The following is a 55,055-nucleotide window of genomic DNA, read 5'->3' on the forward strand; positions in this document are numbered from 1 at the left end:
GAGCTACGCCTGCCCACCCACCAAGCCCATCGGTGCGGTCACAACGGACCAAGCCGAACCGTCAAATCCCCATAGCCGCAAAACCGAAATCTCCACCCCGCGGTTCCTTCCCTGGAGGCTTCCGGACGCCGGCCTCGAGCCACGCCATCTCAGTAGACGGCCGGCATCCGAAACCCATCACAACAGCGGACGTTGTTGGATTGCGATCCGCAGCACCAAGGTGACGAAGGCCGTCAATATTCTTCGCGTTGACAGCGGTTCTGTGGGAAGCGAAAGCTGCGTCCAATAGGAAGCTCGCGCTACCTCTTCTCCAGGCCTTTGAGATGTTCGATGAAGGCCCGCAGTTTGGGGTGAACTTGAGACCGCTGCGGGTAGTAGAGGTACACACCCGAGCTTGTCCCGGTGAAGTGGTCCAGAACGACTTCGAGCTTGCCGCTCGTCAACTTGTCGCTGATCGCTTCTTCAGGGCTGTAAACGACCCCCAAGCCGTCGACGGCCGCATCGATCGCCAGCAGAACATCATTGAGGATCAGCGGCCCCTTTACCTGAACCTCAAATTCCTTGCCGTCGGTCTCGAACTCCCATCGATCGTACACACGATTGCCAGCTCCCGCGCAGATGCAAGGATGGGCCAACAGGTCTTTTGGATGTTCAGGGTGCCCATGCTTGTCAAGGTAGGCCGGTGCAGCAGCCACAACCCATCGGATGGGACCGAAGAGTTTGAGCGCCACGACATCTTTGGCAAGGATGTCTGACACCCGTATTCCTGCATCAAACCCGCGCTCGAATATGTTGGTGGCCGCGTTCTCGAAGAAGATCTCAACCGTCACATCCGGGTACTTTTCGATAAAGGTCGCGATCAGCGGCCTAAGGAAGTTCGGATAGACGGTCTGCGGGACATTCAAGCGCAGACGACCGGCAGGCTTGTCCGCTGCGCTTCCCGCGTCCTTCATAGCGGAAAGGATCGCATCCAGCGCCGGTCCCGCCTGTTGCAGGAATTTCTCCCCGGCTTCGGTCAAGCTCGTAGCTCGTGTCGTTCTTGTAAGCAGGGTGACGCCCAGGCGAGTTTCGAGGTGTCTGATCATCTTGCTTATCGCAGGCGGCGAAACCCTGAGTGCTTCTGCCGCCGCCGTGAAGTTCCGCTTCTCGGCGACAAGCGCAAACGCCACAAGCCCATCAAGCTGATCCTTGTCCATTATGAACCTCTGGTTAATGTCGCATCAACCCGAATGCCATTTTTTGAAAGGAACGGCCATCGTATTCTGCGCTCACTTACGAAGACACAGCCGCAAACGCTGATGTGTTTCGGAGGTTGATCAAACCCAGTGGAGGTGCAGCACCATGAAGAACTATGCAGACGATTTCGAAACAGGCGCTCCCGAGATGCCAAGCCGCCGTAAATTGTTCGCCGCTGGGCTAGGCATCGCCGCAGCGTCGCTGCTGCCTCTTTCCGAGTCGAGAGCTCAAACGGCAACATCGGGTGCCGCAGCCACAGGTGCAAGGTCATCGAACCTTCAGCGTCGCATGCTCGGCTCGCTGGAAGTCTCTGCCATGGGGATGGGCTGCCAAAACTTTGCCGGGATGTACAGCCCGCCCACGAACAGGCAGGAGGCCGTGCGGATCATCCGGGCGGCGCATGACCGGGGCGTGACCTTTTTCGACGTCGCTGAAGTCTATGGACCCTTCCTGGGCGAGGATATTGTTGGCGAGGCGCTTTCGCCGATCCGCGACCAGGTGATCATCGCGACCAAGTTCGGCTTCGACATCACGCCCGAAGGCCAGGTCACAGGCGTCAACAGCCGCCCTGACAATATCAAGCGGGTGACCGAGCAACAGCTCCGCCGCTTGAAGACGGACTACATTGATCTTCAATACCAACACCGTGTCGATCCGACCGTGCCCGTCGAAGACGTGGCCGGAGCGGTGCAGGAATTGGTCCGTGAAGGCAAGGTCCGCCACTTCGGCCTGTCCGCTGCAGGCGAAGCGACCATCCGCCGCGCCCACAAAGTGCAGCCAGTCACGGCGGTGCAGAATGAATACTCTGTCTGGACCCGCGATCCGGAGGTGGAGGTTCTGGCGACCTGCGAGGAGCTTGGCATCGGGTTCGTGCCATGGAGCCCGCTCGGCATGGGATACCTGACCGGTACAGTCACCCCCATGTTCGTGCATGGCCCTGCCGACCTACGGGCCAACCTGCCGCGCTTCACGCCTGAAGCCCGCCGCGCCAACTGGCCGGTGGTCGAACTGCTACAGCGCGTAGGCGCACGTCATCAGGCTGCGCCCGGCCAGGTCGCCCTTGCCTGGTTGCTCGCCCGTAAGCCGTGGATCGTGCCCATTCCCGGCCCGATAACGGAGGATCAGATGGACCAGAACATGGACGCGCTGCAGGTCCAGTTGAGTGCGGCCGATGTCAAGGAGATCGATGACGGCTTTGCCCGGATCACGGTCCAGGGCGCGCGTCTCAGCCCACCACTGCTCGCGATGATCGATACCGGCGCAAAACTTGGAACGAGTTCCAAGGGCGGAACCGGCATGTCACCGGTCAGGTGACCAACCCACAAGAACCGACGGGCTGAAGTCTAGCCGGGTACCTGCGGCGCTTCTTGTCCGAGGCGCTGCCACCTCTGTGGTCCTCGCTCCGGTCTTTCCGGATCGGTAGGGCCAGCCAGAGAGCACAACGAAGGAGACTGCCATGAATAACAACAATCGGGTCGCTGTAATCACTGGTGCATCCTCCGGAATCGGTGAGGCGCTGGCACGTGAGCTTCTTTCAGAAGGATATCGCGTAGCCCTTCTAGGGCGGCGCCTCGAGCGTGTCGCGGCACTCGCAGACGAACTCGGCGAAGGCGCTATCGCGATCCAGGCTGACGTGACCGACCGGGACTCCATCGCTGGAGCCGCCGCGCGCGTCCAGGAGTTCGGCGGCGCCGATGTTCTAGTCAACAACGCAGGCGTGATGCTCACAGCGCCGTTTGGATCGGACAAGCGATCCGAGCATCGGCAGATGGTCGAAACCAATCTCCTGGGTGCCATGACTGTGACTGAGGTTTTCCTTGACCAACTCCGCGCCAAGAAGGGAGATCTGGTGAACATCTCTTCTGTGGCAGGTCGCGTAGCTCCAGCCGGGTTCGCTGCCTATTCGGCAACCAAATGGGGGATCAACGGCTGGTCCGAGGCGCTTCGCGTCGAACTCCAGCCAGACATCCGCGTGATAGTCATCGAGCCTGGTGCGGTGGCGACAGAATTATCCGACCACATCACACACGAGGAAAGCAAAAAGTCTGCTCAGGACTACCGCGACAACGTTGCAATTCCGGCTCAAGACATCGCCGAAATCATAGCCTTTGCTCTCAGCCGGCCGAAGCGGACGTCCCTCAACGGGATCCTGGTCCGCCCGACCGTGCAGGCGATGTGAACAACTGTCTTGCAGCCCCATGCGCCGCAAGATCGGTGAAGGGCTGACAACATGAAAGGACACATGAGATGAGTAACAAAGTGTGGTTCATCACCGGGGCAGGACGTGGCCTCGGCCTGGACATTGCCAAGGCGGCCCTGGCAGCCGGCCACAAGGTGGTCGCGACTGGCCGTAATCCAGACAAGGTGGCGAACGCTCTAGGTGCTTCCGACGACCTTCTTGTCGTGAAACTCGATGTCACCAAGGCCGCTGACGCCGACGCCGCCGCGCAGGCGACCCTTGAGCGGTTCGGACGGATCGACGTGCTGGTCAACAACGCGGCCAGCTTCTACGCCGGGTATTTCGAGGAACTGTCTCCCAAGCAGATGCAGTTGCAGCTAAGCACGAGCCTTGACGGTCCGATGATAGTGACGCGGGCGTTCCTTCCGGTCATGCGCAAGCAGCGCTCCGGCCAGATCGTCTCGATCTCCTCGACGGCAGGTCTGATGGGCTTTGAATTCTGCACAGCCTACTCTGCTTCGAAGTTTGGCCTCGATGGCTGGATGGAAGCGCTGCAGACTGAAGTCGGTCCGTTCGGCGTCGAGACGATGATCGTCAACCCAGGCTTTTTCCGCACGGAGCTTCTGACCGAGGAGTCCACTAGTTACGCGGAAATCGCGATCGAAGATTATCACGAGCGACGCACGGCACAGATTGCCTTCTGGACGTCCCAGCACGGCAAGCAGGGCGGTGACCCCGCTAAGCTGGCACGCGCTCTAATCACGCTCGCTGAGCAGGACGAACTGCCACGGCGCTTCCTCGCTGGCTCTGACGCTATCCAGGTGGCGGAGCAGAAGATTGCTCTCTTGCAGCAGCAGATCGAAGCGTACCGAGAACTGTCGAGTTCTCTCGCCATAGACTGAGGACGCTGGAACGCCCTGAGTCCACACCCTGCGTGCGGGCTTTGGGGCATTCGCCGATCCTCTATCTGCGTACCTTCCGAAGTCCGCTTTGGGCCGACTGTAGTCTTCGGGGCCACATTACTTCCCCTTGTAAGCCCAAGGCAGCAGCTCATCGATCCGGCTCTGCTTGTGACCGTTGACGATGGCGGTGAGCGTATTGGTCAGGTAGGCCTGCGAATCGACGGCGTTGAGTTTGCAGGTCTCGATGAGCGATGCGATGGTGGCCCAGTTCTCGGCTCCAGCGTCGTGCCCCGCAAAGAGTGCATTCTTGCGATTGAGGGCATCGGCCGGATGGTTCGCTCGACGCTGTTGTTGTCGATCTCGATGCGGCCGTCGGTCAGGAAGAGCTTCAAACCATCCCAATATTTGGCGATGTACGCCAAGGCCTCGCCGAGTGGAGACTTGGTCGCGACACGGGCGCGGTGATGGACGAGCCAGGTCTGCATGTCGGTGACCAGTGGCGTTGATCGTTCCTGTCGTCCGGCGAGGCGAGCCTCCGGATCAAGGCCACGCAGTTCGGCCTCGATCCGATCCAGTTCGCTGATCCGCTTGACGCCCTCTTCGGCGATAGGTGCTGCTCCGTTGCGGGTTATCTCCACCAGCTTGCGGCGAGCGTGTGCCCAACAATAGGCAAGCCGGATGTCCGAGCCGACACGGTCAGGTGCGATCAGTCTGTTGTATCCGGCATAGCCATCGACCTGCAGGATGCCGGAGAAGCCCTGCAATATCCGTTCGGCATGAATGCCCCGAGCGTAGGTGAAGGCCACACCAGGCGGAGCACCGCCGCAACTGGATGTTCTCAACCGAACAGGCGCGCCTCAAATTGGCCAAGGCCTATCCAAAGCCAACCGCCAAAGAGTCATAATCCATGTGCAGAGATACTAGTTGCCGGCGGGCATGGTCAGTGCAGCAGGTTTGCTCCGCGTGCCTTGACGATGTTTCGCATGATGCCGTTAAGCCAGTCCTCAGTGGAGGAACCGGATCGTCTCCTGTCGATCTCGCCGATCGCCTGCTCGAGCGTCCGCTCGACCAGCCGGTCGGAAGCGTCAACGTCTCCCAGCAGCAGACGCGCTGCGAGCCTGAGCTTAGGCAGCAGGGAAAATACGTCGTCTGACGGCTCGGTCGCCAGATTTCCGCTTGATGCTTTGGGCTCGGAGGGGAAGAGAGCATCGAAAACAGCCTGGCCGTCCGAGGATTTTCTGAGGCTGCTGGCATACCGAAGGCGCTCAGGAATAACGATGTCTTCGTCGCCGCTGAAAAACACGAACGGCACGCCGCGGCGCATCAGTTCGTCCGCGATCGGGAATACCCGTCTTCCGTTGAGATTGACGTCCAGGATTGCGGCTTCCGCCTCATCGGTATGCTTCGACGCCTGTTCGACTGTCGCCACGGGGCCAAGCACGACGGCGCCCATCTTGCTGAAATAACGTGCAAGATCGCCCGCCAGCATCCATTCGTCCTCGACGATCAGGATATGCAAGCCTTGCAGGTCGCGCACCTCATTGTTCCTTCTTTCTGCGGGAGTCACGGCTGTCGGCGCGGACATTTTGCTGGCTTTATCTCAGGTGGTCGTTTTGCCATTGGAACCGCCTCGAAAACCGGATGTTAATGCCCACCGGCGGTGCTTTGTTCCGTTCGAGGACTATTTACTGGCATGAGGCTCGGTCCGGTCCCTAAAGCACGTCGCGTTTTGCCGGCCTCATGCGACGCGCTTTAGGCTGTTGTTTTTATTCATCTCGTTATCGCAAAACCGCTGCACACTTTTGCGCGACATGCATTAGTCTGAGGTCCGATTTGGCGGTTTCGCAGCCGCGGCTGTTACCGAGGCGTGGCATGGTGTTCCAGAACGGAAGATTTCCCATTGTCGGCGTCGGCGCATCGGCCGGCGGCATTCCCGCGATGGAGGGCCTGTTCAAAGGGCTGACCGGCGGCACCGGCATGGCGTTCGTCGTCGTCACTAATCTGAGCCCAGAGCGCGAAAGCCTGCTGCATGACGTTATCGCACGTTACACCGGCATGCCGGTCATCGTCGCCGAGGAGGGCATGGCGGTCCAACCCGACCAAGTCTATGTGATGCCGCAAAACGTCGTCCTCACCATCCGTAAGGGCGCGCTTTCGCTGCGCCGGCCGAACACGCTTAACCGCGAGCGCAAACCGATCGACATCTTCTTCCGTGCACTGGCCGAGGACCAAGGGGAGTACGCCATAGGCATCATCCTGTCGGGGGGCGATTCGGACGGCACGCTGGGCGCCCGGGCGATCAAGGAACATGGCGGACTGACGATTGCCCAAGCCTCCGACGGTTCCGGCGCGCGCAACCCGGACATGCCGCAAAGCGCGATTTCGAGCGGCCTGATCGATATCGCAGCGCCCGCCGAGGAGATCGGCGCAAAGCTTCAGGCGTTTGGCCGCGGCTTCAATGTGCTGAACGGGCTGGCCGAGGGGGGTGGCGAGCACAAGGCTGACATGGATCGGGCCGCCGATGAAATCGACCCCACTCTGCGCGGCCATTCCGGTCACGACTTTTCCAGCTTAAAGACGAAGACGTTCTCCGTCAATGAAGAGGCACAGTCGACCAATGAGCTTGAGGCCTCGAAGGAGGAAATGCAGTCGCTCAACGAAGAGCTAAACACCATCAACGCGGAGCTGACCGGCAAGATAGAGGAACTCGATCGCGCCAACAGCGATCTCAGAAACTTGTTCGAAAGCACGGAAATCGCCACCATCTTCCTCGACCGCAACCTTGTGGTGCGGACCTTTACTCCCGCCGCGTCATCGTTCTTCAACTTGCGTCCGTCCGATGTCGGCCGACCGCTGACCGATCTTTCGAGCCAGCTCGACTACCCCGAGTTGAAGCGGCACATCCAGGCGGTGTTCGAGACGGGAGAGACCCTGAACCATCACCTTGCGCGCGACGACAAGGGCCGGTTCTATCTGGTTCGCATCAACCCTTACCGGGACAAAGGCGGCAGCATCCAAGGCGTGGTCGTGACCATGATCGACGTGACGACGCTGGCGCAGGCGGAAGAGCGTCAGCAGGTGCTCATCTCGGAGCTGAACCATCGCGTCAAGAACATGCTGGCGGTCGTCGCCAGCATCACCAACCGGACGCGCGAATACTCGGCGTCGAAAGAGGAGTTCGCCGAAGCCTTGATCGGGCGCCTGCATGCAATGTCACGAGCCTATAGTCTGCTCTCGCGCGAGAGCTGGACGGAAGCCTCCGTCGAGGAACTGCTGCACCAGGAACTCGAAGCCTTCGGGGCCGAACGGTTCGAGCTCGATGGCAAGCGGGTAAGCCTCAAGCCTGTACAGGGGCTTTCGTTCGGCATGGCAATCCATGAACTGGCGACCAATGCCGCCAAATATGGCGCACTGTCGAAGCCTGCCGGGCGGATAATTGTGAAATGGTCGGTGGTGGATGGAACCTTCAAGCTCGTCTGGCGCGAGAAGGGCGGCCCCCGCATCAAGGAGCCAACCGACAGCGGCTTCGGCCTTACCCTTCTGCGCGGAGAAATCGGCTATAGGCTGGGCGGAAAAGTTGAAACAAGTTTCCGCTCAAATGGTTTGGAGGCGGAAATCGCATTCCCTCTGACCCGCGAGGAATCGTCGTGAGCGGAAAGGTGCGTGTGCTGATCGTCGAGGATGAATGGCTGATCGCCGACGATGCGGCGGCTTACCTGCGCAAAGCCGGCCATCAGGTGGCTGGACCTGTTTCGTCGGTGACGGCGGCACTCCGGCTCATTGGCGAAGGCGGCGTCGACGCGGCGTTACTGGATATCCAGTTGAACGACGAAACCAGCTATCCCATTGCGGAAGCGTTGCGGACGCGTGGTGTTCCGTTCGCCTTCCTCTCCGGCTTTGGCGAACGCGAAATTCCGGCCGGGTTCCGCGCTTGCAGGATCGTGCAGAAGCCGGCGAGCCAGAGTGCGATCCTGAATGCCGTGGATGAACTCGCACGAGCCGGCTGAGGTCGCGATTTGAAAGTCGCGCCAGGTCACATCGGCGTGGTGCGTGCCTGCCGCGAACGACAAACGCCTATGGCAATATCCGCACCGGTACCGATTTGACCGCCGGAACATGAGCCTTTTCGGCTCTGTGCCACAAAGGAACCAGCGGGTTGAGCTCGGGATAAATAACCGGCACAATTTCCCTCCGGCACCGAGTAAGGCGTGATGCGCAGTCCGTGCACGCGGCGCTCCACACCGTCCTGCGCGTTGGCTTCGAGATCGACCTCCTGTCCCACGCTCAAACCGAGGCGCTGGATATCTTTCTCGCTCATCAACAGCACCATGCGTGTGCCGCTGATGCCGCGCAGCCGGTCGTTGTAGCCGTAGACGGTCGTGTTGAACTGATCGTTGGAGCGGACCGTGATCAGTGTCAGCACATCATCGCCGGCGACATCGATGTCGGGATCGGTTTCAAGGCCACTTGGCAGCTTGAAGTTGGCCTTCTTGTTCGGCGTCTCCCACACCCGCTTGCTCGCCTTGATGTCGCGATGGAAGCCGCCGGGCGTCAGGAAACGCTCGTTGAAGTCGCGGAAGTGTTGGGGGTAGCAGCGCTCGATTTCGTCGCGGATGCGGGAATAATCCCCAACCCACTCGTCCCATGGGATCGAACTCCTGCCCGGCACTGTCGCCTTGGCAAGCTCGGCAACGATCCTGGGTTCGGAAAGCAGATTCGGCGAAGCCGGAGGTCGCGATCCGAACGAGCCGTGGATACAGGCGGTGGAATCCTCGATCGACACTCTTTGGTCGCCGCTTGCCTGATGATCTCTTTCCAGCCGTGACAGGCAAGGCAGCAAATAGGTTGTCCGCCCGGCGATCAGGTGACTCCGGTTGAGCTTGGTCGCGATCTCGACATGCAGGTCGAGCCCACGCCAGGCTTTCTCGACCAGGCCGGTTTCCGGCACGGCCCGCACGAAATTGCCGCCGAGCCCGACGAAGCCCTTGACCGATCCGTCGATGACGCCTTCGCACGTCTCGACCGTATCGAGACCTTTCTCGCGCGGCGGTTCAAAGGCGTAGAATTCGGCGAACTTGTCGAGCGGGACGAGCTCGGGCTTTTCCGATATGCCGACGGTGCGCTGCCCCTGGACATTGGAATGGCCGCGCAGCGGCGAAATGCCGGCGCCGGGTTTTCCGATATTGCCGCGCAGCATGAAAAGGTTGCACAGCATCTGGACGTTCTCGGTGCCGTGCCGATGCTGGGTCAAGCCCATGCCGTAATTGCCGATCACCGCGTTGGCATGGCTGTAGACCTCGGCGACATGCTCCAGGTCGGTCTGCGCAATGCCGGATCGCGCGACGATATCGCTCCACTGGGTTTTGCGCAGGAAGGCTTCGAATTCGGCGAAGCCATGCGTGTGCTCGGCGATGAAAGCCGGGTCGAGGACACGCGTCCTGCCGCTTTCGCGGGCGGCATCGTCGAGCGCCAGCAAGGCCTTGGCGATACCCGTCATCGCGGCGATATCGCCGCCCGAACGAACCTGGAAGAAGTCGCTGGACATTTTGGTGCCAGGCCCGGGCGACAGCATGTCGACAGGGTTTTGCGGGTTCTTGAAGCGTTTCAGTCCCCGCTCTGGCAAGGGATTGAAGGTAAAGACGGGCACGTTGCGTTGACGTGCCTCTTGCAGCGGATGCAGCAGGCGCGGCGCCGTCACCCCGGTGTTGTGCCCGAAGAAGAACATCATGTCGCATTTCGCAAAGTCTTCGAGCTGCACGGTCCCGACCGGGGAGCCGATCGATTCCGGCAAGCCGACCGAGGTCGATTCATGACACATGTTGGACGAATCGGGCAGGTTCGAAGACCCATAGATTCGTGCAAAAAGCTGGTACATGAACGAGGCCTCGAGCGAGGCGCGGCCAGACGTGTAGAACACTACCGATTTGGGATCGAGCCGCCGCAGTTCGGCAGCTATGTCGCGGAACGCATCGTCCCAGGAGACCGGCTCGTAACGGTCGGTGGCGGCATTGTAGCGCATGGGCTCGGTAAGCCTGCCCTGCTTCTCCAGATCGTGGTCCGGCCAATCGAGCAGTTCCGTCACCGAATGCTCGGCGAAGAAAGCGGTTTCGCAGCGCAGCTTGGTCTGGTCCCACATCGTCGCCTTGGCACCGTTTTCACAGAATTCGAACGGTCTCGGCTGGGCTGGCTTTGCCCATGAGCAAGACACGCACATATAGCCGTCGGCCTTGTTCTGCTTGAGCAGCGTGCTCCATATCCCGGACAATAGCAGGCCTTCGCCGCGCGCCTTGCGGACCAGGGATTTGAGCGATCCCCAGCCGCCTGTCGGGTGGTCGTATTTCTTGGTTTGGATGCGATCGGTTACGGCGGGTTTCATGCAAGCCACTCCCTGTAGAAGAGCACTCATACGAACCCCGCGGTGAGGCTGAATGTTCCGGGCTGGGTCCGTACCGTCACGCCGGTCCGTCTCGCCGGAACCATTTCCGCCATCGTTTGTTCGGCTCGAAGAAAGGAGCCGCGCGAAATGGAGCGACGTAACGCGTTAATTGCGATGGTGATTTCGGCCATTATTATCGTCGGCTTTCTCATAGGCTTTTTGTACGGCGATATGGGCTGGCAAACCTCGCCGCTCAAAAGAGCCCCTGAGCAGAACCAGGGTGGCAATGCTCCAGCCGACACCTCGCCTGCCGCCGGCATCAAAAAGAACCCCAAGGAAAATACCGAAATGCCAGGCCAGCAATGACGTAAGGCCAGCAATGAAATCCAGCAGCAAGGCAATACCACGAACTGAAACGGGGTCCTGTTTTTGCGGCGCCATAACGGCGGAGATGCGCGGCGAGCCTTTCTGGATTTGCTCCGATCACGATGACGACTGCCGCAAGGCGATAGGAAGCCCACTAACGGTGTGGGTCGGTTATCGGCCTTCCGAATTCTCGTTGCTCACCGGCACGCCGAAGACCTTTTCGAAAACCCCAGGCGTGCTTCGGTCCTTCTGTGCGGATTGCGGAACATCGATCGGCTATGTCGACCAGGGCCTGCCCGACGAACTCTATCTGGCGATCGGCTTCCTCGATCATCCCGAACGGTTTCCGCCGCAGGCTCACGCATATTGGGACATGAGGCTTCCCTGGGTCGACTTTCCAGACGAGCTGCCGCGGGTGGGGACGTATTCGAGGCGGCGAGATCCGGCGTTCGGAAATCCGGCAGACCGATAGCCTACTGCCCGCCTGCAGGTGGAAAAGTACCGTTCGCAGCCTCGTACGAAAACGACAATTGGCGCGCGGCCGAAAACGCGCGATCATGTGCCAATGGGCCGCCGTTTGGATGACAAGCTCGATTGCAAGGCGTGCGGGACGATCCTGATGGAGATTCCCGACAACCCGAAGGATTCGACGCCGATCCATTGCAGCAATTGCGGCGCCTATCTCGGCGAATGGGGCGATCTGCAGGAGGATTTCTTCAGGCAGGCGTTCGGTGCCCAGGCCTTCGATCTGAACAACGGAAACATCATCAAGAAATAATCCTGGATCCCGCCGGCCCCAAGCCACGGCCTGCGGGCCCGGCTGTTCGCGGCAATTGCTGTTCGGACCGGGCCATCGGGAACTTTTCTCCCGACCCGCTTGTTTGGATGGCGGAAGGAGAAACGCCATGAGCACAAAACCTCCGCCTGTGCCGCCGAAGAATCTGAGCCCAAAAGGCGCCGGTGACAAAAAATCGGTAGCAGCCGACCAGGCGCCGCAATCGACCGTGCCGGATCCCGACAAGCAGGGCCAGCAAGGCAATACGAAGGTCAACACCACCCATCAAGGCAACGTCCAGGATCGCTAGGTCATGTCCACGTCGAAGAAGACACCTGCCAGCATCCGCCAGGGCGGTCCCGGCGCCGCGCACGAAAACGCCAAGAAGCCGCTGAGCGTCGAAAAGCCGCCGGCCGACTCCGACCGTCGCAGCCACAGCAAGGTCTCCGGCGGCGGCGGCGAACGCGACAGCCACCATACCCACGACCCCGAAAAGAAAGGCGACACTCGGCCCGCGCATCAGGGCAAGTAAAATCGGGCGGCGACGTGACGATCGGTGGGGTTCGAGCGAAGTGTCAGCGGGGACGCCGCGCCGAGGCGAACGGCACGACATTGTCGACATTTGCCACCGGCAAATCGAACAACATCGGAAGCCCCCGCGTCGCGGCCATCTCAACGATCAGCTCTTCGATGGAGTGATTGGTCAGACGGGTCTCGACGCCCAGCCGGATCATCGCCGCCAGCTTGTGCACCGGCACTGGCACGGACTTCGCCCGGTCGTCGAGCAGCTTGCTGATTTCGATCACGACGTCGGCGTCGATATTCCTGGGCAAGTCTCGCATAAGCGCCTCCCCGCCAAACGAAACGAAAAGCCCGCCGCACCTTTCGATACGGCGGGCGATCCAGTAATGCGTACCGGCGAGGGGATCGGGGTGGGCGTGCCGGCGCGCGCAGATCGCAAGTAATTTTAGTTAAATCCGTCAACTTCGATGTGTCACGGAAAAACGTCTGTACGTTTTTTACTGAACCGCGCGGATCGTTAGCTGTCCCCGCCGTCGCGCGACGCGGCAGCACGGATGGCGCGATCCATTGCCCTCCGGACAGTGAACTCAAACAGTATACATTATAAACTTAAAACATCTTGCCAGGTGATCCAGCCTATGCTCCACTTGAGCCGGGAACATGGCTGACAGGTCGATTTCTGCCAACACGTGGCTGAATTTCAAACGGCACGACCGCGAGAACACAGCCTCAAACGATATACGAAATCTTCGCATGGGAAGGCGTGGATGACGGAAACGATAGAGCTCAAACGGGTTGGCGATGGCAATCTGCGTGCCCAGGTCTATCAACAAATCCGGCTGACGATACAGCATGGCGAATTGGCGCCTGGCCAGAAGCTCGTCGACGTCGATATTGCCGCCCAGCTCGGTATTTCCAGAATGCCTGTTCGCGACGCCTTGATGCAGTTGGTGCATGAGGGCTATCTCGTCGGCACCACACGCGGCTTCACCCTGCCCACGCTTACCGCGACGGATGTCGCCGACATCTTCGAGGTCCGCCGCTTGCTCGAGCCGCGTGCCGCCGCGCACGCTGCTCGGACACTTGACGCCGCTGGCCTCAAGACCCTGGCAGCCGCGCTTCGGGAGGCCGAGGCTGCGGCCGCCGCCGGCGATGCCGACCGCTTTTTCCAGGCCAATTCGGCATTCAGAAATTGTTGGCTCGGCGCCGTCGAGAACGAGCGCCTTTCACAAACCATTGCAAGGTTCGCCGACCACGTGCTCGTCGTCCGCTTAAGGACGCTGTCGCACCAGCCGACGCAGGCCGTTATCGTTGCCGGCATGCGCGCAATCTATGAGGCATTCGTCAAGCGCGACGCCGTCGCCGCTTACGACCGCATGACCCACTTCATTCAGAACGCCGAGGAGCGTTTCATGAAGCTTAGCCCACCGTTTCAAAACTCCAACGGTGAAGGTGAGGGCATGTCGCGGCGGGGGAAAGCATGATCAGGAAGCAGCACCCGCTGAAAGGGCCGAACAGGTTCAAGCTCGGCGTCTTTTCAATGAATGCCGATGGCGGCCTGGCAATGACCACCGTTCCCGAGCGCTGGCGTGCCCGCTGGGAAGACAACCTCAACTCCGCCTGTATCGCCGATCGCGCCGGCCTCGAGTTTCTGCTGCCGATCGCCCGCTGGCGCGGCTTCGGCGGTCTGACGCATGTACGGGAATGGTCGTTCGAGACTTTCACCTGGGCGGCGGGCCTTGCTGTCGCCACCGAGAACATCGGCCTGTTCATGACGGTGCATGTGCCGCTGGTTCATCCGCTGCAGGCTGCAAAAGCGCTGGCGACGGTCGACCACATCTCCAACGGGCGGGCCGGCTTGAACATCGTCTGCGGCTGGAACCCGGACGAGTTCGCCATGTTCGGGCAGACGGTCGGCGAGCGGACCTACGATCAGGCCGAGGAATGGATCAACATCATCGTGCGTGCCTATCAATCGAGGGAGCCGTTCGACTTCAGCGGCGAGTTCTATGATCTGAAGGGTGTCGTCAGCCGGCCGCCAAGCCTGCAGGCGCCGCGACCGGTGACCATGAACGCCGCCTTCGGCGCGCCGGGGCGCAACTACGCAGCGCGCCACTGTGACTATTTGTTTTCGACTTTTTCCGAAATCGCCGACGGCCGTGCGCATGTGGTCGACATTACCAACCGCGCGGCCGAAGTCGGGCGCGAAGTCGGCGTCTATACGGTCTGTCACGTCGTCTGCCGGGAGACCCAGCAGGAAGCCGAGGACTACTACCGGCACTACGCGCTGGAATGCGCGGACGAGGGTGCGGTCGACGAGCACATGCGCAAGAAGAAGGAATTCGCGAACTCGCACGATGCGAAGGCTTTCACCGAATATCGACAAAGGTTCGCCGGCGGTGCCGGAACGTTCCCGCTCATCGGCACGCCGGAAAAGATCGTCGACGATCTCACTGAGATCATGGACCAGGGCTATTCCGGCGCCGCCCTTACATTCGTCAACTACACCTACGAATTGCCCTTCTTCTGCGACCGCGTGCTGCCGCTGATGCGCCAGGCCGGGCTTCGAGTCAATTGATGCCGGCGGCCGCCATTCCGACCCCGTGGGTGCATGGGCACGACGCCATCAATCCGCGCGCCTTCAAGCAGGCGATGCGGGCCGTGGCGGGCTCGGTCGCCATCCTCGCGTCGGAACATGACGAGATCGGTTTTTGCGGCATCACGGCGACGGCCCTCTGCTCGTTCAGCGCCGAGCCGCCGTCGCTGCTGGCCTGCGTCAACCGCGGCAGCACCTTTGCCTCGGCCATTCGCGAAGACTTGCCGTTTTCGGTCAATCTTCCCGCCGGCGACCAGGAGAACGTTGTGCGTGCCTTTGGCGGCATGACCAAAGCCAAGGGCGCCGCGCGGTTCTCGTCCGGATCATGGGTGCGTGGCGAAACCGGCGCGCCCTTGCTTGTCGGCGCGCGGGCAATGTTCGAATGCCGGGTGGCCGAAATCATTGTGCGGGCGTCGCACATGATCGTCATCGGCATCGTCTCGGGCGTTGCGCTGGATCGCGCTGACCGATCGCCGGTCTTCTACGCGCATGGGCGGTTCCTGACAGTAGGAGATGATGTCAACTAACCGCCGTTCGCGTGGCGGCGCAGCGATCGCAATTTCAGATCGGCCCGATCATGGGCCGGTTCATGGACGAACTATCAAAGGGAGTATGGCAATGCGCATTTGGAAATCCCTTGTTCTGGCTGCACTCATGTCGGGTGTGGCGGGTATCGCCGCGGCCGAAGAGGTCGTCCTCAACGCCGTGCATTTTACACCGACGCAGAACGGCTACGCCCAGAGCTTCCTGAAGTTCGTTCAGGAAGTGAACGAAAAGGGCAAGGGCGTGGTCCAGATCAACGTCCGTGGCGGGCCGGAGGTCATTCCGCCGATCCAGCAGGGCGCGGCGCTCAGGAGCGGCCTGATCGACGTGATCGACACACCGGCAGGGCAGTTCCTCGAACTCGTGCCCGAAGGCGAGGTTTTCTCCGCATCGACGAAGACGCCCTGGGAGGTTCGCGACAATGGCGGCTGGGATTTCATCAACGGAATTTTCGAGAAGAAGGCCAATGCCCATCTGCTGGCGCATGTCGACGCGGGCTCGGGCTTCAATGTCTTCACCGTCGACGAACCCAAGCTCAACAGCGAAGGCAGCATCGACTGGGGCGGCCTGAAAATCCGTTCCTCGCCGCTCTATCGCGATTTCCTCGAATCGCTAGGCGCGACGGTGATCGTGCAGGCGCCGGGGGATGTCTACACCTCGCTCGAGCGCGGCGTCGTCAATGCCAACGCGTATACCGTATTTGGCTATGCGTCGTTCGGCTGGGACAAATTCACCAAATACCGTGTCGACCCGCAATTCTTCAAAACCGATGTGCTGATCTCGATCAACAAGGCCAAATGGGACACGCTGTCGCCCGAGGCGCAGAAGCTGCTTGCCGACACGGCCGTCGAATACGAGCGCGTGAGCTATGACGCCAATCTCGCCGAGTCCGAAAAGCAGGCACAGGCAATGATCGGCGGCGGGCAGAAGGTGATCAGCTTGACCGGCGCCGGCCGCGACAAATTCCTGGCGGCTGCCACGCAGGCGAGCTGGGCGAGAATGGCCAAACGCGATCCCACCAACATCGATCAGTTGAAGAAATTCTTCCAGTAGCCCGAGCCGAGGGTGCTGGTGCGCCCTTCATCAAGGTGGACATGAGGGTCGTCGGAAATGGACGGATTGTTTGCAGCGATCGGGAAGCTGAGCCTTGCGTTGGCGGCGGCGGCAAAAGTGGTGCTTGGCCTCATCATCGTCGCGGTGGTTGCTGATGTGTGCGTCCGCAATCTCGGCCTGAGGCCGCTTGCCTGGGCGGTGTCCGCAACGGAATACGGTCTGCTCTATGCGGCATTTCTGCCGATGCCCTGGCTGGTCCACAGCAAGGGCCATGTCTTCGTCGAGTTCCTGCGCCAGGCGCTGCCGGTGCGGGCACGGGCGGTGCTTGAAAAGCTGGTCTATCTCGCCTGCATTGCCGTCAGCCTCTACCTCGGCAGCGTCGCTCTGTCTTCGCTGACAAGTGCCGTTGCGGGCGGCGAATACGAAACGCGCAGTTTCGATATGCCGAAATGGCTGGTCTTTCTGCCCATCATGCTCGCCTTCTATCTCTCGGCGCTGGAATGGCTCAGATATCTGCTCGGCCGTGACACGCTGTACACGCTCGATCCGCTGGAAATGGAAGGGCTCTGACCGGTGGCCTGGCTGTTTCCATTCGCCGTGCTCGTTGGCACCATCCTGGTGTTGATGGGGCTTGGGCTGCCGGTCGCCTTCGCGTTCTTCGTCACCAATGTGATCGGGCTGTACCTGTTCTTCGGCGGTTCGATCGGCGTGACGCAGATGGTCGCCAACTTCTCCGACGCTGTCTCGACCTATGCGCTTGCTCCGCTGCCGATGTTTCTCGTCATGGGCAGCCTGTTCTTCCGCTCCGGCCTCGGCGAGAAAGTCATCTACGCGCTCGACCTGTGCGTCGGCAATCTGCGCGGACGCCTCGCCTATGTCGTCCTCGCCGCCGGCACGATCTTTTCGGCGCTGTCAGGTTCCAGCCTTGCCAATACCGGCATGATGGGCTCGCTGATGGTGCCCGAGATGCTGAAGCGAGGCTACAAGCCGCATATGGCCTACGGCCCGGTGCTTGGCGCCGGAAGCCTTGCCGTCATCATCCCGCCATCCTCGCTGGCCGTCTTGCTCGGCTCGCTTGCCCAGATCGACGTCGGCGCGCTGCTCATAGCGGGGGCTCTGCCCGGACTGCTGCTCGTTGTCATGTACGCGGCGCTGATCTTCGCGCAGACAAAGATCGATCCGGACGCCGCTCCGCACTATCCGGTACCCGCCGTTCCCGCGGCCGAGAAGGTGAGGGCGGTTGCCGTCAACATCATTCCGATGAGCGTCATCGTGTTCATGGTGGTCGGCACGATCATCCTTGGGATAGCGACGCCGACGGAATCGGCCGGACTCGGCTGTGCCGCCGTCTTCGCCTTGTTGTTTGTCTACCGACGGTTCAGCTGGTCGGTTGTCTGGAAGTCGCTGGATGATGCGATGAAGGTCACCGGCATGACCTTCCTGATCATCTCGGCTTCGACGACGTTCTCGCAGATATTCGCCTTCTCCGGCGCCTCCAACGGCTTTATCCAGTTCATCGTGGGCTACGATCTTGGACCGTATCCCATGCTGCTCATGATGGTGCTCGTCATCCTGCTGCTCGGCATGTTCATGGATCAGGTCTCGATGATGCTGATCACGCTGCCGATCTTCCTGCCGATCGCCCAGCAATTCGGCTACGAGCCGGTATGGTTCGGGCTGATCCTGCTGCTCGCCTATGAGGTCGGCTTCACCACGCCGCCGTTTGGTCTGCTGCTGTTCATCATGATCGGCGTTGCGCCGAAAGGCACATCGCTCAAGACGGTTGCCATGGCTGCGGCGCCTTACATCGCGCTGACGCTTCTGCTGATCCTGCTGATTGTCCTCTTTCCGCAGATCGCTCTCTTTCTTCCGAATTTGATCTAGTCGAACTCGATCCAGCAGGTGTCCACATGCGCTTTGCCTATCTTGCTTTCTTCCATGATGACCGCGAGGCAAATTTGGCCATCGCCGGCGAAGATGTTGACGCTGTGCGGCGTGTGATTGCATCGACGCCGGGCCTTGCGCTTGCCAACATCTATCTGCCCGAAGTGGCGACGGACATGTTCAACAACGATGGTCCACCGCCGGTCTTTGGCTTCCAGCTCTATTTCGACGAACTGGCGGACATGGAAGCGGCGCTGGCGCCGTCCGGCCATCTGCAGGCGCTTGCCGCACCTGGTATGCTGTCGAGCATCGCCGCTTCGGGGCCGACGCAACAGGCAATGTGCATGCGTCCGTTTCCCGTCGATGACGCTGGCGTCAAGACGTCCGAGCTCCCCTGCAGCTATCTTGTCCACTATCCCGGGCCGGCCGAAGACATGAATGCCTGGCTCTACCACTATGTGACGCATCATCCGCAATTGATGCGGGGCTTCCCCGGCATTCGCCACATCGAGGTTCTGTCGCGACTGGATTGGTGCGGTTCGCTTCCCTGGCCGCGGATCGACCATATGCAGCGCAATCGGGTCATGTTCGACAGTCCCGCGGCATTGACGCACGCGCTGCAATCGCCGGCGCGGCTGGAGATGCGCGCCGACTACAAGACCTTCCCGCCGTTTTCAGGCGGCAGCCGGCATTTCCCGATGTCGACGGAAGCCGTGCATCCTTTGGCGCGGGCCACATAGCGCACACAGGTTTTGCCGACGCCGAAAATTTCTGGAGATTTCATGTACGACTTTCGCAAGAAATGTATCTCTCTCGATCGCCTCATCGGTACCTTCTGTGCCATCCCGCACCCTGTGGCGGTCGAAGTGGCCGCCGCCAGCGGGGTCGATTTCCTGTGCATCGACTGGGAGCATTCGCAGATCGGCCGCGAACGGCTCGAGGATCTGATCCGCGCCGCCGATGTCCACAGGATTCCCGCGATGGTGCGCGTTCCCGGCCACACGCCGGAGTGGATGGCGGCCGCGCTCGACGCCGGCGCGTCGGGTGTCCTGGTACCCCGCGTCTCCACGGCCGAGCAAGCGCGCATGGCGGTCATGGCCTGCCGGTACCCGCCGGTCGGCGCCCGCGGTGTCGGCCCGGGCCGCGCCGCCGGTTATGGCTACAGGATTCCGGACTACCTCAAATCGGCCAACGAGGTCCTGACGGTCGCCATCCAGGTCGAGACGGCCGAAGGCCTCGCCAACATCGACGACATCGTCCAGGTCGACGGCGTCGACGTGGTCTTCATTGGCCCCGGCGACCTGTCGGTCTCGATCGACGCGATGGGGCCCGCCGGCCAGGACAAGCTCAATGCAGCGATTATGAGGATCGCGGCCGCGGCGCGCGCGGCCCGCAAGGCCGTCGGTATCTTTCGCCCTTCGGCGGATGATGTCGGCAAATGGTCGCGGCACGGCATCAGCTTCTACATGCTGGCCAGCGACACGATGTTTCTCGGGGCCGGCCTTGCCGCCGGGGTCGCCTCGGCGCGCAGCGCCTCATAGCAAGAGTTTGCCATGAAGATCATCAAGACCGACGGTGTGCTGTCAGTCGAGGAGGAGCAGCTGCGCTACCTCGACGGCTTGAACGTCGAATTTGTCGAAAAGACGCTGCTCACGGAAGATGCCCTGATCGAACACTGCCGCGACGCCGACGCATTGATGGTATTGCGGGAGCCGATCACGGCTCGCGTTTTGGCGGAACTGAAGAGGCTCAAGGTCATCGGGCGGTTCGGCGTAGGGCTCGATTCGATCGACGTCGAGGCCGCCAGCCGTGCCGGTGTTCAGGTAACCTACGTGCCGGACGCCAATCTGGTTGAAGTCAGCACCCACGCCATGGCCCTGATCCTGGCCTTGACGCGCAGGCTGAAACAGTTCGACAGCGCGGTGCACGCCGGCCGCTGGGCTGCAATGACCGACGGCGCCGGCATCACGCGGCCCGACAGGCAGATCCTCGGCCTGATTGGCTTCGGCCAGATCGGGCGGCTGACTGCCGAGCGGGCGCGGGTCTTCGGCTACCACATCATCGCCTACGACCCGCATATGCCGGCCGAGCGCATCGCGGCCGGTGGTGCCGAACCGGTCGGCTTCGACGAGCTGCTGGCCAGGGCCGACATCGTCTCGCTGCACGTTCCAGCGACACCGGAGACCAGAAACATCATGTCGGCGGAAGCCCTGTCGCGGATGAAGGAAGGGGCGATACTCATCAACGTGGCCCGCGGCGGCCTGGTCGACGAGGTCGCATTGGCGGACGCGATCCGGCGCGGCCATCTGGCAGGCGCCGGCATCGACACGTTCGAGCTGGAGCCGCCTTCGCCTGACAATCCGCTGCTGGCGCTGGACACCGTCCTGGTCAGTCCACACGCGGCGCACTACTCGACCCAGTCTTACGCGGAGGTTCGCAACAAGGTGTTTGCCGATGTCGCATCGGTCCTGCGCGGCGGCAAGCCGGTATATCCGGTCAACCGGATATGACCAATTCCCGATGTCGGCACCACCCGCCTGTCGACAGTTCCACCTTAACGTTCCGGGGCAGGCGCCCCCTGAGCCGACCTCGGCAAGCGGATAAAGACGGGAACGGGTGAAGTGCATTCGCATTTTTTGCCGACAGCGCCACATTTTGTTCTTGCTTTGTGCCGGCAGCTATGCTACTAATTTGGGTATGGTGCTGATTCGCACCGAGAACCCGCCGCAAGGCGGTTTTTTTGTCTTTAGGTTTTCAGCGCCATCCGTCGAGCCTCAACTCGGCTTGTCGCGCCGCTCGACGATGTAGATGTGATCGGCGACCAGCACCACGTCGCCATGCTGGTTGATCACCTCGCAGCGCTCGACGACCCGGCCTGAATCGGGTCGCTTCGGGTCGTCTTCCTTGGCCGAGATGGTGGTGCGGGTCCTGATCGTATCGCCGATGAACACCGGCTTGATGAAGCGCAGCCGGTCGTAACCATAGGAGAAGGCAACCGGGTTGACGACGCTGGCCGTCAGCCCGACGCCGATCGAAAACACCAGCGTGCCGTGGGCGATGCGCTGCCCGAACGGCGTCGTCTTCATGAACTCGGCGTCCATGTGGTGGGGAAAGAAATCACCGGTATGGCCAGCATGGACGACGAAGTCGGTCTCGGTGATCGTGCGCCCGCTGGTCATGCGCGACGAGCCGATCCGGTAGTCCTCGAAATAGACTGTCTGCTCCATGTCAGGGCCTCGCCGCGATCGGTGTTGCCGGCGCCGCGCTCGATCGGTAGGCGGCTTCGACCAGCGCCATGGTGTTCCAGCCGTCCTCGACGGAACTGACAAGCTCGGCGTCCTCGCTCAACGCGTAGCGCTGGACATTGGCCATGCGGCCGGCAAAGGCGTCCGGAAACCATGCGCCGACGAGTGGAACCGCAATCCAGTCCGTGCCGTCTTTGGGGTAGATTTCGAGAATGTCCGGCTCGCCGCGCGGATAGTCGAGGTTGACGCCCAGTTTGAGGTAAGCGGCGCCCTCGGTACCGCAGATGCGGAATTCGCAGGCCTGGTGTTTTCGACCGAATTTGTGATCGTGGTTGATCGACAGTGCACAGCGCACGGTGTCGCCATAGTCGAGAATCGCGCTGGTGCGCGTTTGCGCAACCTTGTGGCCGGGATGGCCGAGCGTCTTGGCGTGAACCCCCTTGGGGTCGCCGAGCAATTGCCGGATCAGGTCGAGATAATGGATGGAATGCATGGCGATCTCGACGCGCGGCGCCTGCAACAGGAATTCCCAGAGCTGCCAGGGTGTCGCCAGCGCCAGCCATGCATCGAAATCGACCACGTCGCCCAGCCAGCCTTTGGCGATCGCATCCTTGAGCGCCAGCATCATCGGCGCGAAGCGAAGCTGGAAATTCACCGCCGCCTTCAGGTCTTTGGAGCGGCAGATTTCGAGGATCTCGGTCGCCTCGGCGAGATTGCTGCCCATCGGCTTCTGGATCAGCGCTACCGCACCATCGGGCAGCGCCCTGAGCACGCCGGCGTGGTGAGCCGGGGGCGTCGCCAGATCGAAGACGGCGTCCTTGATTGACGCAGCTTCCTCGACCGACCGGTAAGCGGTGACGCCCCATCTCTGCGCCAGTTTTTCCGCCTTGGCCAGGTCGGGGTCGAAAAGCCCGGCAACCGGGAAGCCGGCTTTCCCATAGGCCGGGAAATGCGCATCGCCGACGATCGAGCCGGCGCCGAAAATCACGATCGGCCTGGGCTTTGACGGCTGTGCCCAGGCCTGGGAAAGCGAGGCAGGATCGAAAATGTCATCAGTCATAATGGAAGACTTCGTCCATCGACGCCCACCACTCGCCCTCCTTGCGGGTCGGCAGCGGCTCCTGGCATGGCATGCAGAGCGCCCACCATTCCTGCGTCGTGGGATCGGCGGCCATCTTCGCCATGTCGGCGGCATAGTCGGTGCCGTGGTACTCGAAGGTGCTGAACAAAAGGTGCTCCGGCTCCCTCAGATAGATCGAATAATTCTTGATATTGCAGGCGGAAATCATCTTGAGGACGTCCGGCCACACAGCAGCGTGAAGCCGCACATACTCGGCGACTTTCTCCGGCTTGAGGCCGAGCACCATTCCCATTCGCTGCATGTCCGCCTCCTATTTTTCTATCGCCATGGTGAATTCCGCGATGCTCTTCGCCTTGATCGCATCCCAGTCCCAGTCGATGCCGATGCCGGGTTCGTCCGGTGCCAGCGCGTGCCCGTCCTCGATACGCATTTTCTTGCCGGTCAGCTCGTCGAGCTGGGGAATATACTCGACATATCTGCCGTTCTGAACGGCGCATGTCAGGCTGACATGCAATTCCATCAGGAAATGCGGGCAGACCGGTATGTCGAACGCCTCGGCTGCATGCGCCACCTTCAGCCACGGCGTGATGCCGCCGATGCGGCCGACATCGACCTGCACGATCGAACACGCGCCCTTTTGCATATATTCGCGGAAATGCCGGATCGAATAGAGCGACTCGCCGATGGCGATCGGCGTCGATGTGGCCCTCGACAGCCGTACATGGCCGTCAATGTCGTCGGCCGGCAACGGCTCCTCGATCCAGGCGAGGTCGAGTTCACGCAGGCGTTCGGCCCGGCGGATCGCCTCGTCGACAGAAAAGCCCTGGTTGCAGTCGGTCATGATCTCGTAGGAGTCTCCAACCGCCCGGCGCACCGCCGTCAGCCGGGCAAGATCCTCGGAGCCGTGCTGCTTGCCGATCTTGACCTTCGAGCCGCGAAACCCCTTGGCCTTGGCGGCCAGCGCATCCGCGACCAGCGCCTCGGTTTCGATATGCAGCCAGCCGCCTTCGGTCGTGTAGAGCGGGCAGCGGTCCTTGGCGCCGCCGGCAAGCTTCCACAGCGGCAGCCTCTGTTTCTTGGCCCGCAGGTCCCAAAGGGCAGTGTCGATGGCCGCCAGCGCGATTGCCGTGATCGCGCCGATCGTCGTGGCATGGGTGGCGAACTCCAGCTCGTGCCAGATCGCCTCGATCATGTCGGCGTCGCGGCCGATCAGCCGCGGCGCAAGGTGGTCGGCCAGCAGCCGCATCACCGAGGAGCCGCCCGTGCCGATCGTATAGCTGTAGCCGGTGCCGACCGCGCCGTCGGCGTCGGTGATGGTGACGATCGGTGTTTCCTGGCTGACAAAACTCTGGATGGCATCGGTGCGCTTGACCTTCGGCACCAGGTCGACCATCCGCAGTTCGATTTTCTCGATCTTTGCCATGATTTTAACCTCGCAATGTCCTGCCTGTTTCGGCGGAAAACAGATGGGCCTGCGACAGGTCCAGGCTCATCTTGACCCGGTCGCCGGCTTTCAGCGGCTTTGGATTGAGCATCCGCGATATCCAGTCGCTGCCGTTGAATTCGGCAAACACCAGCGTCTCGTTGCCGAGCGGCTCGGTGACGGTCACCGGCAACTCCAGCTGGTGGACGTCGACGTCTTCGCCGGAGCTGATGCCATGCCCGGTCGGATAAATGTCGTCGGGCCTGAGGCCGAACACGACCTTGTCCCCAGTCCCGACATTTGCCTTGAACTGGCTGGGCAGCGGCAATCTCTCGCCACTGGCGAACAGCAACTGTCCGTCGTCGACAACCGCCTCATGCAAATTCATCGGCGGCGAGCCGATGAAGCCGGCGACGAAGCGGGTCTGCGGCCGGCGGAAGACCTCGTCGGGTGTGCCGACCTGCTCGATGAACCCGTCACGCATGATGACGATACGGTCGGCCAATGTCATCGCTTCGACCTGGTCGTGGGTGACGTAGATCACCGTCGACCGGACCTTGGCATGCAGTTTCTTGATCTCGGTGCGCATCTGCGTCCGAAGCTTGGCGTCGAGATTGGAAAGCGGCTCGTCGAATAGGAAGACGTCGGGATCGCGCACGATGGCGCGACCCATGGCGACGCGCTGGCGCTGTCCGCCCGACAGCTGCGACGGCCGGCGGTCGAGCAATTGGTCAAGGCCGAGAATGCCGGACGCTTCGGCGACGCGACGGTCCATTTCTTCTTTCGCGGCGCCCGCTATCGTGAGCGAGAAGCCGAGGTTTTCGCGCACCGTCATATGCGGGTAGAGCGCGTAGGACTGGAACACCATCGAGATGTTGCGCGAGCGCGGCGGCAGGTCGTTGACCATGCGGCCGCCGATCTCGATGATCCCGTCGCTGATCGCCTCGAGGCCGGCGATCATGCGCAGAGTTGTCGACTTGCCGCAGCCGGACGGCCCGACCAGCGCGATGAACTCGCGGTCGGCGACCTCTAGATCGATGCCGTGCACCACCGCCACCGGGCCGTAGCTTTTGGTGAGGTTCTTGAGCGATACAGTTGCCATGTCAGCCTTTCACCGCGCCGGAAGTGAGGCCGCCGACGAGGTGTTTCTGGACGATGAAGGTAAGCGTGAGCGCCGGTATGACCATGACCACGGCGAGCGCGCACATGCCGCGCCAGTCGATGGTGAATTCGGCTGTATAGTCGAGCAGGCCCACCGGCAGGGTCTTGGAGTTGATCGAGCGCGTCAGCTGCGAGGCGAGCGCGAACTCGTTCCAGGAGGTGAGGAAGGCAAAGATGCCGGCCGAGGCGATGCCCGGCCCGGCCAACGGAAACTCGACCTGCCAGAAGGCCTGCCAGCGCGTGCAGCCGTCGATCTGCGCGGCTTCGGCGAGATCTTTCGGCACCTGGCGGAAAAAGCCGTCGATCAGCCAGACGGTGAACGGCACGTTGAGCGCGACATAGACCAGGATCAGCCCGAAATGCGTGTCGATGATGCCGAGCCGCGCAAAGACGAAGAACAGCGGCAGCGACAGTGCGATGCCGGGCACCGTGCGCGTCAGCATCAGGCCGAGGAACATCGCCGATTTGGCGCGAAAGCGGTAGCGCGCAAAGGCGTAGCCGCCGGCCATGCCGATGACGATGGCGATCACCGTCGAGGTCACCGAGATGATCAGCGAATTGCGGAAGTAGTCGAGCACCGGAATGCCGCCCTGGCCGACGCCGCTGAACATGGCGATGTAGGCGTCGAGCGAGAGTTGCTGCGGGATCCACACCGGCGGCTTGGCCATGATTTCGACGGTCGGCCGCAGCGACGACAGCACGATCCAGATGCCGGGCAGGCAGATGACCAGCATGGCCAGGAACAGTCCGATGCCGTGAACGATTCCGAGCGCTTTGTTGCCGACGCGATGCAGGCTGTTCTGGTCCATCCTCACCACTCCGCCGCGATCTGCGTGCGCGCTGCGGCGAGCTTGCGGTAGAAATAGACGGTGAACAGGATCGACAGCAGGATCGAGAAATAGGCCATGGCATTGGCCATTCCCATCCTGGCATCGCTGTAGGCGGTGCGGGCGACCAGCGTCCAGACCAGTTCGGTGCGGCCGGCGGGGCCGCCGTCGGTCATGATCTTGACGATGTCGTAGGCGCGCGCGACGTCAAGCGAGCGGATGGTCATGGCGATAAAGGCAAACGGCATGATGAACGGCCAGGTGACATAGCGGAATGTCTGCCACGGCGTGCAGCCGTCGACGCGGGCCGCCTCGACCGGTTCGCGCGGCATCGCCAGCAGCCCGGCCAGGATCAGGATCGCGAACACCGAAGTCGACGACCAGATCTCGGCGATCAGGATGGCGATGAAGGCGAGATTGCCGTCGATCAGCCACGGGATGGCGCGATCGGTCAGGCCGAGCCCCTGCAGGGCGTTGTTCACCAGGCCGATATTGTCGTTGAACATGAATTTGAACTGGAAGCCGACGAGGATCGGCGAAAACATCATCGGAAACATCATGATGGTGCGCAGGATCCGCTGGCCGCGCGATGCCTTCTCCACCAGCAGCGCCAGCCCGAGCCCGATCAGCATTTCCAGGTTGAGCGCCACCGTCAGCAGCACCACGGTGCGGGCAAAGGCGACCCAGAAAGCGCGGCTGGTCAGAATGGTGACGTAGTTGCGCGCGCCGATGAAGACCCAGAACGTCTCCGGCCTGGTCAGCCGGAACGGCGTGAAGCTGGAATAGAGCGAAAGCAGCAGCGGCACCACCACCACGGCCGCCAGAACGATCACCGCCGGCAGCAGGAGCAGCAATGGCGGCGAAGGTCTCCAGCCTTTCATGGCTATCCGGTTCTGGTTGGTGCCCGGACACCGAAGGCCGCCATCGGCGAGCTGGGATCAAGACAAAGCGTGTTGCGCATGGTTCGCAAAAAGTTCGGGGGCGCCGCTCTTCGATGAGCGCGGCGCCCCCTTGGGAGAATGGTCAAAGCTTGCCGGCGTCCTCGAGGATTTGCATGGCCTTGGCGGCAGCGTCGTCCAGTGCCTGCTTGGAGGTCTTGTCGCCAAGGATGGCGGCCTGCAATTCGGGATAGACGGCGTTGGAGATTTCGATCCATTCAGGTGTCTGCGGCACGGCAAAAGCGTGCTTTGCCTCTTCCTGGAAAGCCGCCAGCACTTCCTTCTTGTAAGGATCGCTGGCCGCCTGCTGGATATCCCAGTCCCACACCGCCGTGCGGGTCGGCAGTGGGCCGCTTGCCGCCTCGAGCTTCTGGCTGTCCTCATTGGTCAGGAACCAGACCAGCGACGCCGCGGCTTCCTTGCTGGCGCAGTTTTCGGTGACCGAAAATCCGTGGTGCCCCGACCAGCCCGTGCGAATGCCTGCCGATCCCTTCGGCGCCACCTTCACCCCGACATTGCCGGCGACCTTCGACGACTTCGGATCGTTGAAGAAGCCTGCCCAGCCCGGCCAGTCGAGGTTGATGGCGACGGTGCCGGAGGCAAAGCCCTGGCCGAGATCGTCCCACAGATAGTTGGTGGTGCCGGCCGGCACCGCCTTAGCCTTGTAGAGATTGACGAACCAGTCGAGCGCGTGCACGCCGGCTTCCGAGTTGAAGGCCGGCTTGCCATCCTTGTCGAGGTATTCGCCGCCGTCGGCGATGAGCATCTCGTAAAAGCGGCCGTTGATCGCCTCTTCCTTGCCGGCGAACTGGGTGCCGTAGAAATCGGGCGGGCTGGCGAAGAATTCCGCCTGCTGGGCGACCTCGTCCCAGGTGTCGGGCGGTGTCAGCTCCTTGCCGTACTTGGCCTTGTAGGCGGCCTTCTTGGCTTCGTCCTGATAGAGGCTCTTCTGGTAATAGAGCGCCGAGACGTCGAACTGCGCGCGCGGCAGCATCACCAGCTTGCCGTCGAGCGTCGAGGCCTTGATCGTCGACGGCACGAAGGCGTCGATCTCCTCCTTCGGCAGCAGCTTGTTGAGGTCGGTGTAGATATCAGGATATTGCGGCGCGAAGGACGAGTGATTCGACCCAACGCACCAGTTGATGCTGCCGGAGGCGATGTCCGACTTGATTTCCTTATCGAGCTCGAAGTGGTTTTTCTTCGAGATCACGTTGACCTTGGCGCCGGTCAGTTTTTCCCATTCGCCGATGCGCGCGTACAGCCCTTCATATTGCTGGCCGCCGATCAGCTTGGCGTCGATGGTGACGCCGTCGAATTCGCCGGGCAGGTCGGCAGCAAGGGCAGTCGCACCCAGTGCGAGCAGCGTTACGCCGGCCGACAGGCCGCAAAACAGTTTCGTCATGGTATCCTCCCAAGAGTCTGCGTCGATCCATAGCGAGGGCGGATCGGCAGCGTCATTCATATACAAACAAAACATTTATAGGATCGTCAAGCCGAAAGTTCTTCCGGAAGCAATGCCGTTATGCGTATATGAAAAATGCAATTCACTGGAGAAGCGGAATGGCAGAGGACGAGGAAGACGACCGCTATCGAGCCCCGGCGCTGGACAAGGGGCTCGACATTCTCGAGCTGCTGGCCGGTGTCGATGGCGGCCTGACGCAGGCGGAAATCGCCAAGAAGCTCGACCGCAGCCCGAACGAGTTCTACCGCATGCTGGACCGGCTGGTGCGGCGCGGCTACGTCACGCGGCCGGATGGCGACCGTTATTCGCTGACGCTCAAGCTGTTTGGCCTGGCGCAGCTGCACGCGCCGGTGCGCCGGCTGGTTTCCTATGCGACGCCGCTGATGCGCGAGCTGGCAGAAACCTCGCAGCAGGCAAACCAGCTCGTCGTCTTCGATCGCGGCTCCGCCGTGGTGATCGCACAGCAGGAGGCGCCGGATTACTGGGGCATCTCCATCCGCGTCGGCTCGCATATCAGCCTGTTCGACACCGGCTCCGGCCATGTGCTGCTGGCGTTCCGCCCGCCGGAAGAGCGGCAGATGATGATCTCAGAACATCTGCGCAGCACCGACAAGCCACCGCAATCGCCGGAATTCTTCGCCCGCCTCGACCAGATCCGGGAACGCGGCTACGAGATGATGGCATCGATGCAGACCGCCGGTGTCTTCAACCTGTCGACACCGGTTCTTGGTTCGGACGGCAGGGCGATCGCCGCGCTGTCGATCCCCTACATAACCCTGGTCAACGCACCCAAGGCGCCCGACATTACGAGGACGATTGAGCTGCTGCTGGCAGCGACCGAAAAGCTGTCGCAACTGGCGGGATCGACCGTCAAGCAATCGCGATGAATTCTTATTTGAATGAAGAATTTCTCCGTGAGATGATCTCGAAGTCGCCAAGGAGGAGCGCGCCACCATGATCTTCGACACCCATCTGCACCTGATCGACCAGTCCGCGCTGCGCTATCCCTGGCTGGCCGGCGTGCCGGCACTCAACCGCGATTTCTCCTATGACGAATATGCAGTCCAGGGCCGCCGCGCCGGCATCGAGGGCGCATTGCATATGGAGGTCGATGTCGATCCTGCCGACATCGAGGCTGAAACCAGCCGTGTCAAAGCGCTGTCGCGGGAAAAGGCCAGCTTGCTGCGGGGGGCAATTGCCTCCTGCCGTCCGGAAGAGCCCGGCTTTGCCGCCTATCTCGAGCGCCAGCGCGCCGATCGTTTCGTCAAGGGCTTTCGCCGCGTGCTCCACGTCGTGCCGGATGAACTGTCGGAAGGTGCGCTGTTTCGCGAAAACATCAAGCGGCTAGCCGGCAGCGGCCTGACTTTCGACCTCGTCGTTCTGCCGCACCAGATCCCCAAGGCGATCGCACTCGCCGATCTCGCGCCGAATGTGCAGTTCGTGCTCGACCATTGCGGCGTGCCCGACATCAAGGGCGGTGCCGAGCACCCCTGGCGCGAGCACATGGCGGAGATCGCGCGGCGCCCGAACGTCGTCGGCAAAATTTCCGGTGTGGTCGCCTATGCGGATGCCGGATCCTGGACTGTCGAAACGCTTCGTTCCTATGTCGAGCACACCATCGAATGCTTCGGCTGGGATCGCGTCGTCTGGGGCAGCGATTGGCCGGTGTGCACGCTTGGCGGTGGGCTTGCGACCTGGATTGCGGCAACGCATGCGCTGCTTGCCGGCACCAGCACCGATGAACGGCAGCAACTGCTGTCCGGCAACGCCAAGCGGCTGTGGAGTTTGTAGAGCATTTTGCAGCCAAGTGGAATCGGGCGTCGCACAAATGCGGCTATAACGAATAGGTGGCCTCAGATCGTCGCCGACACGTGCCGCTCGCGACCGTAGAGCGAAACCAGGAGCACGATGACCAGGCCAAGTGCCGCCTGCACGGTCGAGGGCCGGAAGCCCAGGCCGATCAGCAGCGTGTTGATTTCCGTCAGCACCAGCACGCCGGCAATGGTGCCGAAATAGCTGCCGCGGCCGCCGACAAGGGCGGCGCCGCCGACCACCACTGCCGCGATCGTCTGGAACAGATAGGGCTGGCCGACATCGCCATAGGCAGAGCCGGTGAAGCCGAGCAGCAGCACGCCGGCTGCGGCGGCGAAGAAGGCGCTCGCGGCATAGGTCACGGTCCACATGCGGACTGGATCGATCAGCGCCAGCGGCGCAGCACGTGGATTGCTGCCTAGGGCGTAGAGACGGCGGCCGTATGGCGTGCGCGCCAGCACCAGCGCCACCAGCAAGGTCAACACCGCGACGCATGGCACCAGCCCCGGCACCGGCAGCGGTCCGACCGAACCGCCGATCGAAACGAAGGCGGAAACCGCGGCAGGCGCCGATCCGGATGGAAAGCCACCGGTCCACAACAGGACGGCACCTTGCACGATCATGCCAGTGCCGAGCGTGACGATCAGCGGGTGGATATCGAGCCCACGTGAGATCAGGCCGTTCAGCGCCCCGATCAGTATGGCGAGCGCGACGACGACTGCGCAGACAAGAGCAAAATTCCAGCCGCCGCCGTAGAGCTGTGCGGCAACGACATTGGCAAAGCCGATGATGAAGGGGATCGACAGATCGATACCGCCGAGAATGACGACTAGCGTCTGGCCGATCGATGCCACCGCCAGCAGCGAGGCAATCACCAGCAGCGCCCGGATGGCGAACGGCTGGGAGTAGCCCGGGATGAGCAAGGTGCCAAGGAGATGCAAGGCGACAGCGACGGCAAAGGCACCGGCGACGCGGGCATTGGTGGATTGGAACCAGGTCTGGCGCATGCTTCTCAGCCTTTCCCTCCCGAGAGCCGTTCCTGCAGCGCCGTCATGATGATGGCCACAACCAGGATCGCGCCATAGGCGATCTGCAGCACATAGGTGGAGACGTTGAAGGCGGTCAGCACGCTCTGCAGCAGGAAGATGTCGATAGCGCCGATGGCGGCGCCGGCGAGCCCGCCGCGCCCGCCGGCAAGGCTGACGCCGCCGAGCGCCACCGCGGCAATCGCGATCAGCGTGTAGGTTGGCCCGATATTGGGGTCGGCCGAACCGATCAGCGCGGTCAGCATCAGGCCCGCGCAGGCGGCAAGTATGCCGGTCATGACATAGGCGATGAAACGCACTTTGGTGACTGGAACGCCGGCCGTGTAGGCGGCGCGATCGTCGCTGCCCACCGCCATCAGCTGGTCGTAGTAAGGCGTCTGTCGCACCAGCCACCAGAACAGGAAGATCAGCGCCAGCGGCAGTGCCGACCAGGTTCCGGCCATTGCCTTCAGCCAGCCCGGCGCCGGCCCGATCGGCGCCGGCAGGACGGTCAGCGTCATGCCGGTGAGGATCAGATAGGTGCCGAGCGTCGCAACGATCGGCTGGATGCGGACGATGGTCGCCAAGAAGCCGTTGGCAGCGCCGACGATCGCGCCGATCAGAAGCGCCGCCGGCACGATGACCAGCGGCGAAGACATGCCAAGCCTGAGAAACAGCAGCTGGATCACCATCGCATTGACGAAGCCCATCAATGGCCCGACGGAAATGTCGATGCCGCCGCGCCCGGCGAGGATCACCGGAGCCGAGGCGACCGCTGCGCCGATCAGCGGCGCGGCGAGCCCGATCAGCGCGCCCCAGGCGGCAGGATGGAAGCGCGCCGGATTGAGCAGCAGATTGACCGCGATCAGGATGACCAACAGCACTGCCGCAAAGCCAGCGCCGCGCCATCGCGCCGCCATGCCCCGCAACCCGCTCATGCCGCGCGCCCGAACATGGCGGCGATCACCGTATCGCTTTTCATCGCGTCTCCGGTGATTTCAGCCGCCACCTGCTGTTCGCGAAATACCAGCACGCGATGGCAAAGCAGCAGGATCTCCTCGATCTCGCTCGACAGGATGACGAGAGCCATGCCGTCCGCCGCCAGTCCACGAAACACATCGTAGAGGACATGTCGCGTCGCCACGTCGACACCGCGCGTCGGATCATTGAGGAGCAGGATCGCCGGCTCCAGTGCCAGTGCACGGGCCAGCAGCACCTTCTGCTGGTTGCCGCCGGAAAGCGTGGTGATCGGGGCGTCCGGCCGTGGCGCGATGATCGACAGTCTGTCCCGATAGCGTTCATAGCGCTGCCGCCGCGCGGCCAAGCTGAGCAGGCCGAAACGCATATCGCGCGACAGCGTCGAGACGGCAAAATTGTCGAGCACCGATTGGGTCGGAAAAATGCCGGTGGTGCGCCGGTCGCGCGGCAAATAGGCGATGCCGCCGGCGACCGCCTTGCGGAAATTGGTGATCGCGCGCGCTCCGGTTGGCGCCTCGACGGTCACCTCGCCGCCGGCCGGGCGTTCCAGGCCGGCCAGCACTTTCAGGAACCGCTCCTGTCCGTGGCCGTCGAGGCCGGCAAGGCCGACGATCTCGCCCGGCGCAATGGTTTGCGTCACGGGGCTTGCGCCCGGCGCGATCACCAGGCCACGCACCGAAAGGCTGGCGCGATCAGCCATGCGCCAGCTCCGCCGCCGTGCGTGGCGCCATCGCTCTGAGAAGTTCGGATGCGGTGGACGTGCCGCGTTCCTCAGTCGTCACCACGCTGCCGCCGCGCAGCACGGAAATCCGGTCGGAAAGCGACATCACTTCGTCCATGCGATGGGTGATGAACAGGATCAGGCAGCCTTCGGAGGCAAGCTTGCGCATCATGGCAAAGACCGCCTCGCGATCGGCAAAGTCGAGCGCCGCCGTAACCTCATCAAGGATGAGAATGCGCGGGCTGCGCACCACGGCGCGGGCAAGCACTACCAATTGCTGAACCGCCAGCGGCAATTGCCCGGCCAACTGGTCGAGCGGGATCTCGGTCACCGCGAAGCGCTTCAGCACCGCTTGCGCGCGCTGCCGCCGCTCGGCGCGCGGCACGGTGCGCGTCAGCAAGCCGTCGAGGCCGAGCAGGATGTTGTCGGTCACCGAACGGTCAGGCGCGATCAGCACTTCCTGGAACACGGTGGCCAACCCGGCGGTCTGGAACGCCGCCGGCGAGAGGCCGGTAAAGGGCGCTCCGTCGAGCAGGATCGCGCCGCTGTCCTGCTGCACGATCCCCGACAGCAGCTTGACCAGGGTGCTCTTGCCCGAACCGTTCTCGCCCAGGATGGTGTGGATCGTGCCGGCGCGGAATGCGATGGAGGCATTGGCCAGCGCAATCGTTTCGCCGTAGCGTTTCGAGATGGCCTGGACTTCCAGCATGAGCAATCCTGATGGAGAAAGCCGGCACCGCTGGTGCGGAGCCGGCCCTCGTAAATGCTACTTGGCGCAGGCGTCCGGCACCTTCGAATAATCCCAGCCCTTGGTCGGTGCCGGATTGGTGAAATAGGCATCGAGCCATTCCTCCGGCATCGGATCCTTCGGCGGGACCGGGAAGATCGAGACGGCGTCCGGCGTCATGCAGTCCTTGTACCAGGCGCCGAGGTCGGCATTGTGGACCGGCGGAATCGGGATCAGCAGCGTATTGAGCTTCGGCTTCTGTCCGTCGAGCATGCGCACGCCGACACGAAACAGCGTCTCGGCCGTCCAGTGCGGCAGAACCGCATGGCCTTCGAAGCGGTATTTGTCGGGATTGGCCTTCCAGTAGCCGAGCGCATCGCCGGTGATCGAGCCGGTGATCAGCGGGGCAGGGCGGCCGGCCTCGGCAAAGGCCTCGGCAACGACGCGGCTTTCGCTGCCCGTCGTCCACACCGCATCGATCGGCGCCGGATTGGTGGCGATTGCCTGCAGCACCGCCGTCTTGGTAACGTTCGCCGTCCAATTGCCGTTGACGCTGCGCGAGACCTTGAGCTTTGAATTTTCGGCCAGCGCCTTGTCGGCACCCTGGCGCTCCTGCACGACGATCGGGTGACCGGCAATGCCTTCGACCAGAAGCACGCTGCCGCCGTCCGGCATTGCTTTGCCGATTGCGGTCATCATGTCGTAGCCCCAGCGGGCATAGTTGGAATCGACATTGATCGCATTCGCGCTGGTCACCGACCCAGCTGCCGTGATGAAGGGGATGCCGGCTTTGGCTGCGGCATCGATGGCATCGTCCAGCGCCGTCGCCGAGCCGGGGATCGAGGTGATGATCGAGCATTTTTTGTCGATGAAGGCGCGGATCTGGTTGATCTGCTGACTGGCATCATTGTTGGAATCCGACACCTCGAAGCTCGCCACGGTGCCGTCGGCGATCAGGCCGTCGACCAGCCGCTTCAACTCCTTGGTGACGGTGACGCGCCACGGATTGCCCTGGTAGGACTCTGAGTGGCACCATTTCCACGGCTTTGACGGCGGCGTGAAATTATCCCAGGCCGACGGCAGCACCTTTTGCGGCGCACCGTCATATTGTGCCTTCAGTTCGGTCTGCAATCCAGCAATCACGCCCGAAACGTCTTGAGCGCAGGCTATGGTCGTGACCGATGCAAGTGCGGTTGCGGCCATAAGGCCGCGGATCAGGCTGTTCATGTTCTCCTCCGTTCGGTTGTTTCAGGCTCCTCCGCCGGCAACGCCGGACACCTGCGTCGAAAGGCTCTCCCGAAACAGGCGATTGAGACCGGCAACGACGCGAGCGGCATTGTGCCTTTCGCTCAGGCCGAGATTGATGCGATCGGACGCCGCCTGCTGGAAGGCCATGTAGCCATCATGCCGCGGCCTCACCCAGGCACCTTCGAGCGTGGCCCGGGTGTCCTTGTAGAAATTGCCGGCGGCGGCATTGACGGCGGCATCCGCCCAGGCCGCGGCGTGGCCGGGCTGGCCGCCGGCCGAGGCGTAGGGGCCACGCTGCACGTCGCCGCTGGCGATCCAGTAGGCGAAGTCGATTGCTTCCTGTCCGGCCTTCGAGAAGGCCGACACGGCGATGCCGGTCCCGCCGAGCGCCGAGCCTTTGGGGCCGGCATTGCCAGCGGCCGGGATATCCGCGAAAGCCAGGCGGTTGGGTCGAAACCCGGCGATGGCATAGGAGACATAGCCATAGATCAGCGGCGCGCAGGCGATCCGCGAGCCGGATCCGGCCATTTGCTCCAGAACCGCGATCGGATCCATGCCAAGACAGGCCGGGTCGACGAGGGCTGCGATCTCGCACATCATCTCGAAGACCTGCTTGCCCGCTGCCGGGTCCACATGGTCGCCAGGGCCTTCACCGGCGGGCCGGCCGAGATTGCCGGCAAGCGAGTAGAACACCATCAGCGAATGCGGCGGCCTGAGCGGCAACAGCACGTGGCCTTGCCGCGCCAGATCGAGGGCATCGGCCCAGTTCGCCGGCGCAGCCGAAAGCATGTCGGGCCGCCATGCCTGCACTTGGCTGGCCGCGTCGATCGGAAACGCCCACTGCCGGCCTTGCCAGTTGTAGCTCGGATAGGACCGGCCGACACTGCCCGCCGCAAGTGCCGCACGTTCGGCTTCCCGGCCGGTGACATCGAGCGGCGCCAGGCAATTCTCGGCGGTGATCTGGCCGACATGCGGATGGTCGACGACGATCAGGTCGTAGGCACGGGCCAGTTCCTCGACCGGGAAGGATTCGAAATCCTGCAGCGAGCGCTTGTCCCATTCAACGGCGATGCCAGTTTGTTGCTTCCACAGTCTCGAACAGGCGACCATCGGGTCATAGCCGCGCGGATGGCTCCAGGTCATGCCTTTGAGCGTGACGTCGCTCACAGCCCGAACTCCGCGCGGATTTTTGCGCTGTGCTCGCCGATGCGTGGCGCGGCCCGCTCGACCTTCGCGCGGATGCCGTCGATCCTGAGCGGCGAGCGCGTGGTGAGGATCGAAACGTCATCCTCGCGCGTCACCGTCTGCAGCATGTCGAGGACCTGGAAGCCTTCGCTGGCCATCATTTCCGGCCAGCTCAAAACCTTGGCGCACCAGATGTCGGCAGGCTCGAGAATGGCAAGCCATTCGTCGACCGTCTTCGTTGCGATCTTTTGCGCGATGATCGCCTTGATCTCGTCGCGGGCGGTGAACCAGGTCGACGGCTGGTCGCGATAGGGCGCAAGCTCCTCGAGCCCGAGGAGATCGGCGAGTTTCGAGATCGGCGTCATGGCGATCGCCAGATAGCCGCCCTTGGCCGGATAGACGCCGTAGGGCGCCGAGAGATAGGCGTGCGCGCTGCGGAAGCTCGACCGCCGCGGCAGCCGGCGCCCGTCATTGAGATGCGTGGTCAGCACCTCGAACTGGAAGTCGACCAGCGCTTCGAGCAGGCTGGTCTCGACATGGCTGCCCTTGCCGGTCACGCCGCGCCGCACCAGTGCGGCGAGGATGCCTTGCGCGGCGGCGGAGCCCGCCAGCATGTCGGCGATCGCCAGGCCGAAGGGCACCGGCCCTTGGTCCTCGTCGCCGTTCAGCCACATCACGCCGGAGCGGGCCTGCGCCAGCAGATCCTGCCCGGGCCGCTTGACCCACGGGCCTTCCTCGCCATAGCCGCTGATCGAGGCATAGACCAGGCGCGGATTGATCTTGCGCACCGCCTCGTAATCGAAGCCCAGGCGTTCGATGACGCCGGGCCTGAAATTCTGGATCAGCACGTCGGCCTTGGCCAGCAGGCCGCGCAGCGCCGCAAGGTCGGCCTCGTCCTTCAAGTCGATGGCAAGGCTTTCCTTGGCGCGGTTGATCGCATGGAAAATGGTGGAATCGCCGCCGATCTCGGTGTCGCTGAGATAAAGCCGGCGCGACAGGTCGCCGCCATCCGGCCGTTCGATCTTGATGACGCGAGCGCCGAGGTCGAGCAGTCTGAGCGAGCAATAAGGCCCGGACAAGAACTGGCTCATATCGACAACGATGAGCCCGGTCAGCGGCAGTTCGGCAATGGCAGCCATTGCCTATTTCTCCGTCTTGCCGGCGAAATCGGCCGGATTGCGGTACTTCACCGTCTGCAGGTGCTCGCAATAAAGCACGAGCTCGCCTTCACCCTTGAAGACTTCATAGCTGGCGCGGATCAGCCCCATTTCCTTGTATTTTGGCTTCTTGTCGAGGTTGGAGCGGATCGAATAGATCGTGTCGCCTATGAACACCGGCTTGATAAAGCGCAATTTGTCGTAGCCATACGAAAAGGCGTTGATGCAGTTGGTGGCGACCAGCCCGAGCCCGGCCGAGAACACGAAAGCGCCGGCGACCAGCCGCTTGCCGAAAATGCCTTGCGTTTCGGCGAACATCTGGTCCTGCACGTATGGATGGATGTCGAGCACCAGCGTGTTGAAGAGATGGCTGTCGCCCTCGGCAATGGTCCGGCGCAGGGAGCGGATCTTCTGGCCGACCGGCCAGTCTTCGTAGAACCAGTTCTCGGCGTTCCAGACGGGAAGGTCGGCGTGATCCCTAGGCATGTTGGCGGGGTGTGTCGATGCCACGCCCACGGTTGGCGCGAAACCGCTCATGACGACTTCCTCTGGGAGCGGGAATCGTCCATCAGGGCGCGCCGCAGACCAGCGAAATGCATGATCGATCCTCCCGTCAATCTTCTTTTGTGAATAGTATTTTCACATATGGGGTTGTGTTGCAAGCGTGAACAGGCGAAATTTTGCCTGCTCCGTCGGGGCCAATGCCGGCGGAACAAGGGAGGAAGTGATGCAGAATGCCTGTCTGGTTTTCGTCGGCAGCCTCAATCGCGACGCCCCGTATTTTCAGGGCGCGCGCGGCATCGGGCTGGGTGTCTACAGTTTCGACGAAGGGAGGCTGCAGACGAAGAAACTGGCCGAGACGGGAGACATCGACAATCCCACCTTCCTGTCGGTGACGCCGGACGGCTCCCACATCTATGCCAACTCAGAAGTGTTCACCTGGCGCGAAGGGGTGGTCTCGGCCTACCGTTTCGACAGACAGACCGCCACGTTGTCCTACATCAACAAGCAGCCGACGCTGGGCAGCATCACGGCGCACAACACCATCACGCGCGACCGGACGAAGCTGCTGGTCGCCAATTACCGCATGGGCGAGGGCGGCCCCGATCGCTCGGTCGTGGTCTATGGGTTGGGTGAGAATGGCGGCCTGACAGCGCCGTTGTCGAGCGTTGCCCATAGCGGGACCGGACCAGATCCTGCCCGCCAGGAGCGGCCGCATGCCCATAGCGTAACCGAGACGGTTGCCGGCGGCATGGCGATCGTCGCTGACCTCGGCATCGACCGGCTGGTGTCCTATCGCATCGGCTCAGACGGCAGCCTGACGAAGCTCGCCGAGTCGGCGCTTGCGCCAGGCGCGGGTCCGCGCCATCTCGCACTGCATCCGGGCGGTCGCTTCGTGTTCGTCATGAACGAGCTGGATTCGACGGTTGTCTCGCTGGCGCTGGACGAAGCATCAGGCAAGCTTACGGTGATCGACAGCAAGCCGGCCGTGCCGCCCGAGGCGCGCGACGGCAATCACTGCGCCGACATCCAGATCTCGCCTGACGGCCGCTTTCTCTACGGCTCCAACCGCGGTCATGACAGCATCGCCGTGTTTTCGGTCGACCAGCAAACCGGCAGGATTGCCCTTGTCGACTATACGCCTTGCGGCGGTGCCACGCCGCGCAATCTGGCACTGACGCCCTCGGGCGGCCATCTGTTCTCGGCCAACCAGAATGCCGACCGCATCTCTATTTTCGCCCGTGATGCCGCAACCGGCCGGCTGACCGACACCGGCCGATCCATCGAAATTGGCACGCCGATGTGCGTGAGGATCGTGCGTTGACGCGATCTCAGAACTCGAGCGCCTGCCTGAGTGCCGGGCCGCTCCTGACGCGCAGATCGAGGTCGGCCTCGATATGGTCGATGTGGTGCAGCATCAGCGCGCTGGCGCGTTCGGCATTGCCATTTTCCAGCGCCTCGAGGATCTGCGTGTGTTCGTTGTGGCCGCAGCTCGAGATGCCCGAGCGGCCATAGAGTGCGATCACCAGCGATGAACGAGCGACCAATTCCTCCATGAAGCGCTGCAGGATGACGTTTCCCGCGACCGACGCCAGAAGCAGGTGAAAATCCCCCGACGCCTTGATCTCCGATCGCCTTGCGTTCGGTCCGCGTTCGGCGATGAAACGGCCTTCTTCGTCGAGCTGGGCCTTGAACGCGGCGACATGCGCCGGCGTCATCCGTCCGGCGGCGGCAATCGCGATGCCTGGTTCGATGAGCCGGCGCGAAGCAAAAACCTGCCGCGCTTCCTCCGGCGACGGATTGGCGACGAAGGCGCCGCGATTGCGCTCGGTGCGCACCAATCCCTCGAAGGAAAGCATCTGCAGTGCCGCACGCGCCACGGTGCGGCTGACATCGAACAGCGTGCCGACTTCGCCTTCGGAAAGCTTTGTTCCCGGCGCCAGCCGGCGATCGACGATCGCGTCGCGCAACTGGTCGCGGATCGCCTGCGCGCGATCCTCGTTGGCGGCCTCGATAGCAGGGAAGGTCTGGTCGGCAATGTTCATGGCAGCGGTCCTGTGTTCTTCTACCCTGAATCGCATCGCTTGGACGAGAGACAAAGTGAATACAGAGATGAAAAAGATTGCATACGATCTTTGCGAAGATCGGCGGCAATCGCCTATAATTTGTGCATTGCACAAGGGCGACGTATCGGCAGCTATATAGAGGCGGCCCTGATTTCTTCGAGGATTCAGTCGGTTGGAGCGGCGGCGCGCAACTGGCACGCATGATGCTTTGGCTAATCCGACCAAAGGGGAAGCTGGATGTCCAAAGCCGCCGAAATCGACATTGTGTCCGTTTCGAAAGTCTATGGCGCGACGACTGCCGTCGAAGGCATCAGCCTGAAAATCCCTGCGGGAACCTATTGCTGCCTGCTCGGTCCGTCCGGCTGTGGCAAGACCTCGACGCTGCGCATGATCGCCGGGCACGAGAGCATATCGAGTGGCGACGTGCGTCTCGGCAACACAGTGGTCACCGACCTGCCGCCGGCCAGGCGCGGCACTGCCATGATGTTCCAGTCCTACGCACTGTTTCCGCATCTCGACCTGATCGACAATGTCGCCTTCAGCCTGAAGATGAAAGGCGTCGGCAAGGAGGAGCGCCGCGCCAAGGCACTCGACATGCTGAAGCTGATGCAGATGGAGGCCTATGCCAGCCGCCGCCCGGCGCAGCTTTCCGGCGGGCAGCAGCAGCGCGTTGCTCTTGCGCGCGCATTGATCACTGATCCCGAGGCGCTGTTGCTCGACGAACCGCTTTCGGCGCTCGATCCTTTCCTGAAGATCCGCATGCGAGCCGAACTGAAGAAGCTGCAGACGTCGCTCGGCATCACTTTCGTCCACGTCACCCACAGCCAGGAAGAGGCGATGGCGCTGGCCGACCTGATCGTGGTGATGAACGACGGCCGTATCGAGCAGGCGGCGCACCCTCGCACGGTGTTCGAGCGGCCGGCCACGGCCTTCGTCGCTCGTTTCATGGGCGACCACAATGTCATCTCCGGGCGCGTCGCCGGCAGTCGCGACGGCATGGTCGTTTTCGATGTGCCCGGCGGCGTCACGCTCGCCGCCAGCGGGCAGGGCAGGGAGACCGGGGAACCCATCGACATCGCCATTCGCACCGACCACGTGCGCATCGGCGAGCCGCCGGCAGCCGGGCTCGGCTTCACCGGCATCGTTTCAAACGTCGAGTACCGCGGTTCGACCGTGAAGCTCTCGGTCAATGGCGCCGGCGTCGAGGATTTCACCGTAATCGTCGACGACACCAGCTTCTTCGCCAGGCCGGTTGCCGTCGGCGACGCAGTGCCGATCGCCTGGGACGCCGAGGACGCGATCGTCCTTGGCCGTCTCGATTCCTGAAATCCAGCATAACCAACCACAACAGGGGAACTGAACATGACCAACACCACCGACAAGAAGACTGGAATATCGCGACGTTCGCTGCTCAAGACAGGTGCCGCCGCCGTCGGTTTCGCCGCCGGTTCCGGCGCCATATCAGGCTTTCCGACCATCTGGGCGCAATCGAACATCACGCTGCGCCAGTTCGGCACCGGCGTATCCAACCTCAATGCCATCGCCGACAAGTGCAAGGCCGACCTCGGCATCACGCTGGAGATGACAGCAACCGATTCCGACGCCGCCGCGCAGCGCGCCGTGACGCAGCCCGACAGCTACGACATCGCCGACATCGAATACTGGATCTGCAAGAAGGTGTTCCCGACAGGCGTCCTGCAGCCGATGGATGTCACCAAGCTGAAATATTACGACGAGCTGGTGCCGCTGTTCAAAACCGGCAAGCTGACGCCGGACAGCGTTATTGCCCAGGGCACCGCACCGCATACCGTCGGTTACGTCGAGGCGCAGGACAGCAAGGTTTTCGCCAAGGCGCCGACCAATTGGTTCACCATGGTGCCGACGATCTACAATGCCGATACGCTCGGCATCCGCCCCGACCTCGTCGGTCGTGACATCACCACCTGGGCCGACATCATGGATCCGGCCTTCAAGGGCAAGACCGCCATCCTCAACATCCCGTCGATCGGCATCATGGATGCGGCGATGATCATGGAAGCGACCGGCAACATCAAATACGCCGACAAGGGCAACATGACCAAGGAGGAGATCGACAAGACGATCGACTTCCTGATCAAGGCCAAGCAAGCCGGCCAGTTCCGCGCCTTCTGGAAATCCTTCGACGAGAGCGTCAACCTGATGGCTTCAGGCGAAGTGGTGATCCAGTCAATGTGGTCGCCGGCCGTGGCCGCGGTCCGCTCCAAGGGCATCGCGTGCCGGTTCCAGCCGCTCAAGGAAGGCTACCGGTCCTGGGGTGGCGGGCTTGGCCTGGCAGCCCATCTCTCCGGCGCCGAACTCGATGCCGCCTATGAATACATCAACTGGTACACGTCCGGCTGGGTTGGCGGCTATCTCAACCGCCAGGGCTATTACTCGGCCAACATGGTGTCGGCCAAGAAGTTCATGTCCGAGGACGAGTGGGGCTACTGGATCGAAGGCAAGCCGGCAAAGGGCGATATCCTGTCGCCGGACGGCAAGGTCATGGAAAAGGCTGGCGCCGTGCGTGACGGCGGCTCGTTCGAAGAGCGCATGGGCAAGGTCGCCTGCTGGAACTCGGTCATGGACGAGGACCGCTACATGGTGAAGCGCTGGAACGAGTTCATCGCTGCTTGATGCCCTCTGCCTTCTCCCCTTGTGGCAGAAGGTGGATTGGCGCGCAGCGCCAAGACGGTTGAGGGGTGCTGGACGGAGCACTGTTGGTGCCAAGCTGGAACACCCCTCATCCGACCGAGCTTCGCTCGGCCACCTTCTCCCACAGGGGGAGAAGGGAACACCCCTCAGTCGCATCGCCGACTTCGACCGAGATATAGATGGCAGTAGCGCTCGAACAATCCACGCACGTTACGTCTGCAAAGCCTGCCAGACGTAGGCGCTCCTTTGCCGGAGTCGCACCCTATCTCCAGGCTGCACCGCTGGCGCTGATCCTCGGCGCGTTCCTCCTGCTGCCGATCCTGATGATCGCCGTGGTCTCATTCTGGGATTACGATTTCGCCGCGATGTATCCGGATTTCCTGACCACCAATTATTCCGACACGCTCGGCTCCTGGGTCACCTGGAAAACCTACCTGAATACGCTGAAATACGCCGCCATCGTCTGGGCGCTGACGCTGTTCATCGGTTTCTGGGTCGCCTATTTCCTTGCCTTCCATATCAGGACCACGGCCATGCAGATGGTGCTGTTCCTTGTCTGCACGGTGCCGTTCCTGACCTCCAACATCATCCGCATGATCTCGTGGATTCCGGTGCTTGGCCGCAATGGCCTGGTCAACTCGACGCTGGTGCAAATGGGGCTGATCCCGAAGCCGATCGAATGGCTGCTCTATTCCGAATTCGCCGTGGTGCTGGCCATGGTGCATCTCTATACGCTGTTCATGGTGACGCCGATCTTCAACACGCTGATGCGCATCGACAAGTCGTTGATAGAAGCCGCGCGCGACGCCGGCGCTTCCGGCTGGCAGGTTCTGTGGAACGTCGTCATTCCGCTCGCCAAGCCCGGCATGGCGATCGGCACCATTTTCGTCGTCACCCTGGTGATGGCCGACTTCTCGACGGTGCAGGTGATGTCCGGCGGGCAGAGCGCCTCCGTCGCGCTGATGATGAAGAACCAGATGTCGCTGCTGCAATATCCGGCAGCCGCCGCCAACGCCGTCGTGCTCTTGGTGCTGGTGCTGCTGATGGTCGCGGGCATCCTGCGCATCGTCGACATCCGCAAGGAGCTGTGAGGCGATGAGCCAGGACAAGCGCACCCTCGAATTCTATGTGTTGGCGGCGTTCTTCGGTCTTTTCGTGTTGTTCCTCTACGGCCCGCTTTCGGCGATCCTGATCCTCTCTTTCCAGGGCGAGAACGGCGGTCTGACATTTCCGCTGAACGGCGTGTCGCTGCACTGGTTCGCCAATTTGTTCGAGCGCCAGGCGGTCGGCGACTTCGGCGGCAGCTTCAAACGCTCGCTCGTCCTTGGCCTGATGGTGATGGTCGTCACTGTCGCCGTGTCGCTGCTCGCCGGCCTGGCCTTCCGGCAGAAATTTCGCGGCGCAACCGCACTGTTCTATCTGGCCGTCGCCAGCCTGGTCGTGCCGTCGATCATCATCAGTCTCGGCATCGGCGTCGTCTTCCAGCAGATCGGCTTCCGCCCCGCCTGGTACACCTCCGCTTTCGGCGCCCATCTGACCTGGACCTTGCCTTTCGGCGTGCTGATCATGTTTGCTGTCTTCAACCGGTTCTCGCCAGCCTATGAGGAAGCCGCGCGCGATCTCGGAGCATCGTCGTGGCAGACCTTTGCCCATGTCGTGCTGCCGATGATCGCGCCCAGCCTGATCGGCGTCGGCCTGTTCGGCTTCACTCTGTCATATGACGAGTTCGCCCGCACGCTAATGACCTCGGGCACGTTCAACACGTTGCCGCTCGAAATCTACGGCATGACGACGAATGTCACGACGCCGGTGCTCTATGCGCTGGGCACCGTGACGACCGTGTTTTCCTTCCTGGTGATCCTGCTGACGCTCGGCGCAATCGTCTATGTCGGCCGCCGCCGCGAGCGTGCCTGACAGTGCAGATCCTCGTCGTCAATCCAAACACCACCGCCAGCATGACCGACACTATCGCGGCGGCGGCCCGATCGGTCGCTGCTCAATCGACGAAGATCGTTGCCGTGACCTCGTCGATGGGACCTGTATCGATCGAAGGCTATTACGATGAAGCACTTGCCGTGCCCGGCCTGCTGGTCGAGATCGCCGCCGGCGAACGCTCGGGCGCGCAAGCCGCGATCATTGCCTGTTTCGACGACACCGGCCTCGATGCCGCGCGCGCCATGGCCAACATTCCGGTCATCGGCATTTGCGAGGCATCGCTCAGCACGGCCTCGTTCATCGCCCAGCGCTTCACCGTCGTCACCACCACCGGACGTTCGCGCGTGCCGGTCGAAGGCCTGGTGCAGCGCTATGGCATGGCAGGGCGCGCGCGTGTGCGCGCCGCCGACATCCCGGTTCTTGCCCTCGAAGATCCGGCGTCCGACGCACTGCTCAGGCTGCGCAACGAGATTGCGCGCGCCATCGACGAGGATCGCGCCGAGGCGATCGTGCTCGGCTGTGCCGGCATGGCCGATCTGGCGGCGGCGCTGCAGCGGGAATTCGGGCTTCCGGTCATCGACGGCGTGGGCGCTGCCGTGAAACAGGCCGAGGCATTGATCGCCCTTGGCCTGACGACATCCAAGCGCGGCGCCTATGCAAGCCCGTTGGCAAAGTCTTATCATGGCGCGTTGAAATCCTTCGCGCCTGGCGCCGCCGAGTGATCGCAATGCCCCGAACGATCCGAACGCTCGCACGTGAAGACGTGCAAACCCTTGTCGATTGGGCGGCGGCGGAAGGCTGGAATCCCGGCCTTAACGATGCCGCGCTGTTTCAGGCAGCCGACCCGCAGGGCTTCATCGGCGCCTTTATCGATGGCGAGATGGCGGCCGGCATTTCGGCCGTTGCCTATGGCGACGGTTTCGGCTTCATCGGCCTCTACATCTGCCGGCCGGACAAGCGTGGCCGAGGCCATGGCAAGGCAGTTTGGGATGCCGGCACGGCGCGGCTCGGCAAGCGCACGATCGGCCTCGACGGTGTCGTCGAACAGCAGGCCAACTACCGCAGCATGGGTTTTGCACCGGCCTACCGGACGATCCGGTTCATGGGGTCGCCGAATGTCCCGGCAGCCGTCGGCAACGACATTCGCGCCATAGGGCCGGAACTCGTGCCGGACATACTGGACTATGACCGCCGCTTCTTTCCCGGTCCGAGGCGATCCTTCCTGGAACACTGGCTGCGCCCGCCGCATATGGCGCTTGCGATCCTCAAGCACGGCGTTATTGCGGGATACGGCGTCGCGCGCCAATGCCGGGACGGCTGCAAGATCGGCCCGCTCTTTGCCGACAGCCTGGACGCGGCAAGCCATCTCTTCGCCGCGCTCGCGCACATGTCCGGTCCCGGAAACGTCCATCTCGACGTTCCCGAAACCAGCCGGCAATTTGCAGACTTGCTGTCGTCCGCAGGCCTTCAACCGGGCTTCGAGACGACTCGGATGTACAAGGGAAAGGCGCCGCAGCTCATGCAGTCCGGAATTTTTGCGATAACGACGTTGGAGTTGGGGTGAGGCGGTATAAGCCGACTTCCAGTGCAAAATCGGGCAACAGGACTACGCGGTCTATTTTTCCTGAACTGAAATGCCGGAATCGTCGATGCGAAGTTCCACGCCTTTCGGCCTAGTCTCCTCGCGATAAACGTAAATCCCCAACGCAATAACGGCGACGGCCAAAGCGCCGATGATGAGATAAAGATAGTTCTGCTTCATCCGCTGTCGTTAACAACATGATGTGGGCGAGTCTAGCAGTTCGGGTATCAGGACGGCGGCCGGAGACGCACGTCGATCAGCCATCCAGCCGGTCGCGCAGCATGCTCCAGGGGAGCACCATGTTTGGTGCATGCCGCATCAGGCTATGGAACGGGATCGGCGACGGCGGCGCAAACGGCAGCGGCAAATCCTGAGGCTTTGTTCCATCAGCCCAATCCGCAAGCACCTTGCCCATGCTCGTGGTCATGGCGATGCCGCGCCCGTTGCAGGCAAAGCCCGCGATCAGCCCGAGGCCGAGATCGACGAGGTGCGGCAGGAAGTCGGGCTCGACGGCAGCCATCCCCGACCAGCTGTATTCAAGCGGCGGGATGTCCGGGAGATCGAGATGCCCGGCAAGCCGCCGCCAGATCGCCCGCGGCACCCGCGTGTCGGCACCGGGGCCAAAAACATGCATGCCGCCGGTGATCAGCCTGTTTTCGCCGTCGAAGCGGAAGGTGAAGAGATTGCGTCTTGTGTCGCCGACGCCTTGCCCGCCAGGAAGCAGGCGAGTGCGTATTTCGCGCGGCAGCGGCGCCGTCGCGATCTGGAAGATTTTCAGCGGGATGTAGGTTCGCTCGAGCGTGCGGTTCAGCGACCCGCCATAGGCGTTGGTGGCGACCAGCACCTTTCCTGCCCGTACCGAACCGGCAGCCGTCTTCAAAGCCCAACCATCGCCTATGTGATCGATCGACGCGACACGCGTATTCTCGAAGATGCGCGCTCCGGCCTTTTCAGCCGCGTCGGCCAATCCGCGCGCATATTCGACCGGATTGAGGACGCCACCCGATCTGTCGATCCAGCCGCCGAGATAACCGCGAACGCCGGTCAGCTCTTCGACCGCCTGTCTATCCAGCGCAACAGCCGGCCTTCCGCGTGGTGCCCATTGTTCGGCGCGCGATCTGGTCTTTTGCAAAGCGGCCGGTGAATGGGCTGGTTGTATCCAGCCGCTCTGGACGGCATCGCATTCGATGGCATGCCGCCTGATCAGGTCGAAGACGAGGTCGGCGCTGCCGGCGGCGAAATCGACAAGGCGTTCGCCGCGTTCGGGCCCGAGCTGGGCAATGATATCGTCGGGGTCTCTTTTCGCGAAATTTGGCACGACGAAGCCGGCATTCCTGCCGGTTGCCCCCCAGGCGATGATTTCCGCCTCGAGGACGGCAACCGAGATGCCTTTCTCGGCACTGTGCAGCGCGGTGGAAAGGCCTGAAAACCCGCCGCCGACAATTGCCAGATCGACATCGAGTGCGCCTTCGAGGGTGGGCCGGTCGCGGCGACCGCGGCTGACGGCATGCCAAAGGGAAACGCCGTGCGGCCGGGTCACAGCGTTCATGAGCCGCTCTCGCTCGGGGCCACGCGTGCACGCTTGCCGAACCTTGGACGCCGCGGCCTGTCGCCAAACAGGCCGTTCGGCCTGACCAGAAGGATGACGCACAGCATCACGCCGATGGCGACGATCTGCAGCGAAGCGGCGCGGGCCTGCTGTTCGGGCGAGAACAACATACTGGTCAAGGCTCCCGATCCGGCCCATATCGCCCAGACCAGGATGCTGCCGATGACGGCGCCGATGTTGCTGCCCGAGCCACCGACGATCAGCATCACCCAGACCTGGAAAGTCAGCGCCGGCAAATAATTGTCCGGGGCGATGAAGCCGGTGAAATGCGCCTGCAGCGCACCGGCAAGCGCCATGATGGCGCCACCGACGGCAAAGGCCTGGACGCGGTAGAACCGTGCGCTTTTGCCTAGGGATATCGCGGCCCGCTCATCCTCGCGAAGCGCCTTCAACACGCGCCCCCACGGGCTGCGCGACAGATGCTCCAGCGCGAGATAGACGATCAGCGTCACTACCGAGACGATCGCAAGGTTCGAAAGGTTGAACAGCAACGGCGTTTCGGCAAGACCGCCGAACGGACGCGGAATAAAGCCGATGCCGAACGGCCCGCCGGTCAGCTTCTGAGCATTGAGCGCTATCAGTTGCACGACGACGGCGACGCCGAAAGTAGTGATCGCCAGATAGTCCGATCTCAGGCGCAGCGTGGCAATCCCGGTAATGGCGGCGGCGACGCCGCCCAACAGCATGGCGCCGAGCCAGCCGACAAGGATAGGCAGACCGAAGCCGCCCAGGCGAGCGGCATCGTCGGGCGTGGTCAGCAACGCCGAAGTGTAGGCGCCGATGGCAACGAAGCCGGCGACCCCGACATTGAAAAGCCCGGTCAGCCCCCATTGCAGATTGAGCCCGAGCGTGATGAGCGAAAAGATCAGCGCGGTGGTCAGGAAGAAGGCGCCGTAGCCGAGCAGATCCATCAGCGTTCCCTCACTCCGAAAAGGCCGATGGGCCGCACGAACAGCACCGCCATCAGGATGATGAAGGAGACGGCTGCCCGCCATTCGGCGCCGATCAACTGCACCGCGCCGGCTTCGGCCATGCCGATGATCAAGCCGCCGAGAACAGCGCCGGGCACGCTGCCGATCCCGCCGAGGATGGCGGCCGCGAACATCGGCAGCAGCATCTCGAAACCCATGAACGGGCGGATCTGGATGAGAATGCCGATCATCACGCCGGCGACGCAGGCCAGCGCGCCGCCGATGATCCAGGTGACGCGCACCACCCTGGCGACGTCGATGCCGACGATGCGGGCAAGTGCCGCGTTCTGGCTCAATGCCTGCATCGAGCGGCCGGTCTGGGTCCGCGTCATCAGGAGATGCACGCCGAGCACCAGCACGGCGGTCAGCAGCAGCAGCGCGATCTGGTCCGGGGTGATGCGGATGCCGAAACCTATCGGCATGGCGATCTGGATCGCCCGGCTGAAATAGGTCGGACGCGAGGTGAAGATGAATTCGAGCAGGCTTCTCAGCGCCATCGAGGCACCGAAGCTCGCCATCACCACGATGATCGCCTGGCCCTTGGCCCGCAGCCGCGCGAACAGCACCATGTCGAGCGCCAGCGCCAGCAGGCCGGTGGCCGCCATGCTGATGATGAGCGCGACGATCAGCGGCCAGCCGAAGGAGAGGGGCGCGATCGGCGCGATCTTGCCAAAAATCGCGCCAATGGCGCCAACCACGGCGAGCGTCGCATAGGCGCCCCAGGCCATGAAGTCGCCATGGGCGAAGTTCGAGAAGCGCAGGATCGAATAGGTGAGTGTCACGCCGATGGCGCCGAGGCCGATCATCGACCCTGCCAGCAGTCCGTCGACGACGAATTGCAGGTTCATGCCGCGCTTCCTCGTCCAAGGTCGAGGCGGCGCTGGCCAAGATAGAGTTCAGCGACGACCGGGTCGTTCCAGAGCTCGGAGGCGACGCCCTGGTGCCGCTCCTTGCCCTCGACCAGCACATAGGCGCGGTCTCCAATGGCAAGCGCTGCCTTGGCGTTCTGTTCGACCAGCAGAATGGTGACGCCGGACTTTCGGATGCCGGCCAGCATCTCGAACACCATCGCCACGAATTTCGGCGACAGGCCGGCCGACGGCTCGTCGAGCACCAGCACCTTGGGATGGACGATCAATGCCCGGGCGACGGCCAGCATCTGCCGCTGTCCACCCGACAGATTGCCCGCGGCCGTTCTGCGCTGACGGGCGAGATCGGGAAAGGCCGCATACATTTCCTCGATGCGGGCTGGGACCTCGCGCGGCCTCAGGATGCCGCAGGCGACCCTGAGATTGTCCTCGACCGACATCAGCGGGAAGATGTTCTCTGTCTGTGGCACGAAGGCAAGGCCAAGGCGGACCATGATGTGAGCGGGCGACGCCGTGATATCCTTGCCGTCCAGCAGCACCGTGCCGCCGGTGATCGGGACAAGGCCGGCGATGGCCTTGATAAGGCTCGACTTGCCGGCGCCGTTGGGGCCGAGAACGACGACGATCTCGCCCTGGTCGACGGTGATCGAAGCGCCGCGCACGATCGGCACGCCGGGCTCGTAGCCGGCTTCGAGATCGCGGACATCGAGTACCTTTTGGCTCATGCCGTGCCTCCGAGGTAGGCCTCGATGACGCGCGGGTCGCGCGCCACCTCCTCCGGGGTGCCTTCGCACAGAAGCTGGCCGCTCGCCATGACCAGCACGCGGTGGCAAAGCCGCGTCACCATGTCGATATTGTGCTCGATCAGCAGGAAGGTGATGCCGCGCGCATTGATGTCGCGGATGCGGTCGATAATGATCTCGAGCAGGGTTGCGTTAACCCCGGCCGCCGGCTCGTCGAGCAGGATGATCGCCGGGTCGGCCATCATCACGCGGGCCAACTCGAGCAGCTTGCGCTGGCCGCCTGAAAGCACGCGCGCAGGTTCGTGCGCGAGGTGAGCGATCGTGACGAGCTCGAGCAGTTCGACGGCTCTTGTCTCGGCAGCCCTTTCTTCGGCAGCGACCCGCCGGGGCGTCAGGAAATTGGCGAGCAGTTTTTCTCCGGCCTGCCCTTGCGCGGCCAGCATGACGTTTTCGATCAGCGTCAGGTTAGGCAAGGGCCGGGGGATCTGGAATGTGCGGCCAAGGCCGCGGCCAATGCGGCGATGGGCAGCTTCCCCCGACACCGATACGCCGTTGAGGAGGATTTCGCCGCTGGTCGGCAGAATGCTGCCGGCGAGCAGGTCGAACATCGTGGTCTTGCCGGCGCCGTTCGGGCCGATAAGGCCAAGTATTTCGCCCGGCCGGACGTCGAACGAGACATTGTTGACCGCGACCAGGCCGCCGAAGCGTCTGAGGACGTTCCTGGCCGTGAGGACCGGCGTACGGATCTCCTCCTGCCGTTCCGTCGTGTCGCTCATCAATTCCTCTGGCCGAAAAGCGATCTTCGTCGCCTATGATTTGATTTGTGATCACGCTTGCTTTGATCACGCTATTCGGCTTTAATTTCTTCCGCAAGCCGAAAACGGCCATGACCGGGATTGCCTATGCAGAAGGCCGCCATCGAAAAGAACAATGAGATGATCGCAGCCCAGCTTACGCCGGTCGGCCGCGAGACCGTGCAGGATCGCGTCTATTCGGAGCTGCGCCGCGCCTTGATCGGCGGCCTTTTCGAGCCGAGCCAGGTTCTGACCATCCGCGGCCTCGCCGACGCGCTGGTCACCAGCACCATGCCGGTGCGCGAGGCGCTCGGACGGCTGATCACCGAGAAGGCACTGGAGGCGCTTCCCAACCGTTCGGTGCGCGTGCCGCCGATCACGCTGGAGCGCATCGACGATCTCTTGCGCGCCCGCTCTCTGATCGAGGGCGAAGCGATCGCGCTGGCCGCCATGCGCATGAACCCGCGCCAGATCGCTTCGGTCGAAGCCATGCTTGGCGAGTGGGACGAGATGCGGGCGCTGAAGCACAAGAAGGATATCGACCGCGAGGCCACGCTCAACCAGAGCTTCCATTTCGAGATCTACCGTTGCTGCGGTTCCGCCGTGCTGATCCCGATGATCGAGAGCCTGTGGTTGCAATCCGGGCCTTGCATCCGCGTTGCCATTTACGCCTTCTCCGACGCCGGCGAGGTCGATACGGCCCACTACCACCGCAGCATCGTCGCAGCGCTTTCCAGGCAGGATGCGCAAGCGGCGCGCGAGGCTCTGGTGGCCGACATCAGCCGGCCCTTCGCCTTTCTGCGCGACAAGCTCCAATCCACAAGCAAGGAAGGATTGAGGGCATGACGGCGCCTGGCATCAGCATCACCGAGCCACGCTCGAAGCTTTCCGTGACGGCGCTGCTGTTGCCTGAAAAGGCGCCCGACAACGCTGCCTTCCTGCTGGCGTATCTCGGTCAGCCGCGCGTCGTTGCCGGCATCCATGCTATGTGGACGGGGCCTGAGATTTCCTGCCCGGTTCCATCAGCCGAACTTGAGGGCCAAACCTATGCCAGGCCCTTGCCGGCGGAGAACGCAACGCTGACGCCGCAGCCGGGCGACATCGTGTTGTCCTACGTGCCGCCGCGCATGTGGGGCGGCAACCCGAATGCCATCTTTGACGTCGGCCTGTTCTACGGAGCGGGTGCACGCCTTCTGTTCCCGATCGGCTGGCTTGCCGGAAGCGTCGTCGCGCAGGTGGTGCCTGAGGATCGCGATAAATTCGCAGCCGCTTGTGGCGTGATCCGCCGCAACGGTGCCTGCGACATCACCTTCACCCGGGTGGAGATCTGAATGGCTGAGACCGACGACAGTTTCGAACTCTTCGACCTTCGCGTCGAGGCGGTTATCCCCGAGGGCAAGCCGATCTATTGCGGCGCCAAGCCCGGCGACTATTTCGAGTTGAAGGGCGAGATGCTGTCGATGCCGGCGGGGCAAGGTTTCTCGATCTATTCCATTGCGGCAGTGTTGCCGCTTCTGGCCGCAAAGCAGCGCCCGACCCACAGGAACGACTGGATGACGTCGGACGCCGAGATCGCTTGTCCGGATCTCAATTGTGCCAGCCGGCTCCGGATCGTCAGGACCGGCAAGCGGCGGTTCAGCCATGCCGAAACGACGGCGGTGCCGCTGCCCAAGGAGAATGACCGGAGATGACCGCCAAGGCTTTCGAGCTCAGCCCCGGCTATACGATCTCGCGCGTTATCCGCGGCGGCTGGCAGCTTGCCGGCGGGCACGGCGCGATCGACCGCCAACAGGCGGTAACTGACCTGATCGCCACCTTCGACGCCGGCATCAGGACCTATGATTGCGCCGATATCTATACCGGTGTCGAAGAGCTGATCGGCGCGGCGCGCCTGCGCCTTGCCAATGAGCGTGGCCTCGACGCTGCCACCAAAATGAAGGTGCACACCAAGCTGGTGCCTGACCTGGAAAGGCTTTCCAATATCAGCCGCGACTACATCAGAGGCATCGTCGAGCAGTCGCTGCGGCGGCTGAAGACCGAGCGGCTCGATATCGTGCAGTTCCACTGGTGGGACTATGCGCTGCCCGGCTACGTCGAAGCGATGGGCTGGCTCAACGAAATCCGCAGGGAAGGCAAGGTGCGCAACATCGGCACCACCAACTTCGACACGCCGCGGTTAGCCGAGATCCTGGCCGCCGGTGTGCCGCTGGTCAGCCAGCAATTGCAATACTCGGTGCTCGACCAGCGGCCAGCCAACAGCCTTGCAGCGCTCGCCAGCCGGCACGGCGTCAGTTTCCTCTGCTACGGTTCGGTGGCGGGCGGCTTCCTCAGCGAAAAATGGCTTGGCGCTGCCGAGCCGCAGACGCCGCTCGAAAACCGATCGCTGGTCAAATACAAGCTGATCATTGACGACTTTGGTGGCTGGGAGCTTTTCCAGGAGTTGCTTCGCACACTGAAGGCCGTCGCCGACCGCCACGGCGTCGATATCGCCACCATCGCCAGCGCCTGGGTGCTGGAGCAGCCGCAAGTGGCGGCCGTCATCGTCGGCGCCCGCAACCAGGCGCACGCCCTTGCCAATGCCAGAATCATGGACGTCGCGCTCGATGCCGACGACCGGGCGAGGATCGCTGCCGTGATCGCGCAAAGCCGTGGGCCGCTGGGCGACGTCTACACTTTGGAACGCGACCGTCACGGCCGCCACGGCTCGATCATGCATTACAATTTGAATGCAGGCAGGAAGTGAACGCGGCCATGGACGAAAAGCCCTCCTTGCTTTCGCGCGCCAGCGCCGAGGTGGTCGATCTCCACCGCTTCTTCGTCGACTGGTTCAATGCGGCGAGTGCGGACAATGCAGATTTCAGGCGCTTCGAACGCGTCATGGGCCAAGGCTTCTGCATGGTTGTGCCGGATGGCCAGGTCCTCGATCGTGACGCGGTGCTCGACCATGTCAGGGCAAGCCGCGCCACTTGTGACGGCGATTTCACCATCTCGATCGAGGAAATCCGGGCCGGCTGGCAACAAGGCGACACGATCGTCGTCAGCTACATCGAAGCGCAGCAGCGCGCCGGCAAACATAGCCGCCGCCGCTCGAGTGCCGTTTTCACCACCAGTTCATCGGCGCCCAACGGCGTCGAATGGCGACATCTGCATGAAACCTGGCTGCAGATGCCGGAAGGCTGAACAGGCTCAAGACATCAATGAGAGTCGTGCAACGAAAGGGGAACAACAATGAAAAAGACCATACTTCAGATCACCACCGCGCTCGCACTGCTGACAGCGGCCGGCGCAGCGCAAGCCGCCGATTGCAAGATCACCGTCGGCCTCGTCATGGAACTGACAGGCCCGGCCGGCGAGTACGGCCAGGCCGGCGCCAAATCGGTCGAGATGGCCTTCCGCGACATCAACGATGCGGGCGGCGTCCGCGGCTGCGATCTCGCGACCGACACGCGCGACAGCCAGAGCCAGGGCAACATTGCGGTCGACGCCGCGACGCAGCTCGTGCAGGTCAAGAAGGTGCCGGTGATCATCGGCGGCATCATCTCCTCGGTGTCGATCCCGATCCTGACCTCGGTCACCGCTCCGGCCAAGATAGTCCAGGTGTCGCCTGCTTCCTCGTCGCCGACGCTGACGGCGCTCGGGCGCGACGGCAAGACCAACGGCATCTTCTTCCGCACCATCACATCTGATGCGCTGCAGGGTGTCGCTGCCGCCAAATATGCCATCGACAAAGGCTTCAAGAAGCTGTCGGTCATCCACGTCAACAACGACTTCGGCGTCAACATGGTGGCGGAATTTTCGCGCGCCTATAAGGCACTCGGCGGCACCATCGTCTCCGACACGCCCTACAATGAAAAGCAGTCGAGCTATGCCTCGGAAGTGACGGCGGCGATGGC

At 62.6% G+C, this 55,055-nt stretch carries 60 protein-coding genes and 2 pseudogenes (1 of these 62 running past the window's edge); 34 read left to right on the forward strand and 28 right to left on the reverse strand.

Features of this window, described 5'->3' with window-relative positions:
• Window positions 1-299 precede the first annotated feature (299 nt).
• Entirely contained in the window at window positions 300-1,196 is an 897-nt protein-coding gene (locus NKI25_RS19620; RefSeq protein ID WP_352620985.1) for a LysR family transcriptional regulator, read from the reverse strand.
• Window positions 1,197-1,524: 328 nt separating this feature from the next.
• Between NKI25_RS19620 and NKI25_RS19625 the strand changes: the two genes are divergently transcribed.
• The 3 genes from NKI25_RS19625 to NKI25_RS19635 all read left to right on the forward strand — a co-directional run bounded on the left by NKI25_RS19625 (window position 1,525) and on the right by NKI25_RS19635 (window position 4,317).
• Window positions 1,525-2,550: an aldo/keto reductase gene (locus tag NKI25_RS19625; RefSeq protein ID WP_352999173.1), complete on the forward strand. Its 1,026-nt coding sequence runs from the start codon at window positions 1,525-1,527 to the stop codon at window positions 2,548-2,550.
• A 142-nt stretch (window positions 2,551-2,692) separates the two neighbouring features.
• Window positions 2,693-3,415, forward strand: coding sequence for an SDR family oxidoreductase (locus tag NKI25_RS19630; RefSeq protein WP_352590419.1), 723 nt, complete (start codon window positions 2,693-2,695; stop codon window positions 3,413-3,415).
• A gap of 68 nt (window positions 3,416-3,483) precedes the next feature.
• Window positions 3,484-4,317 carry an SDR family NAD(P)-dependent oxidoreductase gene (locus NKI25_RS19635; protein WP_352590416.1) on the forward strand — a complete coding sequence of 278 codons (834 nt, stop codon included), beginning with the start codon at window positions 3,484-3,486 and terminating at the stop codon, window positions 4,315-4,317.
• Window positions 4,318-4,434: 117 nt separating this feature from the next.
• Here the strand turns inward: NKI25_RS19635 and tnpC are convergent.
• Window positions 4,435-5,141, reverse strand: a pseudogene (tnpC, locus tag NKI25_RS19640) (IS66 family transposase); the annotation flags it as partial.
• Between the two features lie 116 nt (window positions 5,142-5,257).
• A complete protein-coding gene (locus NKI25_RS19645) occupies window positions 5,258-5,854 on the reverse strand; it encodes a response regulator (RefSeq protein ID WP_036238319.1) in 597 nt (198 codons plus the stop codon).
• A 335-nt stretch (window positions 5,855-6,189) separates the two neighbouring features.
• Here NKI25_RS19645 and NKI25_RS19650 point away from each other — a divergent pair, with 335 nt between their 5' ends.
• Together NKI25_RS19650 and NKI25_RS19655 are read left to right on the forward strand one after the other, a co-directional pair.
• The gene (locus tag NKI25_RS19650; RefSeq protein WP_352782143.1) at window positions 6,190-7,968 is read left to right on the forward strand and encodes a chemotaxis protein CheB; all 1,779 of its coding nucleotides are present in this window, start codon (window positions 6,190-6,192) and stop codon (window positions 7,966-7,968) included.
• Between the two features lie 14 nt (window positions 7,969-7,982).
• A complete protein-coding gene (locus tag NKI25_RS19655) occupies window positions 7,983-8,324 on the forward strand; it encodes a response regulator (protein ID WP_352590412.1) in 342 nt (113 codons plus the stop codon).
• Window positions 8,325-8,391: 67 nt separating this feature from the next.
• Here NKI25_RS19655 and NKI25_RS19660 read toward each other — a convergent pair.
• A pseudogene (locus NKI25_RS19660) lies at window positions 8,392-10,693 on the reverse strand (FdhF/YdeP family oxidoreductase).
• A gap of 147 nt (window positions 10,694-10,840) precedes the next feature.
• Here NKI25_RS19660 and NKI25_RS19665 point away from each other — a divergent pair.
• The 5 genes from NKI25_RS19665 to NKI25_RS19685 all read left to right on the forward strand — a co-directional run bounded on the left by NKI25_RS19665 (window position 10,841) and on the right by NKI25_RS19685 (window position 12,366).
• Window positions 10,841-11,059 (forward strand): hypothetical protein, encoded by a 219-nt coding sequence (locus NKI25_RS19665; protein WP_254818791.1) that lies wholly within the window; start codon window positions 10,841-10,843, stop codon window positions 11,057-11,059.
• Window positions 11,060-11,072: 13 nt separating this feature from the next.
• Complete coding sequence (locus NKI25_RS19670) at window positions 11,073-11,531, forward strand: GFA family protein (protein ID WP_502897406.1); 459 nt, start codon at window positions 11,073-11,075, stop codon at window positions 11,529-11,531.
• A gap of 147 nt (window positions 11,532-11,678) precedes the next feature.
• Window positions 11,679-11,837 carry a hypothetical protein gene (locus NKI25_RS19675; protein WP_023676108.1) on the forward strand — a complete coding sequence of 53 codons (159 nt, stop codon included), beginning with the start codon at window positions 11,679-11,681 and terminating at the stop codon, window positions 11,835-11,837.
• A gap of 127 nt (window positions 11,838-11,964) precedes the next feature.
• Window positions 11,965-12,144: a hypothetical protein gene (locus NKI25_RS19680; RefSeq protein WP_031193315.1), complete on the forward strand. Its 180-nt coding sequence runs from the start codon at window positions 11,965-11,967 to the stop codon at window positions 12,142-12,144.
• A gap of 3 nt (window positions 12,145-12,147) precedes the next feature.
• Window positions 12,148-12,366, forward strand: a complete 219-nt coding sequence (locus tag NKI25_RS19685) for a hypothetical protein (RefSeq protein ID WP_352590409.1) — start codon at window positions 12,148-12,150, stop codon at window positions 12,364-12,366.
• 43 nt (window positions 12,367-12,409) lie between these two features.
• Here the strand turns inward: NKI25_RS19685 and NKI25_RS19690 are convergent, their stop codons facing one another.
• Window positions 12,410-12,676, reverse strand: a complete 267-nt coding sequence (locus NKI25_RS19690; protein WP_352743931.1) for a hypothetical protein — start codon at window positions 12,674-12,676, stop codon at window positions 12,410-12,412.
• A gap of 447 nt (window positions 12,677-13,123) precedes the next feature.
• Between NKI25_RS19690 and NKI25_RS19695 the strand changes: the two genes are divergently transcribed.
• The 9 genes from NKI25_RS19695 to NKI25_RS19735 all read left to right on the forward strand — a co-directional run bounded on the left by NKI25_RS19695 (window position 13,124) and on the right by NKI25_RS19735 (window position 20,942).
• Complete coding sequence (locus tag NKI25_RS19695) at window positions 13,124-13,840, forward strand: GntR family transcriptional regulator (RefSeq protein ID WP_352614955.1); 717 nt, start codon at window positions 13,124-13,126, stop codon at window positions 13,838-13,840.
• Window positions 13,840-14,934, forward strand: coding sequence for an LLM class flavin-dependent oxidoreductase (locus NKI25_RS19700; RefSeq protein WP_352455311.1), 1,095 nt, complete (start codon window positions 13,840-13,842; stop codon window positions 14,932-14,934). The genes NKI25_RS19695 and NKI25_RS19700 overlap by 1 nt, the downstream gene beginning before the upstream one ends.
• Entirely contained in the window at window positions 14,934-15,479 is a 546-nt protein-coding gene (locus tag NKI25_RS19705; protein WP_352782138.1) for a flavin reductase family protein, read from the forward strand. The genes NKI25_RS19700 and NKI25_RS19705 overlap by 1 nt, the downstream gene beginning before the upstream one ends.
• Window positions 15,480-15,570: 91 nt before the next feature.
• Window positions 15,571-16,548, forward strand: a complete 978-nt coding sequence (dctP, locus tag NKI25_RS19710; protein WP_352782136.1) for a TRAP transporter substrate-binding protein DctP — start codon at window positions 15,571-15,573, stop codon at window positions 16,546-16,548.
• A gap of 57 nt (window positions 16,549-16,605) precedes the next feature.
• On the forward strand, window positions 16,606-17,118 hold the full coding sequence (locus NKI25_RS19715; RefSeq protein WP_352451558.1) for a TRAP transporter small permease: 513 nt from the start codon (window positions 16,606-16,608) through the stop codon (window positions 17,116-17,118).
• Between the two features lie 3 nt (window positions 17,119-17,121).
• Complete coding sequence (locus tag NKI25_RS19720) at window positions 17,122-18,432, forward strand: TRAP transporter large permease (RefSeq protein WP_352620999.1); 1,311 nt, start codon at window positions 17,122-17,124, stop codon at window positions 18,430-18,432.
• Window positions 18,433-18,458: 26 nt separating this feature from the next.
• A complete protein-coding gene (locus NKI25_RS19725) occupies window positions 18,459-19,172 on the forward strand; it encodes a hypothetical protein (protein WP_352590391.1) in 714 nt (237 codons plus the stop codon).
• A gap of 42 nt (window positions 19,173-19,214) precedes the next feature.
• On the forward strand, window positions 19,215-19,973 hold the full coding sequence (locus NKI25_RS19730; protein WP_352590388.1) for an HpcH/HpaI aldolase family protein: 759 nt from the start codon (window positions 19,215-19,217) through the stop codon (window positions 19,971-19,973).
• Between the two features lie 12 nt (window positions 19,974-19,985).
• The gene (locus NKI25_RS19735; protein ID WP_352590385.1) at window positions 19,986-20,942 is read left to right on the forward strand and encodes a C-terminal binding protein; all 957 of its coding nucleotides are present in this window, start codon (window positions 19,986-19,988) and stop codon (window positions 20,940-20,942) included.
• Between the two features lie 264 nt (window positions 20,943-21,206).
• Here the strand turns inward: NKI25_RS19735 and NKI25_RS19740 are convergent, their stop codons facing one another.
• The 8 genes from NKI25_RS19740 to NKI25_RS19775 all read right to left on the reverse strand — a co-directional run bounded on the left by NKI25_RS19740 (window position 21,207) and on the right by NKI25_RS19775 (window position 28,509).
• The gene (locus tag NKI25_RS19740; RefSeq protein ID WP_352999116.1) at window positions 21,207-21,659 is read right to left on the reverse strand and encodes a MaoC/PaaZ C-terminal domain-containing protein; all 453 of its coding nucleotides are present in this window, start codon (window positions 21,657-21,659) and stop codon (window positions 21,207-21,209) included.
• A 1-nt stretch (window position 21,660) separates the two neighbouring features.
• A complete protein-coding gene (locus NKI25_RS19745) occupies window positions 21,661-22,737 on the reverse strand; it encodes a Gfo/Idh/MocA family protein (protein ID WP_352590382.1) in 1,077 nt (358 codons plus the stop codon).
• On the reverse strand, window positions 22,730-23,059 hold the full coding sequence (locus tag NKI25_RS19750) for an L-rhamnose mutarotase (RefSeq protein ID WP_023676093.1): 330 nt from the start codon (window positions 23,057-23,059) through the stop codon (window positions 22,730-22,732). Before NKI25_RS19750 ends, NKI25_RS19745 begins: the two co-directional genes overlap by 8 nt.
• Before the next feature lie 9 nt (window positions 23,060-23,068).
• On the reverse strand, window positions 23,069-24,181 hold the full coding sequence (locus NKI25_RS19755; protein WP_352999119.1) for a mandelate racemase/muconate lactonizing enzyme family protein: 1,113 nt from the start codon (window positions 24,179-24,181) through the stop codon (window positions 23,069-23,071).
• A gap of 4 nt (window positions 24,182-24,185) precedes the next feature.
• Window positions 24,186-25,283, reverse strand: a complete 1,098-nt coding sequence (locus NKI25_RS19760) for an ABC transporter ATP-binding protein (protein ID WP_352999120.1) — start codon at window positions 25,281-25,283, stop codon at window positions 24,186-24,188.
• Between the two features lies 1 nt (window position 25,284).
• Window positions 25,285-26,151, reverse strand: coding sequence for a carbohydrate ABC transporter permease (locus NKI25_RS19765; protein ID WP_352451567.1), 867 nt, complete (start codon window positions 26,149-26,151; stop codon window positions 25,285-25,287).
• Between the two features lie 2 nt (window positions 26,152-26,153).
• Window positions 26,154-27,050, reverse strand: a complete 897-nt coding sequence (locus NKI25_RS19770) for a carbohydrate ABC transporter permease (RefSeq protein ID WP_023676089.1) — start codon at window positions 27,048-27,050, stop codon at window positions 26,154-26,156.
• Window positions 27,051-27,192: 142 nt separating this feature from the next.
• Window positions 27,193-28,509: a type 2 periplasmic-binding domain-containing protein gene (locus NKI25_RS19775; RefSeq protein WP_352590374.1), complete on the reverse strand. Its 1,317-nt coding sequence runs from the start codon at window positions 28,507-28,509 to the stop codon at window positions 27,193-27,195.
• Window positions 28,510-28,667: 158 nt separating this feature from the next.
• On the opposite strand from NKI25_RS19775, the gene NKI25_RS19780 reads away from it, so the two are divergent.
• Window positions 28,668-29,456, forward strand: a complete 789-nt coding sequence (locus NKI25_RS19780; RefSeq protein ID WP_352621006.1) for an IclR family transcriptional regulator — start codon at window positions 28,668-28,670, stop codon at window positions 29,454-29,456.
• Window positions 29,457-29,523: 67 nt separating this feature from the next.
• Complete coding sequence (locus NKI25_RS19785; RefSeq protein WP_352621008.1) at window positions 29,524-30,360, forward strand: amidohydrolase family protein; 837 nt, start codon at window positions 29,524-29,526, stop codon at window positions 30,358-30,360.
• 62 nt (window positions 30,361-30,422) lie between these two features.
• On the opposite strand, the gene NKI25_RS19790 is transcribed toward NKI25_RS19785, so the two are convergent.
• Genes NKI25_RS19790 through NKI25_RS19825 form a run of 8 tightly spaced genes read right to left on the reverse strand, consistent with a single transcriptional unit; the run spans window position 30,423 to window position 37,959 of the window.
• Window positions 30,423-31,388 (reverse strand): ABC transporter permease, encoded by a 966-nt coding sequence (locus tag NKI25_RS19790; RefSeq protein WP_352782124.1) that lies wholly within the window; start codon window positions 31,386-31,388, stop codon window positions 30,423-30,425.
• A gap of 5 nt (window positions 31,389-31,393) precedes the next feature.
• Window positions 31,394-32,344: an ABC transporter permease gene (locus NKI25_RS19795; protein ID WP_352999123.1), complete on the reverse strand. Its 951-nt coding sequence runs from the start codon at window positions 32,342-32,344 to the stop codon at window positions 31,394-31,396.
• Window positions 32,341-33,084, reverse strand: coding sequence for an ATP-binding cassette domain-containing protein (locus NKI25_RS19800; protein WP_352621014.1), 744 nt, complete (start codon window positions 33,082-33,084; stop codon window positions 32,341-32,343). The genes NKI25_RS19795 and NKI25_RS19800 overlap by 4 nt, the downstream gene beginning before the upstream one ends.
• Window positions 33,077-33,814 carry an ATP-binding cassette domain-containing protein gene (locus NKI25_RS19805; RefSeq protein WP_352621016.1) on the reverse strand — a complete coding sequence of 246 codons (738 nt, stop codon included), beginning with the start codon at window positions 33,812-33,814 and terminating at the stop codon, window positions 33,077-33,079. Before NKI25_RS19805 ends, NKI25_RS19800 begins: the two co-directional genes overlap by 8 nt.
• Window positions 33,815-33,871: 57 nt before the next feature.
• Window positions 33,872-35,059 carry an ABC transporter substrate-binding protein gene (locus tag NKI25_RS19810; RefSeq protein ID WP_352999126.1) on the reverse strand — a complete coding sequence of 396 codons (1,188 nt, stop codon included), beginning with the start codon at window positions 35,057-35,059 and terminating at the stop codon, window positions 33,872-33,874.
• Between the two features lie 21 nt (window positions 35,060-35,080).
• Window positions 35,081-36,223 (reverse strand): extracellular solute-binding protein, encoded by a 1,143-nt coding sequence (locus NKI25_RS19815; RefSeq protein ID WP_352999176.1) that lies wholly within the window; start codon window positions 36,221-36,223, stop codon window positions 35,081-35,083.
• Between the two features lie 20 nt (window positions 36,224-36,243).
• Complete coding sequence (locus NKI25_RS19820; protein WP_352621020.1) at window positions 36,244-37,404, reverse strand: CaiB/BaiF CoA transferase family protein; 1,161 nt, start codon at window positions 37,402-37,404, stop codon at window positions 36,244-36,246.
• Between the two features lie 3 nt (window positions 37,405-37,407).
• Window positions 37,408-37,959 carry a MaoC family dehydratase gene (locus NKI25_RS19825; protein WP_352455282.1) on the reverse strand — a complete coding sequence of 184 codons (552 nt, stop codon included), beginning with the start codon at window positions 37,957-37,959 and terminating at the stop codon, window positions 37,408-37,410.
• Window positions 37,960-38,149: 190 nt separating this feature from the next.
• Here NKI25_RS19825 and NKI25_RS19830 point away from each other — a divergent pair, with 190 nt between their 5' ends.
• Window positions 38,150-39,247: a lactonase family protein gene (locus tag NKI25_RS19830; protein WP_352704621.1), complete on the forward strand. Its 1,098-nt coding sequence runs from the start codon at window positions 38,150-38,152 to the stop codon at window positions 39,245-39,247.
• A gap of 7 nt (window positions 39,248-39,254) precedes the next feature.
• Here the strand turns inward: NKI25_RS19830 and NKI25_RS19835 are convergent, their stop codons facing one another.
• Window positions 39,255-39,968, reverse strand: coding sequence for a GntR family transcriptional regulator (locus NKI25_RS19835; RefSeq protein ID WP_023676076.1), 714 nt, complete (start codon window positions 39,966-39,968; stop codon window positions 39,255-39,257).
• Between the two features lie 258 nt (window positions 39,969-40,226).
• Between NKI25_RS19835 and NKI25_RS19840 the strand changes: the two genes are divergently transcribed.
• From NKI25_RS19840 to NKI25_RS19865, 6 genes are all read left to right on the forward strand, one after another.
• A complete protein-coding gene (locus tag NKI25_RS19840) occupies window positions 40,227-41,315 on the forward strand; it encodes an ABC transporter ATP-binding protein (protein ID WP_352999129.1) in 1,089 nt (362 codons plus the stop codon).
• A 36-nt stretch (window positions 41,316-41,351) separates the two neighbouring features.
• Window positions 41,352-42,641 (forward strand): ABC transporter substrate-binding protein, encoded by a 1,290-nt coding sequence (locus NKI25_RS19845; protein ID WP_352451581.1) that lies wholly within the window; start codon window positions 41,352-41,354, stop codon window positions 42,639-42,641.
• A gap of 197 nt (window positions 42,642-42,838) precedes the next feature.
• Entirely contained in the window at window positions 42,839-43,750 is a 912-nt protein-coding gene (locus NKI25_RS19850) for an ABC transporter permease (RefSeq protein ID WP_352612193.1), read from the forward strand.
• Between the two features lie 4 nt (window positions 43,751-43,754).
• Window positions 43,755-44,573, forward strand: a complete 819-nt coding sequence (locus NKI25_RS19855) for an ABC transporter permease (RefSeq protein WP_352451583.1) — start codon at window positions 43,755-43,757, stop codon at window positions 44,571-44,573.
• A gap of 2 nt (window positions 44,574-44,575) precedes the next feature.
• Window positions 44,576-45,316, forward strand: a complete 741-nt coding sequence (locus NKI25_RS19860) for an aspartate/glutamate racemase family protein (protein ID WP_352688645.1) — start codon at window positions 44,576-44,578, stop codon at window positions 45,314-45,316.
• A gap of 5 nt (window positions 45,317-45,321) precedes the next feature.
• Complete coding sequence (locus tag NKI25_RS19865; protein WP_352999133.1) at window positions 45,322-46,158, forward strand: GNAT family N-acetyltransferase; 837 nt, start codon at window positions 45,322-45,324, stop codon at window positions 46,156-46,158.
• 51 nt (window positions 46,159-46,209) lie between these two features.
• On the opposite strand, the gene NKI25_RS19870 is transcribed toward NKI25_RS19865, so the two are convergent.
• The 6 genes from NKI25_RS19870 to NKI25_RS19895 all read right to left on the reverse strand — a co-directional run bounded on the left by NKI25_RS19870 (window position 46,210) and on the right by NKI25_RS19895 (window position 51,144).
• Window positions 46,210-46,356: a hypothetical protein gene (locus tag NKI25_RS19870; RefSeq protein WP_352452379.1), complete on the reverse strand. Its 147-nt coding sequence runs from the start codon at window positions 46,354-46,356 to the stop codon at window positions 46,210-46,212.
• A gap of 76 nt (window positions 46,357-46,432) precedes the next feature.
• Entirely contained in the window at window positions 46,433-47,725 is a 1,293-nt protein-coding gene (locus tag NKI25_RS19875; RefSeq protein WP_352999135.1) for an NAD(P)/FAD-dependent oxidoreductase, read from the reverse strand.
• Window positions 47,722-48,699 carry a branched-chain amino acid ABC transporter permease gene (locus NKI25_RS19880; RefSeq protein ID WP_352999178.1) on the reverse strand — a complete coding sequence of 326 codons (978 nt, stop codon included), beginning with the start codon at window positions 48,697-48,699 and terminating at the stop codon, window positions 47,722-47,724. The genes NKI25_RS19875 and NKI25_RS19880 overlap by 4 nt, the downstream gene beginning before the upstream one ends.
• Window positions 48,696-49,604: a branched-chain amino acid ABC transporter permease gene (locus NKI25_RS19885; RefSeq protein ID WP_352621033.1), complete on the reverse strand. Its 909-nt coding sequence runs from the start codon at window positions 49,602-49,604 to the stop codon at window positions 48,696-48,698. Before NKI25_RS19885 ends, NKI25_RS19880 begins: the two co-directional genes overlap by 4 nt.
• Complete coding sequence (locus NKI25_RS19890) at window positions 49,601-50,350, reverse strand: ABC transporter ATP-binding protein (RefSeq protein WP_352999137.1); 750 nt, start codon at window positions 50,348-50,350, stop codon at window positions 49,601-49,603. Before NKI25_RS19890 ends, NKI25_RS19885 begins: the two co-directional genes overlap by 4 nt.
• A complete protein-coding gene (locus NKI25_RS19895; protein ID WP_352455272.1) occupies window positions 50,347-51,144 on the reverse strand; it encodes an ABC transporter ATP-binding protein in 798 nt (265 codons plus the stop codon). Before NKI25_RS19895 ends, NKI25_RS19890 begins: the two co-directional genes overlap by 4 nt.
• Before the next feature lie 126 nt (window positions 51,145-51,270).
• On the opposite strand from NKI25_RS19895, the gene NKI25_RS19900 reads away from it, so the two are divergent.
• The 6 genes in view from NKI25_RS19900 to NKI25_RS19925 are tightly spaced (at most 48 nt apart) and all read left to right on the forward strand, a layout consistent with a single transcriptional unit that may run on beyond the window.
• A complete protein-coding gene (locus NKI25_RS19900) occupies window positions 51,271-52,008 on the forward strand; it encodes a GntR family transcriptional regulator (protein WP_352621036.1) in 738 nt (245 codons plus the stop codon).
• On the forward strand, window positions 52,005-52,493 hold the full coding sequence (locus NKI25_RS19905; protein WP_352621038.1) for a DUF3830 family protein: 489 nt from the start codon (window positions 52,005-52,007) through the stop codon (window positions 52,491-52,493). Before NKI25_RS19900 ends, NKI25_RS19905 begins: the two co-directional genes overlap by 4 nt.
• Window positions 52,494-52,853, forward strand: a complete 360-nt coding sequence (locus tag NKI25_RS19910) for a TIGR04076 family protein (RefSeq protein WP_352999140.1) — start codon at window positions 52,494-52,496, stop codon at window positions 52,851-52,853.
• On the forward strand, window positions 52,850-53,905 hold the full coding sequence (locus NKI25_RS19915; RefSeq protein ID WP_352621040.1) for an aldo/keto reductase: 1,056 nt from the start codon (window positions 52,850-52,852) through the stop codon (window positions 53,903-53,905). Before NKI25_RS19910 ends, NKI25_RS19915 begins: the two co-directional genes overlap by 4 nt.
• Window positions 53,906-53,913: 8 nt before the next feature.
• Complete coding sequence (locus NKI25_RS19920) at window positions 53,914-54,342, forward strand: DUF4440 domain-containing protein (protein WP_352621042.1); 429 nt, start codon at window positions 53,914-53,916, stop codon at window positions 54,340-54,342.
• A gap of 48 nt (window positions 54,343-54,390) precedes the next feature.
• A protein-coding gene (locus tag NKI25_RS19925; RefSeq protein WP_352569314.1) for an ABC transporter substrate-binding protein crosses the window boundary here: on the forward strand, window positions 54,391-55,055 show its 5' portion. 595 nt of this gene lie beyond the right edge of the window; 665 of the gene's 1,260 nt are visible here — the first part of the coding sequence; the start codon lies at window positions 54,391-54,393; its stop codon lies beyond the right edge, outside the window.

The sequence above is a fragment of the Mesorhizobium sp. M0808 genome (assembly GCF_040320025.1).
Taxonomy (GTDB): domain Bacteria; phylum Pseudomonadota; class Alphaproteobacteria; order Rhizobiales; family Rhizobiaceae; genus Mesorhizobium.

Coding starts and splice junctions, on each gene's coding strand:
- NKI25_RS19620 (WP_352620985.1), bottom strand. CDS start 1,196: ATGGACAAGGATCAGCTTGATGGGCTTGTGGCGTTTGCGCTTGTCGCC.
- NKI25_RS19625 (WP_352999173.1), top strand. CDS start 1,525: ATGCTCGGCTCGCTGGAAGTCTCTGCCATGGGGATGGGCTGCCAAAAC.
- NKI25_RS19630 (WP_352590419.1), top strand. CDS start 2,693: ATGAATAACAACAATCGGGTCGCTGTAATCACTGGTGCATCCTCCGGA.
- NKI25_RS19635 (WP_352590416.1), top strand. CDS start 3,484: ATGAGTAACAAAGTGTGGTTCATCACCGGGGCAGGACGTGGCCTCGGC.
- NKI25_RS19650 (WP_352782143.1), top strand. CDS start 6,190: ATGGTGTTCCAGAACGGAAGATTTCCCATTGTCGGCGTCGGCGCATCG.
- NKI25_RS19665 (WP_254818791.1), top strand. CDS start 10,841: ATGGAGCGACGTAACGCGTTAATTGCGATGGTGATTTCGGCCATTATT.
- NKI25_RS19670 (WP_502897406.1), top strand. CDS start 11,073: ATGAAATCCAGCAGCAAGGCAATACCACGAACTGAAACGGGGTCCTGT.
- NKI25_RS19675 (WP_023676108.1), top strand. CDS start 11,679: ATGGAGATTCCCGACAACCCGAAGGATTCGACGCCGATCCATTGCAGC.
- NKI25_RS19680 (WP_031193315.1), top strand. CDS start 11,965: ATGAGCACAAAACCTCCGCCTGTGCCGCCGAAGAATCTGAGCCCAAAA.
- NKI25_RS19685 (WP_352590409.1), top strand. CDS start 12,148: ATGTCCACGTCGAAGAAGACACCTGCCAGCATCCGCCAGGGCGGTCCC.
- NKI25_RS19690 (WP_352743931.1), bottom strand. CDS start 12,676: ATGCGAGACTTGCCCAGGAATATCGACGCCGACGTCGTGATCGAAATC.
- NKI25_RS19695 (WP_352614955.1), top strand. CDS start 13,124: ATGACGGAAACGATAGAGCTCAAACGGGTTGGCGATGGCAATCTGCGT.
- NKI25_RS19705 (WP_352782138.1), top strand. CDS start 14,934: ATGCCGGCGGCCGCCATTCCGACCCCGTGGGTGCATGGGCACGACGCC.
- dctP (WP_352782136.1), top strand. CDS start 15,571: ATGCGCATTTGGAAATCCCTTGTTCTGGCTGCACTCATGTCGGGTGTG.
- NKI25_RS19715 (WP_352451558.1), top strand. CDS start 16,606: ATGGACGGATTGTTTGCAGCGATCGGGAAGCTGAGCCTTGCGTTGGCG.
- NKI25_RS19725 (WP_352590391.1), top strand. CDS start 18,459: ATGCGCTTTGCCTATCTTGCTTTCTTCCATGATGACCGCGAGGCAAAT.
- NKI25_RS19730 (WP_352590388.1), top strand. CDS start 19,215: ATGTACGACTTTCGCAAGAAATGTATCTCTCTCGATCGCCTCATCGGT.
- NKI25_RS19735 (WP_352590385.1), top strand. CDS start 19,986: ATGAAGATCATCAAGACCGACGGTGTGCTGTCAGTCGAGGAGGAGCAG.
- NKI25_RS19740 (WP_352999116.1), bottom strand. CDS start 21,659: ATGGAGCAGACAGTCTATTTCGAGGACTACCGGATCGGCTCGTCGCGC.
- NKI25_RS19745 (WP_352590382.1), bottom strand. CDS start 22,737: ATGACTGATGACATTTTCGATCCTGCCTCGCTTTCCCAGGCCTGGGCA.
- NKI25_RS19750 (WP_023676093.1), bottom strand. CDS start 23,059: ATGCAGCGAATGGGAATGGTGCTCGGCCTCAAGCCGGAGAAAGTCGCC.
- NKI25_RS19755 (WP_352999119.1), bottom strand. CDS start 24,181: ATGGCAAAGATCGAGAAAATCGAACTGCGGATGGTCGACCTGGTGCCG.
- NKI25_RS19760 (WP_352999120.1), bottom strand. CDS start 25,283: ATGGCAACTGTATCGCTCAAGAACCTCACCAAAAGCTACGGCCCGGTG.
- NKI25_RS19765 (WP_352451567.1), bottom strand. CDS start 26,151: ATGGACCAGAACAGCCTGCATCGCGTCGGCAACAAAGCGCTCGGAATC.
- NKI25_RS19770 (WP_023676089.1), bottom strand. CDS start 27,050: ATGAAAGGCTGGAGACCTTCGCCGCCATTGCTGCTCCTGCTGCCGGCG.
- NKI25_RS19775 (WP_352590374.1), bottom strand. CDS start 28,509: ATGACGAAACTGTTTTGCGGCCTGTCGGCCGGCGTAACGCTGCTCGCA.
- NKI25_RS19780 (WP_352621006.1), top strand. CDS start 28,668: ATGGCAGAGGACGAGGAAGACGACCGCTATCGAGCCCCGGCGCTGGAC.
- NKI25_RS19785 (WP_352621008.1), top strand. CDS start 29,524: ATGATCTTCGACACCCATCTGCACCTGATCGACCAGTCCGCGCTGCGC.
- NKI25_RS19790 (WP_352782124.1), bottom strand. CDS start 31,388: ATGCGCCAGACCTGGTTCCAATCCACCAATGCCCGCGTCGCCGGTGCC.
- NKI25_RS19795 (WP_352999123.1), bottom strand. CDS start 32,344: ATGAGCGGGTTGCGGGGCATGGCGGCGCGATGGCGCGGCGCTGGCTTT.
- NKI25_RS19800 (WP_352621014.1), bottom strand. CDS start 33,084: ATGGCTGATCGCGCCAGCCTTTCGGTGCGTGGCCTGGTGATCGCGCCG.
- NKI25_RS19805 (WP_352621016.1), bottom strand. CDS start 33,814: ATGCTGGAAGTCCAGGCCATCTCGAAACGCTACGGCGAAACGATTGCG.
- NKI25_RS19810 (WP_352999126.1), bottom strand. CDS start 35,059: ATGAACAGCCTGATCCGCGGCCTTATGGCCGCAACCGCACTTGCATCG.
- NKI25_RS19815 (WP_352999176.1), bottom strand. CDS start 36,223: ATGACCTGGAGCCATCCGCGCGGCTATGACCCGATGGTCGCCTGTTCG.
- NKI25_RS19820 (WP_352621020.1), bottom strand. CDS start 37,404: ATGGCTGCCATTGCCGAACTGCCGCTGACCGGGCTCATCGTTGTCGAT.
- NKI25_RS19825 (WP_352455282.1), bottom strand. CDS start 37,959: ATGAGCGGTTTCGCGCCAACCGTGGGCGTGGCATCGACACACCCCGCC.
- NKI25_RS19830 (WP_352704621.1), top strand. CDS start 38,150: ATGCAGAATGCCTGTCTGGTTTTCGTCGGCAGCCTCAATCGCGACGCC.
- NKI25_RS19835 (WP_023676076.1), bottom strand. CDS start 39,968: ATGAACATTGCCGACCAGACCTTCCCTGCTATCGAGGCCGCCAACGAG.
- NKI25_RS19840 (WP_352999129.1), top strand. CDS start 40,227: ATGTCCAAAGCCGCCGAAATCGACATTGTGTCCGTTTCGAAAGTCTAT.
- NKI25_RS19845 (WP_352451581.1), top strand. CDS start 41,352: ATGACCAACACCACCGACAAGAAGACTGGAATATCGCGACGTTCGCTG.
- NKI25_RS19850 (WP_352612193.1), top strand. CDS start 42,839: ATGGCAGTAGCGCTCGAACAATCCACGCACGTTACGTCTGCAAAGCCT.
- NKI25_RS19855 (WP_352451583.1), top strand. CDS start 43,755: ATGAGCCAGGACAAGCGCACCCTCGAATTCTATGTGTTGGCGGCGTTC.
- NKI25_RS19865 (WP_352999133.1), top strand. CDS start 45,322: ATGCCCCGAACGATCCGAACGCTCGCACGTGAAGACGTGCAAACCCTT.
- NKI25_RS19870 (WP_352452379.1), bottom strand. CDS start 46,356: ATGAAGCAGAACTATCTTTATCTCATCATCGGCGCTTTGGCCGTCGCC.
- NKI25_RS19875 (WP_352999135.1), bottom strand. CDS start 47,725: ATGAACGCTGTGACCCGGCCGCACGGCGTTTCCCTTTGGCATGCCGTC.
- NKI25_RS19885 (WP_352621033.1), bottom strand. CDS start 49,604: ATGAACCTGCAATTCGTCGTCGACGGACTGCTGGCAGGGTCGATGATC.
- NKI25_RS19890 (WP_352999137.1), bottom strand. CDS start 50,350: ATGAGCCAAAAGGTACTCGATGTCCGCGATCTCGAAGCCGGCTACGAG.
- NKI25_RS19895 (WP_352455272.1), bottom strand. CDS start 51,144: ATGAGCGACACGACGGAACGGCAGGAGGAGATCCGTACGCCGGTCCTC.
- NKI25_RS19900 (WP_352621036.1), top strand. CDS start 51,271: ATGCAGAAGGCCGCCATCGAAAAGAACAATGAGATGATCGCAGCCCAG.
- NKI25_RS19905 (WP_352621038.1), top strand. CDS start 52,005: ATGACGGCGCCTGGCATCAGCATCACCGAGCCACGCTCGAAGCTTTCC.
- NKI25_RS19910 (WP_352999140.1), top strand. CDS start 52,494: ATGGCTGAGACCGACGACAGTTTCGAACTCTTCGACCTTCGCGTCGAG.
- NKI25_RS19915 (WP_352621040.1), top strand. CDS start 52,850: ATGACCGCCAAGGCTTTCGAGCTCAGCCCCGGCTATACGATCTCGCGC.
- NKI25_RS19920 (WP_352621042.1), top strand. CDS start 53,914: ATGGACGAAAAGCCCTCCTTGCTTTCGCGCGCCAGCGCCGAGGTGGTC.